This window comes from Actinomadura kijaniata NBRC 14229, from assembly GCF_001552175.1.
Classification (GTDB): Bacteria; Actinomycetota; Actinomycetes; order Streptosporangiales; family Streptosporangiaceae; genus Spirillospora; species Spirillospora kijaniata.
In genome coordinates this window covers 1-55171 of sequence record NZ_BCQR01000067.1, presented here as the reverse complement: position 1 = coordinate 55171, position 55171 = coordinate 1, and the positions used below count along the sequence as shown (strand labels likewise).

The following is a 55171-nucleotide window of genomic DNA, read 5'->3' as shown; positions in this document are numbered from 1 at the left end:
GCAGGTCGGTGACCCGCGCGCGGACCTGCGGCGCGGCCTGCTGACCGACGAGCAGTTCGAGCGCGTCGCGACCCTGTTCGGCCGCAACGCCACCGACCGCATCGTGGTCCGCCACGCGTGGGCGCTGGAGGCCCAGCTGCGCAAGCTGGAGAAGCTCGGGACCGAGCCGGTGCACCTGCCGCCGTCCCGCCTGCACGTGGTGTCGATGGACCGCCGGGCCGGGGTGCTGACCAACCGGGTGCTCGGCACGTACGTCACCACGGCGCTGACCCACCGCATCCGGGAGTCGCCGCCGGGCGGGCGCTGGGACCACACGCTGTTCCTGTGCGGGGCGGAGAAGCTGCGCGGCGACGTGCTGGACCGGCTCGTCGACGCCTGCGAGGCGACCGGGACCGGCCTGGTCCTGATGTACCGTTCCATCCCCTCCCACGTGCGGGAACGCCTGGGGCGCCGGGGCCACGCGGCCGTCGGGTTCATGCGGCTGGGCAACCCCGAGGACGCCCGGATCGCCGCCGAGCACATCGGCGCCGACCACCGCCTCCAGGTCGCCGAGATCACCGACACGGCCGGGGAGACGCTGTTCGACGTGGCGGGCGAGACCTACGCCAGCACCGTCGCCTACGCCCGCGCCCGGGGCGACGTGCTGACCGACCCGGCGTGGAGCCCGCTCCCGGCCCCGATCGCCGACGACACGGCGCTGGTGGAGGGCATCAGCTCGGCCACCGCCTGGGGCCGCACGATCCGGCCCGGCGAGGCGACCCGGCAGAGCGTCCGCGAACTGCTGGTCGAGCCGCCCCAGCTCCAGGAGCTCCCGCCCACCGCGATGGTCTTCACCCACGCGGGCGGCACGGGCCGCCGCATCCTGCTGGTGGACGCCAACCCCGGCATCATCACGCTCCCGACCGCGCACTCGATGGAGTTCGAGGAGTACCTGCGGCACGAGCAGACGCGGGAGCAGCCCCCGGCCGAGCCGGAGGAGCCCGCCGACGAGGACGACCCCAACGACGGCATCCTCCTGGACGACCTGACCGGCGCGGCCCGCCCCCGCCGGGCGCTGCCGCGTTCCCGCCGCAAGACCCCGGGCCGGCACGCGGCGGACGGGCCCTGAACGGCCGATTCATTGGGGAATAGAAAGCGTTTTGGCGTGCCCCGGATTCTGCGCTAACATCTTCCGTGCGCGAGCGGAACGCCCCCGGACCCCCAAAAAGGGAAACGGAAGTGAAGATCGCGCTTTGGGGTATGGTGTAATCGGCAGCACGACTGATTCTGGTTCAGTTAGTTTAGGTTCGAGTCCTGGTACCCCAGCAGGTTCGCCCGCCTTCCGGCGGGGGAACGCGACGGGCCCCCGTCGTCTAGTGGCCTAGGACGCCGCCCTCTCAAGGCGGTAACGGCGGTTCGAATCCGCTCGGGGGTACATATCGACAAAAAGGCTCCGACCCTCCGGTCGGAGCCTTTTCCGTACCGTTCCCAAGGTGTGCGCATGGACCCGATGACGGCGGCGTTCGACGCGTTGGCCGACGACTATGACGACGTTCACCACGACGCGGTGGCGCGCGCCCTGACCGAGGCCGTGCGGCCCGCCCCGGACGCCCTGGTCGCCGACGTGGCCTGCGGGACGGGCGCGGTGGCCCTGATCCTCGCCCGCACCCGCCCGGCCACGGCCGCCCCGGTCCTGGCGATCGACCTGTCCCCGGCGATGGTCGCGCGCGGCCGGGAACGCGGCGCCGGCCTGCCCGTCGACTGGCGGGTGGGCGACGCGGTGCCGCTGCCCGTCCCCGACGCGTCCCTGGACGCGATCCTGTGCGCCTCGTCCCTGCACTTCCTGGGCGCGGCGGCGCTGGCCGACTGGCGAAGGGCGCTGCGCCCCGGCGGCCGGGTCGGCTTCACCCTGCCCCCGGCGGCCCACTTCCACCCGTCGGGAACGTTCGCCGCCCTGGTGGCCGAGGACCTCCCCCTCCCGCGCACCCCGGCCGACGCGGTGACCCTGACCCACGCCGCGGGCTTCACCGACACGACCGCGACCCTCGCCGACACCGGCACCCGCCCGACGATCGTGACCACGGCCGTCAACCCCTAGCCGGACGCGCCTCAGGCCAGGACGCCCACGCGGTCGGCGAAGGCGCGCAGGCCCGGCAGGGAGCCGCGGCGCTCGAACCGCAGCAGATCCTCCACCATCCGCCGCACGGGCGGACGGTAGCGGACCTCCGCCGGGGCGATCCGCTCGACGGACCGCAGCGTCCGGTAGCAGTCCTCGTACCGGCCCCACTGGTGGTAGGCGCGGGCTACGTCGACGCCCAGGCGGCCCCGGCGCTCCCGGGTGGGCAGGGCGACGTGCCGCAGGGCTCGGGCGTGTTCGATCGCAGTGCCGCTGTCGCCCAGGACCTGCGCGATGCTGACCTGGTAGATGGCGACGTTCGCGGGGCCGAACGCGGTGTGCCGGAGGTTGGCGTCGCGGCCGAGCCGGGCGGCGGTCCCGGCGGCCTCGGCGATGTACTCGTGGGCGCTGTGGCGGTCGCCGTCCACGGCGGCGGTGTAGGCGGCGACCTGCAACAGGCTGCCGTACACCGACAGCTGCTCGGGGGCGGCGCGGCCGTCCGGCTCGATGTCGCGGGCGGCGGTCAGCAGCAGCTCGCGGGCCCTGGCGGGCCGTCCGGTGCGGCGCAGCACGGTGGCCACGGCGCGGCGGGCGTCGGCCAGGGTGAGGGGGTCGTCGGAGGCGGCCGCGGCCTGCACGGCGCGGTCGGCGGCGGCCCAGGCGAGCTGGTCGTCGTTGATCTTGACCATGAGCGCCGAGGCGGCCAGGTAGGCGTCGGCGACCAACGCGTTCGCGCGTTCCCGGGCGGGCCCGTCGGCGTGGTCGCGGGTCGCGGCCGCCGCCGCGAGCAACGCGGGGAGCCCCCGGCTGAGATCGTCGTAGCGGGCGGCCTCGAAGTGGTCGCGGGCGCGACCGGTCGCGTTCCGCAGCGTCGCCAGCGGAACGGGCGCGGCGTCGGGCGGGGACCCGTACAGCACGTCTGTCAGGTCAGCGGGGGCGGCCAGTGCGCGCCGGGGGAGCCCGAGCGCCACTGCCCCGGCCAGCCCCGCCGTGGCCAGCAGTTCGCGTCTCCGCACAGGCTCCTCCTCGTCCCTGTTCCGGTGAGGCGCAGGATTCACAGTAGGCCCGTGCGCCCGAGGGGGTACCTTCCCTTTCCGATCCGGTGGAGGAACATTGGCGTCCGGAACCGGCAACAGGCCGAAGACCTCGGGAGACACCTCCAGCGCCGCGGCGAGCGCGCGCAGCAGCCGGACGTCGGTCAGCGGGGGACGGCCCCGTTCGTAACGGGACAGCCGGGAGCCGGAGTAGTTGCAGCGCCGGCCCAACTCGTCGAGGGTCAGCCCGCGGGCCAGGCGCAGGGCGCGGACGACCGGGCCGAAATCCTGACATCGCAGGGCCTCCCGCAGGGCGGGGGACGACCACACGGCATGGAGGGGGTCCATCGCGGCACCACCTGCGCGGGCATGGAGCTGTCCGCCTCAACGTAGCCGTCCCCCCGGCCCGCATCCAGGGCTCCTGCCGGATCGGCAAAACCCCTGCCGGCCAGGCACGACGGCCCGGCGCGGTCCGGACCGGCCCGGTTCGCTGGAGGTCATCGGCGGTCCTGGCCGGCCCGGGACCGCATGGCCTCCGTGAGGTGAGTCTTGTCGACCCTCCACGCCCTGGTCGAACGGCTGGCGGCCGTCGACCGCACCCTGCCGCCGGGCGGCGGCGACGTCTTCGCGCGTCGGCTCGCGCGGGCGGTGGACGACCGGCGGATCGTGTTCGCCTCGCCGGTCCTCGCGGTCGCGCACGGACCGGCGCTGGCGTGCGCGGACGCCGACATGCGCGCCGCGCTCGCCGGGCCGTGCGCGCAACGGGACCGGCTGCGCCGGGCTGCCCGCCTGCATCCGGGCGTGCGGCTGCTGTTCACCGACCGCATGAACGCGCACGACCCCGCCCCCCATCTGGGCGGTTACGTCTCCGCCACGCCATGCGGCGCGGTCGGCCTGGCGGAGGGAGAGGCGTGCGCGTTCGGCCACGTCGACCTCGACGCGTTCCGCGTTCCCCGGGACCGGCCGGTCCCGGTGGACCTCGTCCGGCTGGCCGCCACCGTGACGGTGCTGGTCCGGGCGCTGGACGACGCCGTCGAGTCGTTCCTGCGCCGCCCGCCGGACGCGGCGTCGGCGCGGGTCACGCGGAGCCGCCGGAAGATCGCGGTGGGGGTGCGCGGGCTGCCCGACGGCTCCCCGCGGGCGTGCCGGCTGGCCCGGGAGGTCGTGGCGTTCGTCAACTACACCAGCAAACGCGCCTCGCTGGGGCTGGCCCGTTCCCGGGGCGCGTGCCCGGCGGTGTGGGATGGCCGCTCCCGTTACGCCGACCCCGCGTTCCTCGGCCGGTTCGCCGACTCGGGGTCGCGCACGGTGGAGGCGGGACGGTGGACGGCGCTGGCCGAGGAGATCGCCGTGACGGGGATGCTGCGCCACTCCGCCACGACCGCGCTGCCGCCGACCGGTCCGCCCCTGTCGCCGTCCACGGCGGCGGCGCTACGGGCGTGCGTGGACGAGGGGGTCTCCGTGACGGTGACCCTGCGGACCCCCGCCACCCCCGGCGACGTCTTCGCCATCTGGTGCGACGCCTGGCGCAGGGGGTGCACGAACATCGCCGTGCGGTTCGGCGGGTGTTGAAGATTCCCGTGGTTCGGCGGTGGTCTCGGCTAGGGAGGGTGGGTGGGGCGGGCGTTCCGGTGGAGGGTGGGGTGGGGCGGCGACGGTCCTGTGCGGAGGGGCGGCGGGCCGGTGGCGGACGGGGCCATGAGCGGGTCAAGATGCTGGGGTGATGCCCCCCGGTATGCAGCACGGTACGCCGTCCCCCGATCCGGCGGCCCTGCCCGGTCCCTGGTACCGGATCCAGGCGATACCCGCCCCCGAACGCGCCGCGTCCGCCGAGTGGGACTTCGTCAGCGTGCTGCCCGCCGCGCTGTCGGCCGCGCGCCGCCGCCAGCCGTTCGTGGTGGGGTGGCTGTCGCCCGGCGGTGGCGCGCCGCTGGAGCTGATCACCAACGCGGGGGCCGTCGGCGTCCGCGCGAACGGGGAGGCGCGGGGCGTGCTGTTCCCCAGCGGCGCGCGCGGCGTGCCGATCGGGGACGGCTGGCTGCGGCAGGCCAACCGCATGGTCTGGACGCGCTGCCCCGGCCGTCTCGCGCCGCCCGGCCAGGGCGGTGGCGGCGAGGGCAGCCTGTTCGAGGCGACGCTGGTCACGCTGATGGAGCAGCCGTTCGGCTGGTTCGTGGTCGCCGACCCCTGCGACGAGCGGCTGATCGACCAGGAGATGCGCGAGCTGCACCTGGAGATGCAGGTGGCCTCGCGCGGCGAACGCGGCCAGTCGCGGCTGGCGGTCGAACGCGCCGAGCAGCGCCTGGCCGAGCTGGACGCGTTCCGGGAGGCGGGGCTGTGGCGGGTGCGGGTGCTGGCGGGCGCGGCGTCGCAGGCCGAGCTGGGCCAGATCGCGCCGGTGCTGGTCGGGTCGATGGAGCTCGGCCACCACCCCTACCGGCTGCGGTCGGGGTTCGGCAGCGGGTCGTTCGCCGAGGTGCTGCGGCCCGACCCCGCGCCCGCGACGCTCCGGCCGCTGGAGAACGAGCAGCGCTACCCGTTCGTCGCGACGGCGGGCGCGCTCGCCGCCCTGGCCGGGCTGCCCCGGAGGGAGGTGCCGGGGCTGCGGGTGCTGGAGGCCGGGTACTTCGACGTCACCTCCGAGACCGAGGACGTCGGCAACGGCCCCCGCATCGAGCTCGGCGCGATCCTGGACGGGCAGGACCGGCAGGTCGGCCGGTTCACCGTGCCGCGCTCGACGATCAACCGGCACGTGTTCGTCACCGGCGCGACCGGCGCGGGCAAGTCGCAGACGGTGCGGCACCTGCTGGAGCAGCTCACCCGCGCGGGCATCCCGTGGCTGGCGATCGAGCCCGCCAAGTCCGAGTACGCCGCGATGGCCGGGCGCATCCAGGACCTCGGCGGCCCCGTCACCGTCGTCAACCCGTCCGACCCCGCCTCGGTGCCGCTGTCGGTGAACCCGCTCGCCCCCGAGCCCGGCTATCCCGTCCAGGCGCACATCGACATGGTGCGGGCGCTGTTCCAGGCCGCCTTCGACGCCGAGGAGCCGTTCCCGCAGATCATGGCGCAGGCCCTCCAGCGCGTCTACGAGGCCAACGGCTGGGACGTCGTCACCGGCGCGGGCGTCCCCGGCTCCCTCATCGAGCCGACCGTCCCCACCCTCGAACAGCTCCAGAACGCCGCCCTCCAGGTCATCCGCGACGTCGGCTACGGCCGCGAGCTGATGGCCGACGTGCAGGGCTTCGTGGACGTGCGGCTGCGGTCGCTGCGGATCGGCTCGGCGGGCCGGTTCTTCGAGGGCGGCCACCCCGCCGACATCGGCGGGATGCTCCGCGACAACATCGTGCTGGCCATCGAGGACGTCGCCAACGACGAGGACAAGGCGTTCCTCATGGGCACGCTGATCATCCGCATCGTGGAGCACCTGCGGATGCGGTCGCGCGGCGGCGTCACCACCCCCGGCCTGCGGCACGTGATCGTCATCGAGGAGGCGCACCGCCTGCTGCGCAACCGGGGGCCCGAGCGCACCAGCTCGCACGCCGTGGAGCTGTTCGCGGGCATGCTCGCCGAGATCCGCGCCTACGGCGAGGGCATCATCGTCGCCGAGCAGATCCCCACCAAGCTCGTGCCCGACGTCATCAAGAACACCGCGCTGAAGGTCGTGCACCGGCTGCCCGCGTTCGACGACCGGCACCAGGTCGGCGCGGCGATGAACCTGGACGAGGACCAGTCCCGCGAGGTGGTGTCGCTGCGGCCGGGCGTCGCGGCGGTGTTCGCCGACGGCATGGACCGGCCGCTGCGCGTGAAGATCCCCCTCGGCGAGGGCCGCGAGGCCGTCCTGCCCGGCCCGCCGCCCCCGGTGGACGGGCGCCGGTCGGCCGCGTGCGGCTGCGAGTGCCGCTCCGGGCGCGCCTGCACGCTGCTGGAGCTGCGCGAGGCCGACCTGCACGCGGGCCATCCCGACTGGGCGTGGCTGCGGCTGTGGGCCGACACCCTCGTCCTCGCCCACGTCGTCAACCGGCCGCTGCCGGTCGTGCCCGCCGACCTCGGCCGCGCCTGGTCGCGCCTGGCGCCCCGCATCCGCGAGTGCACCCTGGCGACCGTGCTGGAACGCGCGGTGTCGCGCCGTTCCCAGGCGCTGCGCACCGCCTACCCGCCCGCCGACCTGACCGCCACCGTCGCGGGCGTCGCCCACCAGCTCCTCGGCGGCTCGGTGACCCTCCCCGGAACGCTGCCCGGCGCCCAGTGGGTGATCCCGCAGATCCGCTGGCTGCACGAGCTGGACCGGCTGTTCCCCTACGTCGGCGGCCTGCCCGACAAGCACGCCCCGGCGCCGCCGCTGGACTACCAGCTCGCCGGGCTCAAGCAGCCGCCCGAGCCGAAGGTCGGGCACCGGCTGCGGGCGCTGCGCCGCCACCCGCTGTCGATGGAGCTGGAGCGCAACCGCCCCCTCGCCCTCACCGCGCTCGCCGGGGACGACGACCACGAGGGCTTCTACCGCGACCTCACGCTCGTCACGATCGGCCTGGCCGAGCACGAGCAGATCGCCGACGTCGCCGAGACCATGCGCGCGGGGTCCTGGCTGGAGCCGGTGCTGAGCTGGCCCGACCGCCTGATCCTGCCGTTCGAGGACCCGTCGGCGGGACTGCCGTTCCTGGGGGCGGCCCACCCGGAGCCGTAAACGTCGCGGCACTGACCGCAACAGGACACCGCGTTCACGTCACGATCCGGCACCGGCTCCTCCTGCCCTCGTGTCCTTCTGGTTACCGTGTGACACATCGGATCGTCAGGCTCCCGCGATCGGAGAGCGATCGATGAGCGCAGAGCCCCAGCGCGGCGCCCAGGATGACGTGCGGTATTTCGGGCACGCCCCCCGGCTGGAGGGACACCTGCCGCTCCAGCACGCCACCCGCTACCTGTCGGCCGGCACCTACCTGTCGGGCTGGTTCGAGCAGATGGTCATCTCGGAACTGGTGCACGGCTGGCACCGGGCCGTCGCGCCCTCCTACGGTTTCGACCTGGAGGTCGTGGCCCGGCACGCGCTGCGTTCTCGCCGATGGCGGCTGCAACGCGACGTGGCGGTCATCGTCCTGTGGACGGTGGCGCTGGTGGCCGCGCCCCTGCTGACGGCAGGCGTCGGGATGCTGCTGATCGGGATCGTGGCGGCCCTGCTGGCGGTGGGCGGGCAACTGGCGGGCAGGACGGGCCTGATGCTGCTGGCGGTGGGCGCGGGCGGGCTGCTCCTGGCACCGGTGCTGGCCGCGATGGTGTTCCTCCTCTCGAACTGGCCCGGCGGGGGCGTGTCCTTCCCCACCGAGGGGCTGCCCTATCCCGGCGGGGAACCGCCCGTATCGGACGACGGTGGGGGGCTGGTGGAGCCGGGAACGTTGATCGCCCTTCTGGCGCTGGCGGGCATCGGGGCGGTGGGCTACCTGTATTTCGCGCGGCTGGTGCGGACCCTCGCCGAGGAGCTGGCGCCCGGCGCGCACGGCCCCGGTCCCGTCACCGGCGGCCCCGACGCCGAGGCGGCGCTGCTCCGTCTCGGCGCCGCGCAACAGGGCAACATCACGCTGTACGCGGACCAGAGCCCGTTCCTCGGAGCGGGTCACGTCGGCTCGCGCGACGCCCTCGTCTGGTCGATCATCCTCGGGCTGGACCGCCCCGCCGAGGACTCCCGCCCCGTGGCGCGCGTCGATCCCGTCGTCCTCTACGACCGGGTGCGCGAGGCGGCGGCGGCCATGCGCGACGAGTGGCCGCCGAGCCGCCCCGGCCACCAGGAGCCCGCACCCGACCAGCGGCTGCCGGTCAACGAACGCGTGGTCAGCATGATCATCGCCGATCATGTCACCGGACACGGAGTGTGCGACCAGCGACGGAGCCCCGCCGCCCCCAGCGGAGGCCACCCGCTGGTCGACCCGTGGGAGGGACGGCCCTACTCCAAGGCGAGCCGCCCCGCCCTCGAAGCGATCATGCGGCATCCGCAGGCCGCGGCGCGATACTTCCTGCGCATCGCCGTCGGAGCGCAGTCCCAGCAGGTCGTCGGCCCCGGCGGCCGGATCCTGCTGGACGCCGAGGAGCAGGACTTCTCGCTCACCACGTTCGTCCACCTGGCCGTCGAGGGCCGGATGCTGTACGCCCAGTTCGCCGCGGTGCCGCTGACCCCCATCCGCGAGGACTTCCGGATCGTGGACCGGCTTCCCGCGCCCGGCGGCGCCGGGCTGCGCGGCGCGACGGTCCGGCTGTGGCTCCACGAGACGCCGGTCGCGTCCGTGCTGGCCGTTCCGCAGACCGTGCTCACGCTGTGGCAGATGGCGCGGGGCTCCTTCGGCGCACGGCGGGACCGCGCGGCCCGCCGGGACGTCACCTACAACTACGGGGCACGGCTCAGCGTCCGGCAGGCCGCCGCCGCTCCCGACTTCACCACCTACATGCAGTTGCTGGACGTCAAGAAGTACACGCGCATGGTCCAGGAGCGCGTCAACGACGCGATCCTCGACCACCTGGAGAACGAGTGCGGGATCGACGTGACCGCCTATCGTGCCCAGGCCCAGCAGATCACGAGCCAGACCGTGACCATCGGCGGGAACGTGACCGGCGGCCAGATCGCCGTGGGGACCGGGTTCCAGATGCGGCAGCAGAACAAGTGAGGAGGGCCCGATGAGCGGGCCGGGCGACTACGGCATCAACATCCACGGCGACGTCTCCGGCGGGCAGCAGGCCGCCGGGCAGCACTTCTCGCAGGTCCAGAACGTCGGCGCGGCCGCCGTTCCCGATGAGGTGGCCGCCGCGCTGGACCGCATCGAGCGGCTGCTGGGCGAGCATGCCGAACAGCTCGGCGCGGACGAGGCGGACAAGGCGCGGCGCAACGTGCGGAGCATCCGTCAGGAGCTGGAGCAGGACGATCCCGACACCGAGGCCGTCGAGGGCACCATGGGGGTCCTGGGACGCCGGATCGCGGGCGTCACCGTGCTGGTGGAGGCCTACAACCAGCTCACCGCGCTGCTCGGGCTGGGCGGCTGACCGCTCCCGGGCGCTGGCCGCTCAGATGTCGCCCTCGGAGCGGGAGGGCAGGTCGTGCTCGGCCGCCACGGAGTTCCAGTAGCCGATGAACTCCTGCTTGGCGCTGGTCGCGCGGCTGTCGGCGGGCAGCGGCGTGGCCGGGCAGCCCTCCGACTGGCGGGTCCGGCTGGACTCCACCGACGCCTCCAGCGCCCGGACCAGCGCGCTCTGCATCTGCGGGCCGCTGGGGAGCTTGTCGAACTGCATCGACCGCGCCCGGTTCAGCTGCGACTGCCGCTGCGAGGCGATCCGCCCCAGCCCCGGCCGGTCGCAGTCACCGGCGATCGGCTGGAGCTGGGAACGGGTCGAGGCCATCTCGCTGAGCAGTCCGTCCACCGCGCGGGCCTGCTGGGCCGCGTCGCCGGACGCCGTCGTGGCCGTCGTGTCGTCGGGGGTCGTCCCGGTGCCGTCCCCGGTCGGGGTCTGGGAGGTCTGCTGCGGCTGCGGCCCGGCGCCCGGCCCGTTCCGGTCGTCGCCCGACGGCCACACCACGATCAGCGTCGCGACCGCCGCCAGCGCGACCGCCCCCACGGCGATCAGCAGGTAGAGCTTGACGTCGCGGCGCCCGGTCCGCTGCGGCGGCTGCCAGATCGGCGGCTCGTCCCACGGCTCGGGAGACAGCGAGATCGACGTTTCGCCGGGGTCACCGGACGGCGGGGGCGGCGGGGTGTTCCAGCCGGGCGGGTCCTGCGGCGCAGCCGCCCACGGCGGCGGGAGGGGCTGGCCCTCGTTCGGGTCGCGCCGGGTCGCCTCCTCGCCGGACGCGCCGCCCAGCGGGGTGTTGCACCGGGTACAGCGCGGCAACGCCGGGGTCGTGTCGCTACCGCATCCGGGGCACCGCATAACAACCCCTATCCGTGAGGTATCAACGACCACAAGATACTGCGCGGTGCTCGGCCACGGACGGCCCACGCCCCGGTCGCAATCCGGTTGTGATCGGACGCGCTGCGGCACCGGCCCTGATCAGATGGCGGACCAGGGCCGCTTGGGCAGGCCGTTGCGGGTGGCGACCGGGTTCCACATGGCCACGAACCGCTGCTTGGACGTCGTCGCCTGGCGTTCGGCCCGGGCCCGGCCGGGCGCCTGGGCCGCCGCCGGGCGCGGCTTGCCCTTGCACTTGGCCCGGTTGCGCTGCGCCCACACCAGCAGGGCCCGGTCCACGTCCAGCGACGCCTGGAACGACTGCCGCAGCGTCAGGCGCAGGCGCTCGCCGTTCGGCAGCTTGTCCACCTTCAGCGTCTGGGTGGCGCGCAGCTGGGCCTGCCGCCGCTGCGCGACCTGCTGGAACCCGGTGATCGCCTGCGGCAGGGTCTTGCAGGCGCGGGCCGCCGCGAGCGCGCCGACCAGGGCGCGGCGCGCGTCGCCGCTGGCGTCCAGCACCGTGTTGACCTTCTCGGCCTGCTCGCGCTCCAGGCTCTTGCTGTTGTTGACCTGCTTGCTGGGCGGGTCGGTGGCCTGCGGCCGGGTGGTGGTGCCCTCCTCGCCGCCGGGCCACATGACCACCCCGACGGTGACGGCCGCGACCAGCACCAGCGCCCCGACCCCGATGATCATCGGCTTGCTCGCCCGGCCGCCGGGGGCCGGCGGCGGCGGGGGCGGGTAGGCGCCCTGGTCGCCCGGCATCCCGAACGGCTGCTGCGGCCCGCCGAACCCCGGCTGCGGCCCGAACCCCGGCCCCTGCGGCGCGCCGAACCCCGGCTGCGGGCCGGCGTCCAGCCGCTGCGTCTGCGGGAACCCGTGCTGCGGCTGCGTGGCGGGCGTCGGGGAGACCTGCGTCGCGTCGCCGCCGCCCTGCGCGGACGTGCGGCCGAACAGGTCCTCCCGCGGCGGGGCGGGCGGCGGCGTCCAGCGCTCGGGACCGGGATCGGGCTCGGGCCGCGGGCGGCGCGGCTTGGCGTACCACGACTCGGGAACGATCTCCTCGACCGGCACCGGCGGGGGCGGCGGGGCCCACGAGGGCGGCGGCGGGGGCGGCGGCGCGGCCTCCGGCACCGCCTCGTACCCGCCCGACGGCTCGTCGGGGTCGAACGCCCACGGCGCCGTGGACTCGGAGTTCTCGCCGTCCTCCCCGCCGCCCTCGTGGGCCGGGGCCTGCGGCGGCGCGGGGGAGGGCGGGGGCTCGGCCGCCCAGGAGGGCGTCGGCGGCGGCACCATCATGGTCTTCTCTTCCACGATCTGCGCCGGGGCCGGGTTCCGCGGCGGATGCGGCGCCGGGCCCTGCGGCGGCACCACCATCGTCTTCTCGCCGAGGTCCGGCGCCCCCTCGGCGACCGGCGCGCCCAGCGGGATGTTCAGCGGAGAGTTGCAGCTTGCACATCTGTCGAGCGTTCCGGGCGTGTGGGAACCGCACGTCGGACACTGCATCGCTCAGAAACCTCGCCTCGTCGCCGCTACCGTCGTCCGGGCCCGCCCGGAGGCGGGGGACCGCTCTCCCCGCGCATGAACCGCCAGGGACCCCGACAAAGTACTGCGTGACACCGCTCTCGGGTGTCTCGATGAGAAGTTCGCGACCCTCGCGCACGCCGCGACCGGTCTCGCACCGAACCATGACCCCGCCCCGCGGGTCAAGATCGCGCCATCTGGTTTACCACGCCCCCGTGTGATCCTCGTCGCATCCCGGCGCCCCGGGCCGGGCGCCCGGCAGGCCCGCCGCCCACCCGGAGGGAAGATCCGGGACCCCGCCCCGACCTGGGCCGGTGAGCGGCTAGGCTCGGAACGATCTGAGGTGATCCCCAGGCTCACAACCGGAAAGACGGAGGCAATGAGCGATCTTCCGCTGCGTTCGCAGCTCGCCGTCGCGCTCGGTCGTACGGCCGCGAAGATGTCCCGGCTGGCGGGCAAGGGCGACGGTTCGGTGATCGGAGGCCGGATCGGTCTGCGCCTCGACCCCGAGCTGCTGACCCGGCTGGCCAAGGACCGCAAGCTGGTGCTGGTCAGCGCCACCAACGGCAAGACCACCACCACGCGGCTGATCACCTCGGCGATGACGCCGCTGGGCGAGGTCGCCACCAACGCGTTCGGCGCGAACATGCCGACCGGTCACGTGTCGGCGCTGGCCTCCGCCCCGAGCGCGCAGTACGGCGTGCTGGAGTGCGACGAGAAGTACGTGCCGCAGGTGCTGCGCGAGACCGGCGCGAGCCTGGTCGCGCTGATGAACCTCAGCCGCGACCAGATGGACCGCGCCGCCGAGATCTGGCAGCTGGCGGGCAAGTGGCGGCGGGCGCTGGCCGAGTCCCCCGGCACCCACGTGATCGCCAACTGCGACGACCCGCTGGTGACCTGGGGCGCGTCCACCGCGTCCGGCGTCACCTGGGTCGCCGCCGGGCAGCACTGGCGCGAGGACTCCTGGTGCTGCCCCGAGTGCGGTGGCCCGCTGGACCGCCAGGAGGGCGAGGAGAACAGCGACTGGGCGTGCCGCCAGTGCCACTTCCGGCGGCCCACCCCGCAGTGGGCGCTGCACGGCGACCACGTGGTGGACCCGCACGGCCGCCAGATCCCGCTGGGCGGGATCCAGCTGCCCGGCCGCGCCAACCGCTCCAACGCCGCCATCGCGCTGGCCGTCGTCGCGCAGTTCGGAGTCCCGCCCGAGCAGGCGCTGCCGCTGCTGGCGCAGGTGAAGTCGGTCGCGGGCCGCTACACCACCGTCGAGCACCAGGGCCGCACGCTGCGGCTGCTGCTGTCGAAGAACCCGGCGGGCTGGCTGGAGGCGTTCGACGTGCTGCAGCCCGCGCCCGGCCCGGTCGCCCTGTCGGTCAACGCGCAGGGCCCCGACGGCCGCGACACCTCCTGGCTGTGGGACGTGGACTACCGCATCCTGCGCGGCCGCCCGGTCTTCGTCTCCGGGGAGCGCCGCATCGACCTGGCCGCCCGGCTGGAGGCCGCCGACGTCCAGTTCACCGTGGTGGACGACTTCGAGCAGGCCGTGATGTCGGTGCCGCCGGGCCATCTGGACGTGATCGCCAACTACACCGCCTTCCAGGACATCCGAACGAGGTACGGCCGTGTCGTCTGACCGCATCAAGATCGTCTGGATCTACCCGGACCTGCTGTCCACCTACGGCGACCAGGGCAACACGATCGTCCTGGAGCGCCGCGCCCAGCTGCGCGGGATCGCCACCGAGACCGTCCACCTGCGGTCCGACGAGCCGGTGCCGCCGGACGGCGACGTGTACCTGCTCGGCGGCGGCGAGGACCGCCCGCAGATCCTGGCCGCCCAGCGGCTGCGCAACGACGGCGGCCTGCACCGCGCGGTGCAGAACGGCGCGACCGTCTTCGCGGTGTGCGCGGGCTACCAGATCCTCGGCCACGAGTTCGGCGGCGAGGAGGGGCAGCCCGTCCCCGGCCTCGGCCTGCTGGACATCCGCAGCTACCGGGGGCAGACCCGGGCCGTCGGCGAGGTCGTCTCCGAGGTGGCGTCCGAGCTGAACGTCCCGCGCGTCACCGGCTTCGAGAACCACATGGGCGCCACCGCCATCGGCCCGAACGCCCGCCCGTTCTCCAAGGTCCTGTCCGGCGTCGGCAACGGCGACGGCCAGGGCTTCGAGGGCGCCTACCAGGGCCGCATCCTCGGCACCTACATGCACGGCCCGGCGCTGGTCCGCAACCCGGCCCTCGCCGACCTGGTGCTGAGCTGGGCGCTGGGACGCGACCTGCCGCCGCTGCCCCCGTCCTGGTCCGAGCGGCTGCGCGAGGAGCGCCTGTCGGCCGTCCTGTCGGCGGCCAACGGCCAGACCTGACGTCCGGGGCGCCGCCTGACGCCCCGTGCGTCAGGCGGCGGTCTCGGCGGGCTCCTCCCGGTGCCCGCGCCCGCTGCGGCACCGGCCGTGCGCCTTCTCCTCCGGATGCGTGCGCACCCGCCACAGGCTCGCTGCCGTCGTGACCGCCAGCACCAGCAGGATCACGCCCAGCGACACCGGCGTGGGGATCTCGGGGACGCTCTTGGACACGTTCTCGTGCGCGAACGCCATGATCAGCTTCACGCCGATGAACGCCAGGATCAGCGCCAGCCCGACCGACAGGTAGACCAGGCGTTCCAGCAGCCCCTCGATCAGGAAGAACAGGGCCCGCAGCCCCAGCAGCGCGAACGCGTTGGCCGCGAACACGATGAACGCCGACTCGGTCACCCCGTACACGGCCGGGATGGAGTCCAGCGCGAACAGGATGTCGGTGCTGCCGATGGTCAGGAAGACCAGCAGCAGTGGCGTGGCGACCCGCCCGCCGTCCTCGTGCGCGAGCAGCCTGCCGCCGTGGAAGTCCCTGCTGACCGGGAACAGCTTCCGCGCCCGCCGCACCAGCCAGTTCTCACCGACCTCGGGCTCGTCCTTGCGGTGCCGGACGAGCTGCAACGCCGTCCACAGCAGGATCAGCCCGAAGATCACGAAGGTGAACGAGAACAGGCTGATCGCCGCCGCCCCGATCGCGATGAACACCGCCCGCAGCACCAGCGCGGCCAGGATGCCGAACAGCAGCACCCGCTCCTGGAACTCCGGCGGCACCGAGAACCGCGACATGATGATCAGGAAGACGAAGAGGTTGTCGACCGACAGGCTCTTCTCGACGACCCACCCCGCGAAGTACTCGGTCCCGGCCTGCCCGCCGACCACGACCCACAGCGCGACGCCGAACAGCAGCGCGATCCCCACGTAGAGGACCGACCAGAAGGTCGCCTCCCGAAGCCCCACCGCGTGCGGCCGCCCCACGGCGACGAACAGGTCGAACGCGAACATCGCGATCACCAGGCCGATCGTCGCCCACCACACCCACACCGGAATCTCGACCACGCGTCACTCTCCCCAAGGACTCGGAGGCGTGACAGCCTTTGTTTCCGCTCTCGGGGCTTCAAACCGGAACGCGCGGCGACCCCGCCTCAGTAGACGAGCGCCTGGGCCTTCTCGGCGGTGATCTCCTCGACGAACGTCGGCCCGCCCGCGATCCGCACGCCCGGGATCACGTCGTCGGGGCCGATGTCCCTACGGGCCGCGCACTGGGTGCACAACGTCACGGTGCCACCCGACAGCACCACCGCCAGCAGGTCCTCCAGCGGCGTCGCGTGCGGCAGCTCGAACTCCTTGGCCCGCCCCGGCAGCGCGTACCAGGCCGCCTCGCCGGTCAGCCACAACGACACCGGCACCCCGCTCGCGATCCCGGCCGCCGCCACGGTGAACGCCTGGTTGCACCGTTCCGGGCCGTCCGCGCCCGCCGTCACCTTGATCACCAAAGACCTCGCCATACCCCGCACCCTACGGCCTCGCGCCCGCCGCGCCCCCGGACGGGACCGCTAGGCTGCCGTGCCGTGGGCGGAATGGTGAGCGCGGGAGCACTGGTCCTCATCCTCGGGCTGACGGTGGCCGGGGCGGCGCTGCTGGTGGTGCGGTTGTCCCGGCTCAAGTAGGCCCCGGGCGTCGCTACGCTCTGTCCTCATGGAGCCTGAGCTGCACCCCGACCTGAAGCCGCTGGAATTCCTGCTGGGCACGTGGAAGGGCGCCGGGGTCGGCGACTACCCGACCATCGAGGCGTTCAACTTCGGCCAGGAGGTCTCCTTCACCCACAACGGCAAGCCGTTCCTGATCTACTCCAGCCGGAGCTGGCTCATCGAGAAGGACGGCTCGGTGGGCCGCCCGCTGGGCACCGAGACCGGGTACTGGCGGCCGCAGCCCGACAACGCGCTGGAGGTCACCCTCGCGCACCCCACCGGCATCGTGGAGATCTACCTCGGGCGGGTCGCGTTCCACCGCATCGACCTGCAGACCGACGTGGTGGCCCGCACCGCAACGGCCAAGGAGGTCACCGCGGGCACCCGCATGTACGGGCTGCTGCCGGAGGAGAACGGCGCGCGCGACCTCGGCTGGGTCTACGAGATGGCGGCCATGGGCCAGGACCTCCAGCCGCACCTGTCGGCGAGGCTGAAGAAGGTCGACTGAGCGGGCCGGGACATGGAAAGGTCCCCGGACCTTCCGCATGGGCGGGTGATGGGAGGACTACCCATCGGTCCGGGGACCCGGTGTCTGCCTGGGAATCGCCGGTCGCGTCGCGACCGGTTCGCCTACCCCTGTTTCGATCCTCGCCCATTGAGGGCGGGCGCCCCAAGGCGGCTAGCACGCCTTGCAGGAAGCGGTAGGGCCGAGGCGTGACGGCGACCTAGCGGACAGCCACCTCGCAAGTCCTACTGTCACTCATAAGTTAGGACCACCTCCTTTCCTGCGTAGCCGCAAGTTATGCGACCCCCGTGGGGGAAGGCAAGCGGAATTTCGCAGGGGCCCCCGGTGAGCTCGGGCACATACACTTCCGGCATGGCTGAGACGTGGCAGGAGGAGCTGCGGGCGAAGGGGTACCGGGTCACGCCGCAGCGCCAGCTGGTCCTGGAGGCCGTGACCAACCTGGAGCACGCGACCCCCGAGGAGATCTGCACCGAGGTGCAGCGCACCGCCCGGGGCGTCAACATCTCCACCGTCTACCGCACCCTGGAGCTCCTGGAGGAGCTGGGGCTGGTCAAGCACGCCCACCTCGGCCACGGCCCGCCCAACTACCACCTGGCCGAGGACGCCGAGCACATCCACCTGGTGTGCCGCGACTGCGGCCGGGCCGAGGACGCCGACCCCGCCGTCGCCGAGGGCCTGGCGGAACGGCTTCGGGACGGGTTCGGGTTCGAGACCGACGTGCACCACCTCACCGTCTACGGACGCTGCGGGGAGTGCCGTTCCTGATCGGGTCGTAGTGTGGAGGCCATGGAGAGCCCGCTGTTGCAGTCGCGGGGCGCCGTCGCCGCCGACGCGCCCGACCAGGAGATCGCCGCCCACTACGGGGAGCCGATGCACGAGCAGCGCGCCCTGGAGGCGGGCGAGGCGTTCGTGGACCGGAGCAACCGGGGTGTGATCCGGGTGGACGGCCCGGACCGCCTGCGCTGGTTGCACAGCCTGGTCAGCCAGCACCTGGAGGGGCTGCGGCCGAACGAGCCCACCCAGGCGCTGCTGCTCAGCCCGAACGGCCACATCGAGCACCACATGCACCTGGTGGACGACGGCGAGGCCGTGTGGATGCACGTGGAGCCCGGCACCGCCCCGGAGCTGGCGGGGTTCCTGGACCGCATGCGGTTCATGCTGCGGGTCGAGGTCCACGACCTGAGCGGCGAGTACGCCGTGGTGACCGGGCCGGGGGAGGGCGTGGCGACGTTCCCGGACGTGGCGGGCGCCGTGACCCGGATCGTGCCGCGCGCCGGGCTGGCCCCCGGCGACCTGCGCCCGGCGGGGATCTGGGCGTACGAGGCGCTGCGGATCGCCGCGCACGTCCCCCGGTTCGGGCTGGACACCGACCACCGGACCATCCCGCACGAGGCCGGGCTGATCGGCACGGCCGTCCATCTGAACAAGGGCTGCTACCGGGGCCAGGAGACCGTCGCCCGCGTCCACAACCTGGGCCGCCCGCCGCGCCGCCTGGTGATGCTGCACCTGGACGGCAGCGTGGACCGGCTGCCCGCGCACGGCGACCCCGTCGAGATCCCCGGCGGGCGCGCGGTCGGGTTCGTCGGGTCGGCGGCCCGCCACCACGAGCTCGGCCCGGTCGCGCTCGCGCTGGTCAAGCGGAACGTCCCGGTGGACGCCGACCTGCTGGCGGGCGGGGTGGCCGCCGCGCAGGAGGTCGTGGTCTCCCCGGACACCGGCGCCAACGCCCAGATCGATCTTCGACGGACCGCCGCGAACCGGGCGTAAAACCCCGGCGGCGGGGGCAAAATCGTCTGGCATGGGGGGCGTTCATCCGCCGCAGGGGAAGGTGGGACCCGGCCATGGCGACGAACCTGGGGAACGAGGGGCCTCCGCTCGCCAGGAAGAGCCTCATGGGCAGGCGGCGCCGCCGCCGGCGGGAGTCGGCGCTCGTGTGGTGGATCGGGTTCGCCGTGCTGGTCGCGGCGACCGTCCACCTCCGCTCGTGGGTGCTGGCGCTGCTGACGCTCACCCTGTGGTGCCTGTACGAGTTCGTGTTCGTGCCGACGCTGTGCCGGGTGGTCCCGCGCAAGGGGCACGCGTGCCCGGAGCCCGCGCGGGGCCGCCTGTTCGCCTGCGAGCCGCACCACCAGCAGCTCAAGAACGACGCGCTGTGGCGGATGGCGCTGCTGAGCAACCCGTTCCGCAAGCCGTCCCTCCCCGACCCCAACCGCGAGACCGGGACGGTCGTCGCGGCGGGGAAGAAGGGGCGGGCGACGCTGACGCTGTGGCCGGACCGGCTGCTGATCATCGCCGCGGCCGTGGGGACGCTGGCGGCCGTCGCCGGGATGCTCTACCGCCTGTGACCACCGCCTGCGAGGACCGCCTGTGAGCCGCGGCCCCTCCGGCCGCCCGCGCGTTCGGGCGGCGCGCCTCAGAGCTCCAGGACCAGGGTGATGGGGCCGTCGTTGACCAGGGAGACCTTCATGTCCGCCCCGAAGATCCCGGTCTCGACCTTCGCGCCCAGCGCCCGCAGCTCCGCCACCACGGCGTCGACCAGCGGTTCGGCGACCGGGCCGGGCGCCGCGGCGGTCCAGGACGGGCGGCGGCCCTTGCGGGTGTCGCCGTAGAGCGTGAACTGGCTGATCACGAGCAGCGGGGCGTTCAGGTCCGAGCAGGACCTCTCGTCCGCCAGGATCCGCAGCCCCCACAGCTTGGCGGCGAGTTTGCGGGCCTGCTCGGGGGTGTCCTCGTGGGTCACCCCGACCAGGACGCACAGTCCCGGACCCTCGATCGCCCCGACCACGCGACCGTCGACGGTCACGCTCGCCTCGCTCACCCGCTGGACTACTGCTCGCATGACCCTGCATTCTGCCTGGTATGGGAGCAACGACGCTCATTACGGTGGCGCCCACCGGCGCCGAGTCCGCGAAGACCGACGTCCCGGCGCTGCCGGTGACCCTCGACGAGCTGGTGAGGACCGCTCAGGAGTGCGAGGCGGCCGGGGCGGCGGTCATCCATGTCCACATCCGCGACGACGACGCGCGGCCGACCCTGGATCCGGCGCGGCTGCGCGACACGGTCCAGGCGCTCCGTGAGGGAACGGGGCTGATCGTCCAGCTCTCGACCGGCGGCGCGGTCACCGACCCCTACGAGGACCGGCTGCGGGTGCTGGAGGCCGAGCCCGACGGTTGCTCGCTGACCTGCGGGACGGTCAACTTCGGCGACGAGGTGTTCATGAACCCGTGGCCGTTCATGGCGGAGCTGTACCAGAGGACGCAGGACCTCGGGGTGGTCCCGGAGTTCGAGCTGTTCGACCTGGGGCAGGTCGCCGCGCTGCACCGCCTGCTGGACCGGTACGGGCCGCCGTTCGGCGGGCGCGTCCACTGCGACCTGGTCATGGGCGTTCCCGGCGGCATGCCCGGCGACGCCCGGACCCTGGTGGCGGCCGTAGAGGCGCTGCCGGAGGGGGCGTCCTGGTCGGCGACGGGCGTGGGCCGCACCTCGCTGCCGGTGCTGTTCGCGGCGCTGTCGGCGGGCGGGCACCTGCGGGTCGGCATGGAGGACACCCTCACCTACGCCAAGGGGCAGCCGGTGAGCTCCAACGCGCAGCTGGTCGAGCGCGCCGCCGCCCTGGCCCGCTTCGCCCAGCGCCCGCCGATGACCCCGGAGGAGGCCCGCGCGTTCCTGGGGATCAAGGCACGCTGACCTGAGGGATTTCCTCTCCTCCGTCCCGATTATCCTGGTGCGGGATCTGACAACGGCGTCGTCGGGGGGAAGAGTTGAGCGCTGCTCCGGTGCTGGTCGAGGTGGAACGCTCCGGCTTCGTGGAGTCGCGGCACCGCGGCTCGGCGGTGGGCTTGGCCGCCGACGGAACGGTGGCGGTGACCGCCGGGACCCCCGACGAACCGATCTTCCCCCGGTCGGCGAACAAGCCGATGCAGGCCGTCGCCATGGTCCGCAACGGCCTGCCCCTCGACGGCGAGCTGCTGGCCATCGCGGCGGGCAGCCACTCCGGCGAGGACTTCCACGTCGAGGGGGCCGAACGCATCCTGGCCTCGGTCGGGCTGTCGGCCGCCGACCTGCGGTGCCCGGCCCAGTGGCCGCTGGACCAGGAGGTCGCCCTGGCGGTGGCCCGCACCGGCGAGGACCGGTCCCGCCTGCGCATGAACTGCTCGGGCAAGCACGCCGCGATGCTCGCCACCTGCGTCGCGGCGGGCTGGTCCACCGCGGACTACCTCGACCCCGGCCATCCGCTCCAGGTGGCCTCCCGCGAGGCCGTCGAGGAGCTGGCGGGCGAGAAGGTGGCCGCCACGGGCGTCGACGGCTGCGGCGCCCCGCTGTTCGCGATCTCCGCGACGGGCGTGGCCCGCGCGTTCCGCGCCCTGGTCACGGCGGTTCCCGGCACCCCGGAGCGCCGGGTGGCCGACGCGATGCGCGCCCATCCGGCGTGGACCTCGGGGACCCGCCGCGAGGAGCGCCGCCTGATGGACGCGGTCCCGGGCCTGCTGGTGAAGTGCGGCGCGGAGGGCGTGGACGCGTTCGCCCACCGGGACGGCCGGGCGGGCGTCATCAAGATCGACGACGGTGCGATGCGGGCCCGCACCCCGGTGACGGTCGCGCTGATCCGGGCCCTCGGCGTCGAGGCGGCGGACGAGGCGGTCCTGACCGAGCTCGCGACGGTGCCGCTCTACGGCGGCGAGGCGCGGGTCGGGGAGATCCGCGTCGCCCCGGACGCGTTCTGACCTCTCACTCCCGGGACCGCGGACGGCGCCGCTCGGCCGCGATCTCGGCCGCGATCTCGGCCGGGGAGGTCCTCGTGTGGGAGTACATGCCGGGGCGGTAGGTGTAGAAGCCGCCCTGGAGGGGGCCCCGGTGGTTGCTCTCGGCGCGGCGGGTGGCGAAGCGGTGGCCGGTCTCCGTCATGCCGACGCTGATGATGAACAGCATCGTGACCAAGGCGAAGGCGATGATCACCGGGACGAGCCAGAGCCCGAAACCCGCGCCCAGCCGCGTGTTGTCCACGGCGGCGACCAACATCTCCATCAGACCCCCCAAGCAGCACGAGAACCGCACCCCGCATGGGATGAATGCCCAGTTCAGGGGGATCGATGCCTGTCGTGAGGGTTTTCCGTCAGGCCCTGGCGCGCGGGGCGGGCTCCTCCCGGGCGGGCGCGGGGGCTCCCACCGCGCGGTCGCGGCCCACCGCCAGGCCCGGCAGCAGCAGCCAGACCGCGATCGCCGTCGTCACCGCGAGCGGGACCGTCCAGCCGTGCGTGGCGTCGTGCAGCGCGCCGATCGCCAGCGGGCCGAGCGCGGCGATCACATAGCCCACGCCCTGCGCCATCCCGGACAGCTGCGCGGCGATCTGGGCGTCGTGGGCGCGCATCCCGAGGAAGGCCAGCGCCGCCGCGAAGCCCGCGCCCTGCGCGAGGCCGAGGACGACCGCCCAGCCCCAGACCGTGGCGACCGGGGCCCAGCCGATCCCGACGAAGCCGACCACCGACAGCGCCACGACCGCCACCACCAGGGGGCGCTGGTCGGCGAAGCGCCGGGCCACCACCGGCACCGCCAGCGAGCCCACGGCCTGCATCAGGCTCGACAGCGCCAGCACGTACCCGGCCGACGCCTCGTCCAGGCCCCGGTCCTGCGCGATCGTCGGCAGCCAGCCGATGACGACGTAGGCCAGCAGCGACTGCGTGCCCATGAACGCCGTCACCTGCCACGCCAGCTTCGACGTCCACACCGCGCGGCGCACCTCGGAGCCCGGCCTGACCACGGTGGTGGAACGGTCCATCCCCGGCCGGCGGTCCCTGCGGCGCACCCGCAGCAGCGCCGGGAGCCAGCCCAGCGCCGCCAGGGCCGCCGGAACGGCCAGCAGCGCCAGCGGCAGCCGCCAGGTCCCGTCCAGCAGCTTCTCCACCGGCACCGCGAAGCCCGACGACGCCGCCGCGCCGACCGTGACCGCCACCGAATAGAGGGCCGTCACGGCGGGGATGGCGGCGGGGTGGTCCCGCTTGATGATCGCGGGCATCGCGATGTTGCCGACGCTGATCGCGACACCGGCGACCAGCGACCCGGCGAACAGCGCGGCCGGCGCGTCCAGCAGCCGCAGCAGCAGCGCCGCCACCAGCAGGGTCATGCTGGTGACCAGCAGCGTCTCGCTGCGCGGGGGACGCCGCAGGAACGGCGCGAGCAGCCCGTAGGCCCCGAAGCACACCAGCGGCAGCGTGGTCAGCGCCCCGGCGGCGGTGCCGGACAGCCCGAAGTCGCCGCGGATCTCGGTCAGCAGCGGGCCGACGGCGGTGATCGCGGGACGCAGGTTCAGCGCGACCAGGACGATCAGCGCCAGGCCCAGCAGGTGGCGGCGGCGCTCGCTCACTCGGCCCCCTCGGGCATCAGGGCGTCCAGGGCCGCCAGGGTGGGCTCGACGATCGCGGCGGCGGCGCGGGCGGCGGCGTCGGGGTCGCGGGCGGCCAGGGCGTCCAGCACCGCCTGGTGGGCCCGCTGGCTGGCCTCGGGCAGCTCGCGGTCCAGGCGCAGCGCGGCCATCGCCTCGCCGAGGCGGCGCTGGAAGAACCGGCTGGCCTCGATCAGCAGCGGGTTGCGGGTGGCCTCGATCACGCCGACGTGGAAGCGGGCGTCGGCCTCGCCGAACGCGGCGGCGTCGGGCGCGGCGCGCCGGTCCTCCAGGAACCCGGCCAGGCGCTCCAGGTCGGCGTCGGTGCGGCGGCGCGCGGCCAGCCGGGCGGCCTGCACGTCGTAGGCGAGCTGCACCTCGAACACGTCGCGCAGGCTGGCGCGCTCGACGTGGCGCAGCAGCGGCCGGGGGTCGGCGCCGCTGCGCACGTAGGTGCCGTCGCCCCGGCGCACCTCCAGCACGCCGACGTGGGCGAGCGCGCGGATCGCCTCGCGGACGGCGGGACGGCTCACGCCGAGCCGCGCCGCCAGGTCCAGCTCACCGGGGATGCGGTCGCCGACCCGCCACGCGCCGTCGCTGACCTCCGCCTGGAGCTGGTCGAGCACCGCCTCGACGGTGGATCCCCCCGGAACGGGACGCAGGGCCACGGGCCACCTCGCTGGTCGAAGAGAGGACAGATGTCAGACATCTTACCGCGCGACGGTGCCCGGACCCGTTCCGATGACCGCGGGAGGGGGGGTGGCGGCCATCGGAAGGGTCGCCCGGGGCCTCAGCCCCGGTCCGTGGAGCCGGGTCGGCCCGCCTTGCGCTGGCCGGGGTCGCCCTCGACGACGCCGCCGTGCACCGGGCCGCGCGCCGCGCCCGGATCGGGCTCCCCGCGGTGGATGCGCTTGCGCGAGGCGTGGCGGGTCAGGGCGATCCAGGTGACGATGACGGCGGCCACCACGACCGGCGCGAGCCACAGCCAGTAGTTCATCCCGGTGGGTGAGGACTCGGCGAGGACAGGGCCTGCGATGAACATGGGGTGACACCTCCTGCCGGGCTCGTACCCGACAGGAGGCGTTCAACCCCGCGGGGCGGCGTGCGCCGCCTCACCCGCGCGCTCACCCGCGTGTCAAAGGCCGCGCGACTGGGAGATCGACCCCGAGGTGGCCAGCGTGAACGTGCGCATCGACTCGGCGAAGTTCGACAGGTCCCACTCGGCCGGTCCCTCGTACCAGTAGAGGTTGTCGGCGCCCTCGGCGCGCTCCCCGGCGTCCTTGACGACCTCGGCCCACTTGGGCACCACGCCGAACACCACCGCGTACGGCAGGAACCGCGAGAACAGCGCGATGCGCTGCTGCGACGGCAGCTCCCCGCCGGGCACCTCGCCGCGCTCCAGGAACGCCCGGAACCCGATCGTGTGCGCCAGCACCGTGGAGCCGCGCGCGGTCTTGGCCGGCATGTACTGGCCCGCGTACGCCATCGCCGCCCCCGCGATGATCACCGCGAGCCCGGCCAGCGCCAGGTCGGTGGTGAGCGCGAGCGCGACCGTGCCGAGCACGCCGAGCCCGGTCAGCACCAGCCCGAGGACCGTCCAGCGGGACCGCACGGTGTCGGGCCGCCGCGCGAACCAGCCCTGCTCCACCACGTCGTCGTACATCGCCGACCGCACCCGCGCGAGCTGCGTGGCGAACGTCCCGCCCAGCTCCGACAGCTTCACCGACGGGCGCGGCGCGCCGTCCGGGGCGGTGAACAGCGCCTCCAGCAGCAGCCGCTCGTAGGTCAGCAGGTCGTCGTTCCCGGCGGGCCGGTCGAGGCGGACCAGCGCCCAGTCCAGCCGGCCGGTGACGTTGCGGTCCTCCTCGTCGATCAGCAGGTGGCCGCGCACCGCCAGGTCCACGATGGTGGCGGTGACGTCGATGACGTCGGCCTGCTCGTCGATCAGCGTGCCGATCTGGCCGGGGCGCACCCCGTCCGGCGGCTCGAAGTGGTCGCCCGCCACCGGCGCGTGGTCGCCCTCGGCGGCCTTCTTCTCCACCACCCGCGCGTCCCGGCCGCGCAGCAGATAGATCCCGACGAACCCGCCGAGCAGCAGCAGGACCAGGCCGAGCAGCGCGCCGACGGTGATGCCGTTGACGGAGAACGCGGTGGCGACGGTGTGCCGCCGCTCCGTGATCGGCTTGCCGCCGGTCGAGGCCGGGGGCAGCCCCGCCACCACCGTCAGGTACTCCTCCGGCAGCAGCTGCTGCTGCACGAACAGGCCCTGCGTGCGCACGTGCCCCATGGAGAACTGGGTGCAGCCGACCGCGCTCTCCAGCGGCCCGGCGAAGCAGTTGACGCTGCGGATCGCGGTGCCCGCGTTGACGGTGACGCGCGCCTCGTCGACCGGGACCTGCCAGCCGCCCGCCGCGGGCCACTGCAGCTCCTCGCCCGAGCCGACCGGGGCGACCGCCCCGCGCACGTCGTACTCCAGGACGACGGTGTGCCGCCCGGACGTCGCGCCGCCGCTGACCGTGACGGTGGTCCGGGTGTCCTGCTCCCCGCCGACCGTCACCTTCGTCGGGCCGCCGTCGGGGCTGGAGGCGCGCACGTTCTCCAGCCGGAACACCCGGTCGCGGGTGATGCTCTCGTGTTGCCTGGTCACGAACGTCCGCTCCAGCGAGCCGGAGCCGCCCGAGAAGTCGTAGGACACGGTCTCGCGGACGCGCGCGACACCGCCGGGGCCGAGGGTCAGGGCGACCTCGTCCTTGAGGACCCGTTCGGCGGCCCGGAGCGTCCGCGCCTGGTCCGGGGCGCGGTCCGGGGCACGGTCCGCGGCGTGGGCCGGGGTCGCCAGGGCGAACGGGAGAAGCACGGAGGAGATGGCGAGGGAAGCGGTCAGGGGCCGCAGCAGGCCCGACAACGCCGCATAGCCAGACATGGCCGCAAATCGTAGCGGCAAGCCGTGGGATGATTGCTCGCTATGGCAGGTCAACACCCCTCACCGGCCCGGACGCCCGCTCCGCCGCCCGGCCTGCCCACCGGGGGCCAGCACTCTTCGCGGCCACGCTATCACCACGTGCCATCACGCCGTCCGCCGCGCCGCAGCGCCGGGGGGACGGTCGCCGGCGTCGTCGGCGGCCTGGCCGCGCTGGGGGTGCTGGGGGCGCTGGCGATGGCGCTGTTCACCGGGAACGAGGGCGGCACGATGCGGACCGGCGGCCAGGCGCCGCCGAACGTGAGCCGCGAGACCGCGACCGCCAGCCGGCTCTACACGACCGGGACGCTGGACCCCGGCGGCTGCCGGCTGCCGCGCATCGGGCCGAGCGCGGAGTCGATGCGGCGGTTCATGGACGTGCTGAGCGACTGCATGGACCGGTCCTGGACGCGGCAGTTCGGCAAGGCGGAGCTGCCGTTCGCGCCGCCGAGGCGCGTGTTCTGGGAGCAGCCGGGCCGCAGCCCGTGCGGGACGTACCCGACCCAGGGCGCCTCGGCGTTCTACTGCCCGGCCAACAACACGATGTACGTGGGGCTGCGGCACATCGTGGAGACCTCCGGCGGGGAGTCGCTGGCCAACTTCGCCGTGTTCGCGCGCGTGATCGCGCACGAGTACGGCCACCACGTGCAGGACCGTTCGGGGATCCTGCTGTACGGGCAGCGGGAGATGGAGCAGGCCCGCGACGCCCTGTCGCGCGCCGAGACCAGCCGCCGCCTGGAGCTGCAGGCGCAGTGCCTGGCGGGCGCGTTCCTGGGGGCCGAGCGCGCGACGCTGCCGCTGACCCGCGCGCAGTACCAGGCGATGATCCTGGACGTGCGGGGCCGGGGCGACGAGCGCAACCCGCCCGAGGAGCGCGACCACGGTTCCGGCCGCGCCTACGCCGGATGGGTCGTCCAGGGGTTCAGGGGGCAGACCGCGGGACGGGGGCTGGCGGTCTGCAACACCTGGACCGCCGCGCCCTCCGCCGTCTCATAACAGTCCGAAAACCGCTTACCGGGCCAGCCGGAACCCGGGTTTGCAAGCACCTGGAATCGGCTGACATCGCATAATTCCAGCCTGTGACCGTTGTCACGGGAAGAGTGCTAGCTGAGTGCTTGCAATAGCAAGCACCCTGACGCAGGGTGGAGACATGGCAGGTTCGAAGGTCGGCTCCATCGGGGAGTACATCCGCGAGCAGCGCACCCGGGCGAAGATCTCGCTGCGCCAGCTGGCGGAGGTCTCGGGGATCTCCAACCCCTACCTGAGCCAGATCGAACGCGGACTGCGCAAGCCGAGCGCCGAGATCCTGGCCCAGATCGCCAAGGGGCTGCGGATCTCCGCCGAGGTGCTGTACGTGCAGGCCGGGATCCTGGAGGAGCGCGAGTCCGACACCGACGTGCAGGCCGCCATCCGGGCCGACCTCCTCCTGACGGAGCGGCAGAAGCAGGTGTTGCTCGACATCTACGAGTCGTTCCTGAAGGAGCACCGGGAGAACGAAGCCGACGACGCGAACCCCGCACCATCCCCAGGAAAGGAAGAGGTCCAGTGACGCTTTCCAGCACCTTCCGTGACAACAAGGCCGTCTACACCATCGCCGGGGCCGGCGACCTCGCCGTCGAGAAGCTCCGCGAGCTTCCCGAGCAGGCGACCAAGGTGCAGTCCGACGTGCGCGACAACGTCGGGAAGTACCGCGTCGAGGTCCGCAAGACCGTGGACCGCTACCGCGTCCAGGCCCGCAGGAACGTCGAGAAGTACCGCGGCGAGGCCCAGGAGAACATCACCCGGCTGCAGGACCGGATCGAGGTCAAGGACCTGCCCGGCGCGGCCGTCGCCTACGCCACGCACTTCGGCACCCGCGCCGTCGAGCTGATCGACGAGCTGGCCGAGCGCGGCAAGAAGGTCGTGCACCGCACGGCCGCCGAGGTCGCCGAGTCCGCCGAGTCGGTGGCCGAGGTGACCGCCGGCGACCAGGCCAAGCCCGCCTCGGCCGCCAAGGCGACCCGCACCCGCAAGGCCGCCGCGCAGCAGACCAAGTCGCCCGCCAGCGCCAAGAAGAACGACTAGCGCGTGACGGCGTGACCATGGAGCGCGGCGCCGCGGGGCCCGGCCGGGAACGACCGGCCGGGCCCCGTCGTCCTCCCGGGTGGGACGGCAGTGCTCGCGGCCCCGCCGGACCTGCGCATAGGGTTGGGGGAATCGCGTGGTCACGCGGCGCGCGGCGTCGCCCGGGACGGACAGGAGCGTTGATCGACAGTGAGCGTCAGCTTCAGCGTGCTGGACTACTTCTTCTGGCTGCTGCTGATCATCGCGTTCGCCGTTGAGGCGTGGGCGCTGGTGGACAGCCTGCTCACCCCCGCCGGGGCGTACGAGGCCGCGGGCAAGCAGAGCAAGCGGCTCTGGACGATCATCCTGGTGATCTGCGCGGTGGTCGGCGGCGCGGCGGCGGCGATCCCGTTGAACGGGGCCTCGCCGATCGGCGTGCTGCTGGGCATCCTGCCGGTGGCCGCGTTCATCGGTGCGGCGATCTACCACGCCGACGTGCGCCCGGCGGTCCGGCCCTACAAGGGGCGCGGCAAGGGCGGCGGCGGGCGCTCCAACATGGGCCCCTACGGGCCCTGGTGACCCCGAGCGCGGAGAAGAGCGGATAGGACCGGACCCGGCCGCGGGCGCCACCGCGGCCGGGTCCGGCGTTCTCAGGGGGCGGGATCGCGCATCCCGGGCACCGTGCCGAGCCCCTCCTCCACGACCGTCAGCGCGCGGTCCAGCGCCGCCCGCGCCTCGTCGGCGCCGTAGCCGTGCCGGCGGCAGTGCACGATCACCGCCTGCATCCCGCCGACCGCGATCCCGGAGGCGGCGACCGCGTCCACGTCGTCGATGCCGGGGCACAGCTCGCGCAGCCAGGTCTCGATCTCCTGCTGGACCTCGGTGATGCGCTCCAGCGCGCGGGCGCGCAGCGCGGGCCGGTCCAGGATCAGCTTCACCTGCACCGGGCCGTACTCGCCGGTCTCGGCGACCAGCGCCTCCAGCACCGCCACCACCGCGCGGCGGACCGTGCGCAGCGGCGGCTCGCCCGGCGGCCGGTCGGCCAGCAGCTCCCCGACCTCGGCGAGGCGGTCGTCCACCTCGGCGAACACCACGTCCTCCTTGGACGGGAAGTAGGCGAAGAACGTGCGCGGCGACACCTCGGCGGCCTCGGCGATGTCGGCGATGGTGGTCTCCTCGTAGCCGCGCTCGGCGAACAGCCGCAGCGCGGCGGCGGCGAGCGCCCGCCGGGTGCGGGCCTTCTTGCGTTCGCGCAGGCCCTGCCGGGACAGGGGGCGGGGAGAGTGATCCACGTCACGGAATCCTACCATGACTGCAAACTTGCATCTATTGCAAAAATGCACCGGGCGCGGTGTACTTCGATCATGGCGCGACTGCTGGAACGGCTGGGCCGCTGGTGCGTGCGCCGCCGTCGGACCGTGTTCGGGCTGTGGGCGCTGCTGATCGCCGGGGCGGTCGCGCTCGGCGTCGCGGGCGGCGGCATGTTCGTGCAGCAGAGCACGCTGCCCGGCACCGAGACGCAGCGGGCCATCGACCTGATGGAACGCGAGTTCCCGTCGATGGCGGGGCCGACGGCGACCGTGGTGTTCGCCGCGCGCGGGAACGTGACGCCGGCCGACTGGCGGGTCGCGCTGGTCGTGGACCGGGCCATCGGCGACATCACGCGGCTGGACCGGGTCGCCTTCGCCGAGAACCCCTACGTCCAGGGCATGGGCGGGATGAGGAGCCACCGCGCCGTCGCCGTCCGCGTCGCCTTCGAGGGCACGATGGGCGACATCACGGCCGCCGACCTGGACCGGCTCGACGCGGCCGTGGAGCCCGCGCGGATGGCCGGGCTGGACGTGCGGTTCGGCGGCATCGTCGCGATGATCCTCAACCAGCCGAAGGGCGGCCCGCAGGAGGCCGTCGGGATCGCGCTGGCGCTCGTGGTGCTGCTGCTGGCGTTCGGGTCCTACCTGGCCGCCGGGGTCCCGATCCTGGTGTCGCTGTGCGGGATGGCCGTCGCCTACTCGCTGATCCACTACGCGGCGGGGCTGGCCGAGATCCATCCGACCGCGCCGATGGTGGCGGCGATGCTGGGGATCGGCGCGGGCATCGACTACGCGCTGTTCGTCGTCACCCGGCACCGGCAGCAGCTCGCCGACGGCGACGACGTGGAGACCGCCGTGGGCCGCGCGATGGCGCACGCGGGGCACGCGGTGGTGTTCGCCGGGGGGACGGTCGTGTTCGCGATCTGCGGGCTGTTCCTGTCCGGGATCGCGTTCATCGGGCGGATCGGGCTGGCGTCGGCGGCGGCGGTCGCGCTGATGGTGCTGGCCGCGCTCACGCTGCTGCCCGCGATCCTCGGGGCGATCGGAACGCGCATCGACCGCTACCGGCTGCCGCGCGCGCAACCCGACCGGTCCGCCGAGCGCTGGACGCGCTGGGGACGGCACGTGGACCGCCACGCCTGGCCGTACGCGATCGTCGGGACGCTGGTGCTGCTGGTCATGGCGGTGCCGACGCTGAGCCTGCGGTCCGGGGTGATGGCCGACTCGATCGCCTCGCCGAAGATGGAGGCGCGGCAGGCGTACGAGGCGGTGGCCCGGGAGTTCGGGCCGGGGCACTACAGCCCGTTCCTGGTCGTGGCGCGGATCCCCGGCCCCGAGCCGGAACCCGCGAAGAAGGCGGGCGCGCCCGCGTTCAAGCTGCCCAAGGGCGCCCCCGACCTGACGCGGAAGCCCGACCGCCGGGCGGCGCTGCTGATGCAGGACCTCCGGCAGCGGATCGCCGAGACGCCGGGGGTGGCGTTCACCGGCGAGCCCGTCGTCGCCGGGAAGGCCGCGACGCTCCAGGTGGTCCCCGAGACCGCGCCGCACGAGAAGGCGACCACCGACCTGGTCCACCGGCTGCGCGCGGGCGCGCTGCCCGCCGCCGCCCGCGCGCACCCCGGCGCGGCCGTCCACCTGGGCGGCGAGAACCCGGCGATCATCGACATGGCCGACACGGTCGGGGCCCGGATGCTCACGGTCGTGGTCGCGGTGGTCGTGGTCGCGCTGCTCCTGCTGGTGGTCGCGTTCCGGTCGATCCTGGTGCCGGTCAAGGCCGCGCTGATGAACCTGCTGTCGATCGGGGCGTCGTTCGGCGTGGTGACGGCCGTGTTCCAGTGGGGCTGGGGCGTCGGGCCGCTGGGCCTGGACCAGCCGGTCCCGATCATGTCGTTCGTGCCGCTGTTCATGTTCGCGCTGGTCTTCGGGCTGTCGATGGACTACGAGGTGTTCCTGCTGTCGCGGATCCGGGAGGAGTACGAGCGGACCGGCGACCCGCACGGCAGCGTGGTCACCGGGATCGGCGCGACCGCCCGGCTGATCACCTCGGCCGCGCTGATCATGATCTTCGTGTTCGCCAGCTTCGTGCCGCAGCCGGACCCGACGGTGAAGATGATGGCGCTCGGCCTGGCCGTCGCGGTCGCGGTGGACGCGACGATCGTGCGGCTGGTGCTGGTCCCGGCGCTGATGAGCCTGCTCGGCCACGCGAACTGGTGGTGGCCCGGACGGAGACGGCCCGTCCCGGCGGCTGTGGACGGGGAACGCGCCGAACGTCCGCTGGTGTCTACGCTTTCCGGGTGAGCGTCGAGCTGACCCTGCTGTCGCGCGTGGCCCACCGGGGGCGGGAGGTCCCCGGGGAACGCCCCCGCGCGCTGCTCGCGCTGCTGGCCGCCGACCTGCGGGCGGGCTGCTCGGCGGCACGCCTGGTGGAGGGGCTGTGGCCCGGCGGGCGGCCCGCGCACCCGGCGAAGGCGCTCCAGGTCGTGGTGGCGCGGACGCGTTCCCGGCTCGGCCCCGACGTGATCGCCGGCACGCCGACCGGTTACCGACTGGCCCTCGACGAGACGCGGGTGGACGCCTCGGCGGTGCTGCTGCACGCGGCGGAGGCCGCGCGGCGCGCCCGTTCCGGCGACCACGCGGGCGCGCTCGCGGAGGCCGAGGCGGGGCTGGCGCTGTGGGAGGGCGCCCCCGAGGACGACGGCGACGGCCCGGTGGGGGAGCTGCGCGCGGAACGGCGCGGCTCCCTGCGCGCGCTGCGGCGGTCCCGGGGGCTGGCGCTGGCGCGGCTGGACCGGCACGCCGAGGCCGTCGAGACCCTGGCCGCCCTGGACCCCGACGATGAGGTCCTCGCCGAACTGCTGCGCTGCGAGGCGGCGACGGCCGGGCCGGCGGCGGCGCTGACGCGCTACGAGAAGTACCGGCGGGAGCTGCGCGACACCCTCGGGACCGATCCGGGGCCCGCGTTGCGGGCCGTTCACCAGCGGCTCCTGCGGGAGACCGAACCGGCCGTGCGGCGCGGCGTCCCGCACGAGCCCAACCCCCTGCTCGGCCGCGACGACGACCTGGCCGCCGTCGCCGGGCTGCTGCGCTCCTCCCGCGTCGTGTCGGTCGTCGGGCCGGGCGGCCTCGGCAAGACCCGGCTGGCGCAGGCGGTGGCGCGCCGCGCCGAGCAGAGGATCGTCCATCTGGTGCCGCTGGCCGGGATCGGCGCGGACGCCGACGTGACCGCCGAGGTCGCCGCCGCGCTCGGCACCGGCGACCTGTGGGCCGTGCCGAAGAGCCGCCCGGCCCTGCTGAACGACATCGTCCGCGCCCTCGGCCCCGGCCCGGCGCTGCTGGTGCTGGACAACTGCGAACACCTCCTGGACGGCGTGGCCGACCTGGTCGGCGCGCTGGTGGCCGCCACCCGGGAGCTGCGCGTCCTCACCACCGGCCGCGCCCCGCTGGGCCTGTCGTCGGAGGTGGTGTACCCGCTGCCGGAGCTGCGGCTGGACACGGCGGTCGAGCTGTTCGCGCAGCGCGCGCGGGCGGTGCGGCCGGACGCCCGGTTGCCCCCGGACGAGGTGGCCGCGCTGTGCCGCCGCCTGGACGGCCTGCCCCTGGCGGTGGAGCTGGCCGCCGCGCGGGTCCGGGTCATGCCGGTGGCGGAGATCGGCCGCCGTCTGGCGGACCGCTTCGCGCTGCTGCGCGGCGGGCCGCGCGACGCCCCGCACCGCCACCGCACGCTGCGCGCCGTCGTGGACTGGAGCTGGAACCTCCTGGACGCCGACGGGCGGGCCGCGATGCGGGCGCTGTCGGTGTTCCCGGGCGGGTTCACGGCCGAGGCGGCCGAGACGGTGCTCGGCGGGGAGGCCTGGGAGACGCTGGAGCACCTGGTCGGGCAGTCGTTGCTGAAGGTCGCCGACACGCCGTCGGGCGTGCGGTTCCGGATGCTGGAGACGGTCCGGGAGTTCAGCGCCGGCCGCCGCGCGGAGGCCGGGGAGACCGGGCGCGCGGTGGACGGCTTCCTGCGGTGGGCGCGCGGGTTCGGTGTGGCGCACCACGAGACGCTGTTCGGGGCGGAGGTGCCCGAGGCGTTCGTGGAACGGCTCCGCGTCGAGCAGGACAACCTGGCGCGGGCGCTGCGGCACGCCCTCGACCGCGGCGACGCCGCGACCACCGCCGCCGCCGTGGCGCTGCTCGGCGGCCTGTGGATGGTCGAGGCGAACTACCCGCGCGTGGCGGGACTGACGCGGGACCCGGTCCGGCTGCTGTCCCTGCGGCGGCCCGCGCCGGAGTACGTCGACGTGACGCGGACGGCGCTGTGCCTGTGCGCGCTGAACGCGTTCATGCAGGGGCCGCGCGAGCTGCGTTCGCTGGCCGCGCTGCGCCGCCTGCCCGACGCCCCGTCCGGCACGCCGGGCCGCACCCTGACGACCGTGCTGCGCGCCCTGCCCGAGCTGGTGGGGCGGGACCCCGCGACGGTGCGGCGGCTGTGCGACGGCGGGGATCCGCCGCTGGCCGGAGCGGCCGAGACCGCTCTCAGCTACGTCCACGAGCACCAGGGGGACATGGACCTTGCGCTGGCGGCGGCCGAACGGGCGCTGGCGGCGTTCGAGGAGACCGGTCACCGGGGGACGCTGTTCCTCGCCCACGCGAGGGTCGGCGAGCTGGCCATGGCCGTCGCCGACGGCGAACGCGCCGAACGGCACATGACCGGCGCCCTGCTGGCGGCGCGGGAGACGCGCCCGCGGCCCTTCATGGAGGGACTGTCGCTCGGGCTGGTGGTGGCGGCCCTGCTGCGCGGCGACCTCGACGAGGCCGAACGCCGCCTGGCGCTGATCACGCACGTGCCCGGGGAGACGATGGGCGCGGTCCCGGTGGTGCTGACGGTCCGCGCGGACATCGCGCTGGCGCGCGGCCGGGTCGAGGAGGGCCTGCGGCTGTGGCGCGACGCCGTCGCCGGGTGGCGGGGCGACCGCGACCCGGCCTACGGCGACGGGCCGCGGGAGTCGGAGCCCTGGACGCTGGAGACCCGGTCGGCCGCCGTGATGGCGCACGCCCTGCACGACCGGCTCGACCTGGTCGCCGACCTCCTGGAACGGCTGCCGGGCGATCTGGGCGACGTGCTCGCCCACCCGCTGCCCGCCCCGCCCTCCTACCTGGTGGAGTCGCGGATGTGCGGCACCGCCCTGCTCGCCCTCGGCCTGGTGGACCTGGTGCGCGGCGAGCGCGCCCCGGGGACGCGGCTGGTGGCGCTGTCGGAGCGCTTCGGCCACACGCGCAGCTACCACCCGTTCCTGGCCGCCGAGACGGCCCGCCGCGTCGCCGGGGAGGCCGACCGCCCGGCGTACGCCGCCGCGCGGGCGGAGTACGCCGGGCTGCCCCGCGACGAACTGCCGTCCGCCGCGCTCGACGCGCTCAGACGGTACGGCGGTTGAACAGCCGCCGCGCCCAGAAGAAGCACACCAGGCTGGTCCCGGCGCACCAGGCGACGGCGATCCACCCCTGGTTCCCGATCGCGGTGCCGAGCAGCAGCCCGCGCAGCGTCTCGGTGATCGGCGTGAACGGCTGGTACTCGGCGAACCACCGCAGCGCCGTCGGCATCGAGTCGGTGGGCACGAACCCGCTGCCCAGGAACGGCAGCATGGTCAGCGGCATGGGCGTGTTGCTGGCCCCCTCCACGGTCCTGGCCTTCACCCCGAGCCCCACGGCCAGCCAGGTCACCGCCAACGAGGTCAACGTCACCAGCCCCGCCGCCGCCAGCCACTCCACGACGGTGGCGTGCGACCGGAACCCGATCGCCACCGCGACGACCACCACGACGACCACGCTGATCAGCGACTGGACCACGCTCCCGACGACGTGCGAGGTCAGCAGCGCGGGCTGGAAGACGGCCATCGTCCGGTACCGCGCGACGAACCCCTGGATCATGTCCATGGCCACGGAGACGGACGTCCCGGTGGCCGACCCGCCGATGGCCAGCAGGATGACGCCGGGCGTGACATAGGCGATGTACCGGGCGCGGCCTCCCGACGTCCCCCCGAGCCCCGCGCCGAGCGTCTCGCCGAAGACGTAGACGAACAGCAGCAGGAACACCACGGGCAGGCCCGCGAGCATCAACGTGATCGACGGGTACCGCAGCAGGTGCCTCATCCGGCGGCGGAGCATCGTCGAGGTGTCCTGGACGGCGTACCCCACGCTCATCGCACGGCCTCCTTCCGGCGCCGCCCGGTGAGGGCGAGGAAGACGTCGTCGAGGTCGGGCGTGTGCACCGACAGGTCGGCGACGTCGAGCGACTCGGCCTCGAGCGCGTTCAGCAGCAGCCGCAGCGAGGCGACCCCGCCGTCGCCGGGCACGCGCAGCGTCAGCGCCTCGTCGTTGCGCCCGGCGGCCTCGAACATCCGCGCCGCCGCCGCGTACGCGCGCGGCTCGGCGAACCGCAGCCGGACGTGCGCCCCGGGCACCCGCCGCTTGAGCTCCCCGGGGGTCCCCTCGGCGACGATCCCTCCCCCGTCCAGCAGCGCGATCCGGTCGGCGAGCTGGTCGGCCTCCTCCAGGTACTGGGTGGTGAGCAGGACGGTGACGCCGTTCCCGACGAGTTCCCGGACGATCTCCCACATGGCCCGCCGGCCGCGCGGGTCCAACCCCGTCGTCGGCTCGTCGAGGAACAGGATGCCCGGCGACCCGACCAGCCCCATGGCGATGTCGAGCCGCCGCCGCATCCCGCCCGAGTAGGCGAGGGCGGGCTTGCGGGCGGCCTCGACCAGGTCGAACCGGTCCAGCAGCTCGGCGACCCGCGCCCGCCCGGCCCGTTTGCCGAGCCGGTGGAGGTCGGCCATCAGCCGCAGGTTCTCCTCCCCGGTCAGCGCGTTGTCGAGGGCGGCGAACTGGCCGGTGACCCCGATCTCCTTCCGCACCCGCTCGGGGTGCCGCGCCACGTCGTGCCCGGCGACGCGGGCCTCTCCGCCGTCGGCGGGGACCAGCGTGGACAGGATCCGCACCACCGTGGTCTTCCCGGCGCCGTTCGGCCCGAGCAACGAGAAGACCGACCCCGCCGGCACCCGCAGGTCGATCCCGTCGAGCACCACATGGTCCCCGTAGGACTTCCGCAATCCGGTGACGGCGACGGCCGGAGGACTGGCTTCGCTCATCGTTCCCCTCCTGATGACGCGCGACCGGTCCGGCCGCGCGTCCCAAGGGTCCGGCCGTCCGGCTTCACCCCGGCTTCACGGCGGTTTCGCGCGGTTTCACGCGGTTTCAGGAGGGTGCGGCGCGCCGGGCCGGTTGGCTGCCGACCGTGAGCGGCCCGGCGCGCCGCGGGTTCAGGAGGCGGTGCGGCTCGGGCCCCGCTGGAACAGGACGAACAGCCACACCATCGAGGGGACCAGGATCAGCGCGCCGACGCCCAGGGCCGCGAAGACCACCTGGAGGACGGCGTCGTGGGCGGCGTGCCGGTCCAGGTCCAGGCCCGCCATCCCGGCCGCGCCCCACAGGACCGTCACCACCGCCAGGGCCCCGGTCACGCGCACGGCCAGCAGGCGCTGGTGGTGGACCAGGAACAGCGAGGCCAGGCCCGCCGCGGCCGACAGCGCCATCAGCGGGGAGTGCACGCCGAACGTCACCGCGCCCGGCAGGGCCAGCAGGCCCGTCGCCACGCCCGACATCATCGCGTAGCCGCGGAAGCGCAGGATCACCTCGGCGTCGCCCAGCCGGCGGGCGTCCCAGATCAGGTAGACCGCCGCCAGGTAGGCGCACAGGGCCGTGGTGAGCAGGCCCCCGTACAGGCCCGCCGGGCTCAGCCAGGTGCCGCCGCCGGTGGCGACGACGGTCGCCACCGCGCCGAAGCAGTACGGGGTCAGGACCGAGGAGATCCCGAAGATCGGGGCGTGCCAGGGCTGGTCGGGGGCGGCCTTGGCGAACACGAACGTGCTGCCGCGCGCCACGATCCCGAGGGCCGCCAGCGACAGCGGCACCCAGTGGGCGGACATGATGTCGGCGAACACCGGGGGGAACGCCGTCCACGTCATCACCATCACGAAGATCAGCCAGACGTGGTTGGCCTCCCACAGCGGGCCCATCGCGTGCTCGATGACCCGCTGGTCGGAGCGGCGGCGCGAGACCAGGTGCCACAGGCCGGCGCCGAAGTCCGCGCCGCCGAACAGCAGGTAGGCCGACAGGCCGAGCAGGATCAGGCCGAGTGCGACGTCCGGGTAGCTCATGCTGTGTCTTTCGCTCTCTTCCAGGGCGCCCCAAGGCGCCGTCTTCCCTCGTCGCTTCGCTCCCGGCGCTCCTCAGTCCAGACGACGCCGCGCCCTTCCAGCGAGCTCATGTCCCCACCTTCTCCGGTTCGGCGAGGGGGGAGGGGGATCCGGGGCGGCGGCGCATCCGCCGCAGGACGCTGACCGTCGCGGCCGCCAGGACCGCGTAGACGACCAGCACGACGTAGAGGCCGAAGCGCAGGCCGGGGTTGGGGTTGACGGCCTCCTCGGTGCGCATGACGCCGTAGACGATCCAGGGCTGGCGGCCGACCTCGGTGACGGTCCAGCCCGCCTCCATGGCGACGGCGGCGGCGACGCCCGCGACCGTCGCGGCGCGCAGGAACCAGCCCCGCCATGGCAGGTCGGCCGCGCCGCGCCGCGCCCGCCACCAGCTGAACGCCCACCAGGCCGCCAGCGCGAGCAGGAACATGCCCGCCACGATCATCACCTCGAACGCGATCTTCACGACCTCGGCGGGCGGCCGCTGGTCGGCCGGGATCGCGTCCATGCCGCGCAGCGTCGCGTGCGCGTCGAACTTCAGCATCAGCGACAGCGCGTTCGGGATCTCGAACACCGCGAACCTGAACGGCACCCCGGCCTGGGTGTGCTCGATGCCCTCCATGGCCGCGAACTTGGCGGGCTGGTTGTCGGCGACGAACCGGGAGGCCCAGTCGCCGACGAGCACCTGGAGCGGCGCGCACGCCGCGCCCAGCGAGAACGGGACCGCGAAGCCCAGCCGGTTGTACCGGTCGACCCGGCCCGCCCGGCGGTCGCGCAGCAGCGCCACCGCGTACACCGAGGCGACCAGGAAGCCGCAGACCATCAGCGAGGCCAGGATCAGGTGCATCGCCTGCACCGGGGTGGCCGGGTTGAACATGGCGGCCAGCGGGTCGACGTCGGTGACCCGGCCGTCGACCAGCTTGAAGCCGCGCGGCTGGTTCATCCACGAGTTGACCGTCACCACGAACGACGCCGACAGCAGTCCGGCGATCACGACCGGGATGCCGGTGACGAAGTGCGCCTTCGGCGACAGCCGGTCCCAGCCGTACAGGTAGATCCCCATGAAGATCGCCTCGATGAAGAAGGCGATCCCCTCCAGCGCGAACGCCGCGCCGAAGACCTGCCCGTACTTGTCCATGAAGCCGGGCCACAACGTGCCCATCTCGAACGACAGCACGGTGCCCGACACCGCGCCGACCGCGAACAGCACGCCCGCCGCCTTCATCCAGCGCCGGGCGAGCTCGGCGTAGACGGTGTCGCCGGTGCGCAGCGAGCGCCACTCGGCGAGCAGCGTGATCGCCGGAAGGCCGATCCCGATGGAGGCCAGGATGATGTGGAAGCCGAGGGTGAACGCCATCTGCTGCCGGGCCGCCATGAAGTCGGCGGGGGTGGCGGCCCCGGCGACGGCGTCCGCCGCGAGCGGGAGGAAGCTCATACGACGAAGAGTAGTACTACAAGCTGTAGTACTTGAGTGGGTAGTACTACCTCGCGTGGTGATGTCGGTCTCAGTCGACTACCCTGGCAGGCGTGAAGGGTCTGGGAGAGCTTGAACGCACCGTCATGGAGGTCCTCTGGGCGCGGGAGGACGCCGGTCAGGGGGCCGCGACCGCCCGCGACGTCAGCCGTGCGCTGGCCAGCGAGCGTGACCTCGCGCACACCACCGTCATGACGGTGCTCGACCGTCTCGCCAAGAAGGGCTTCCTGGCCCGCGAGCGCGACGGCCGCGCCTGGCGCTACCTCCCGGTCGCCAGCCGCGAGGGCTACGTCGCCGAACTGATGCTCGGCGCGCTGAACGAGACCGGCGACCGCGACGCGGCGCTGGCCCACTTCGTGCGCTCGGTGTCGCAGGACGAGGCCGCCGTCATCCGCCAGGCCCTGGCCGACCTCCTCGCGGGGAAGGAGCCACCGGCATGACCTTCTCATCGTCGCGCCTCCGGCACGACGGGTCCCGGCGCTGTGACGCCGGGCCCTCCCTCGTCGCTGACAAGATCGCTCACGAGCTTCCGATCCTGACACTCCTCAGCCCGGGCCAGGCGGCGCCATGACCGGGACCGCCCTGCTCGCGTTGATCGCGCTCGGCACCGTCGGTGGGGCGCACCTGCTGTCGAAGGCCCGTTGGCCGTGGCAGGCCCCGCGGCTGGGCATCGCGTTGTGGCAGGCCCTCGGGCTGGGCTGGGGGACGGCCACCATCGGCGCGCTGCTGGGCGCGGCGCTGCTGCCCTACCAGAAGGGCATCGTGCACGGCATGCCCGGCATGCTCGCCGACCAGGCCGGACGGCTCGACGCGGTCCATCTGGCGTCGCTGCTGGGCGGCGTCGGCCTGACGATGGTGCTGGTCGTGATGCTGATGTACGCGATCGTCCGCGTCGTCCGCGCCCGCCGCCGCCACCGCGCCCTGCTCGCGCTCGTCTCCCGCAGCGACTCCGCCGCCCCCGGCACCCTGGTCCTGGACCACCCGGGCGCGGCGGCGTACTGCGTTCCGGGGGTGCGCTCGTCGAAGGTGGTCGTCAGCGCCGGGACGCTGGAGCTGCTCGACCCCGACGAGCTGGCCGCCGTGCTCGCCCACGAGCGCGCCCACGCCCGCGAGCGCCACGACCTGGTGCTGCTGCCGTTCGCGTCGCTGCGCCAGGTGTTCCCGCAGATCCACCTGGTGGGCCGCTGCCTGGACGCCGTCGAGCTGCTGATCGAGATGGCCGCCGACGACCGGGCCCGGCGCCACCGGGAGCCGAAGGAGCTGGCCACGGCGCTGCTGCGGTTCGCCGCCGCCCGCCCCGGCCCGGCCCCGTCGGGGACGCTGGGCGTCGCGACCGCCGACGACATCCCGGTGATCGCCCGGGTGAACCGCCTGCTCAAGCCGCAGCCGGTGCCGCGCCGGACCCGGATCGCCGCGACCGCCGCGATCCCGGTCCTGGCGCTGCTGCCGCTGTGGCTGTACGTCATCCCGCACTGAGCGTCCCGCACCGGACGACCCCTCCACGCTCTCCCGGCCCTGGTCATTCCCCCGGAATGTCCAGGGCCGTTCCGTACAGCCGGTCCGCCGTGATCCGGATGACGACCCGCCGTTCCGCGGCCATCCGCTCCAGATGGGCGCGCTCCTCGGCCGGATCCTCGAACCCGCCCGCGAAGGCCACCAGCTCGGCCGCCTCCGCCGACACCTCGGCGTCGCCCTCCACCACCGCGAACGACCACACGTTCCCGCCGTTGATGTGCAGCGCCACGCGCGGGTCGCGGCGCAGGTGCCGCGTCTTGATCCGGTCCTCCAGGGTGGAGATCCGCACGACCCGTTCGGCCGGGTCCCACCGGTACAGCACGGTGGCCAGGTGCGGATGCCCGCTCTTCTTCACGGTGGCCAGGGTGCCGAACTGCTGCTCACCCAGGATCTTCACCAGCTCGTCCTCGGTGAGGGCGCGCGGGGCGGGGCCGGACTCGTTCTCGCTCATCTCGTGATCCTTCTCGGTGCGGTGGGTGGTCATCGGTGTGGTGGGTGGTCAGGCGGCGAGGACCGGGGCCTCGGCGGTCTCGGTCCCGCGCCGCGCGGGCCGGGGGGTGCGCAGGACGGCCACGGTCAGGACGAGCGCGGCGACCAGCAGGATCCCGCCGATCCCGAAGCCCAGCCGGTAGCCGGAGTTCAGCGCCCCGACGGTCCCGCCCAGCGCCTCGGTCCGCGCGGCGGCCGCCGTCGTCAGCGCCGCGACGCCCAGCGCCCCGCCGATCTGCTGGGTGGTGTTGAACAGGCCCGAGGCGACCCCGGCGTCCTCGGCCCGCGCCCCCGACATGCCGAGCCCGGTCAGCGCGGGCATCGCCAGCCCGAAGCCGCCGGACAGCAGCATCGCGGGCAGCAGGTCCACCAGGAACGTCCCCTCCACCGGCAGCCGCAGCAGCAACAGCCGCGCCGCCAGCAGCAGCACCAGTCCGGCCAGCAGGACCGTGCGCTCGCCGTACCGTGCGATCAGCCGGGCCGACACCACCAGCGACACGGCCCCGATCGCCACCGCCGCCGGGAGCATCGCCGAGCCGGTCGCGCTCGCGCCGTACTTCAGGACGTTCTGCATGTAGAGCGCGATGAGGATCTGGAAGGACATCAGCGCGGCGACCATCAGCATCTGGATGAGGTTCGCGCCCCACACGTTGCGGGAGCGCAGCACCCGCAGCGGCAGCAGCGGCGTGGCGGCGGTGGCCTGCCGGACGACGAACGCGGCGAGCAGCGCCACCGACAGCGCGCCCAGCGTCAGCGTGGCGGCCGAGGTCCATCCGGCGTGCTCGGCCTGGACGATCGCGTAGACGCCGACCATCACGCCCGCCGTCACCAGCACCGCGCCGAGCGCGTCGGCGCCCCGGCGCAGCCCGAGGCCGCGGTCGTTCTCCAGGGTCACCAGCGCGAACGCGATCGCCAGCGCGCCGATCGGGAGGTTGATGTAGAAGACCCAGTTCCAGCCCAGGGTGTCGGTGAGGACGCCGCCGAGCACCTGCCCGACCGAGGCGCCCGCCGCGCCGGTGAACGCGAACGCGCCGATCGCCCGCGCCCGCTCGCCGGGCTCGGTGAACAGCGTGATGATCATGCCGAGGCTGACCGCCGAGACCATCGCCCCGCCGACGCCCTGCGCGAACCGCGCCGCCAGCAGTACCCACGGCTCCCAGGCCACCCCGCACAGCACCGACGCGGCGGTGAACACCGCCAGCCCCGTCACCAGCATCCGGCGCCGTCCGACCAGGTCGCCCAGCCGTCCGGCGAGCAGCAGCAGCCCGCCGAACGCGATCAGGTAGGCGTTGACCGTCCAGGACAGCCCGGAGGGGGAGAAGCCCAGGTCGGCCTGGATGGCGGGCAGCGCCACGGTGACGATGCTGCCGTCCAGGATGATCATCAGGGATCCGGCGCAGAGCACCGCCAGCGCGAACCAGCGGGACCGCGGCCAGGAGGAAGAGGAGGGGGAAGACATGGACGTCCTTCCTGTTCGAAGGGGAACAGGAAGGACGCTAACAGATAGTTCTGTTGCGGACAATATTTATCGGATCTACCTTTGGCGCTCGCGGGCCCGGCGGGCGGGGCGCGGACTGTCCACCGGCGTGGCGAGATGCCCGCTGACCAGGCGATTCAGGGCGCGCAGCAGCATCTCCCGCTCGTCCTCGGGCAGCGCCTCCAGCGCCTCGCCGTGCACGCGGTTCACGATCTCCTGGCTCCGCTCGGCGATCTTCACCCCGGTCTCGGTCACCACGACGATCCGCGCCCGCCGGTCGGTGGCGCTCGGCCGCCGTTCGGCGTAGCCCGCCTTCTCCAAGGCGTCCATGGTCACGACCATCGTCGTCTTGTCCATGTCGCCGATCTCGGCGAGCTGGATCTGCGTGCGCTCCTCCTCCTGGGCGTGGACGAGCACGCAGTGCATCCGGGGGGTCAGCCCGATCTCGGCCAGCGCCGCGGTCATCCGCGTCCGCAGCACGTGGCTGGTGTGGTCGAGCAGGAACGACAGGTCGCGGGTGTCGCCCGTGGGTGCGAGAGAGGTCATGCCGCCAGGTTAGCAACCGGTTGGCAGGCGGATAATCCGCCAAGAAACAAAAGGGACGGCGGTAGCATGGGCGCATGCTTCGCGTCGTGTGCCGCGACTGGTGGCCGTCCTAGGGACGGCCACCCCGCCAGCACGCCACCCGGGCCGTCCGAACGGACGCCCTTCTCCTTGCCGGGTCCCCGTTCGGCGGCCTCCGACCCGAGAAGGAGACCCCATGTCCGCCGCGACCCTCACCGCCGCCGCGCCCCACGGAACGCCCGAGCACAGCGCCGCCCTCGAGGAGCGCATCGCCCGCGACCCCGGCGCGTTCCGCATCCTCACCGGCGACCGCCCCACCGGCCCGCTCCACCTCGGCCACTACTTCGGGACGCTCGCCAACCGCGTCCGCCTCCAGGACGCGGGCGTCGAGCTGTTCGTCGTCATCGCCGACTACCAGGTGCTCACCGACCGCGACGTCGCCGACCACCTGCCCGAGCACGTCCTCGGCCTGCTCGCCGACTACCTGGCGGCCGGCGTGGACCCGGGGCGCGCCACGGTCTTCGCCCACAGCGCCGTGCCCGCCCTCAACCAGCTGCTCCTGCCGTTCCTGTCGCTGGTCACCGACGGCGAGCTGCGCCGCAACCCCACCGTCAAGGACGAGATCGTCCACTCCCGGCAGGCGTCGGTCAGCGGCCTGATGCTCACCTACCCGGTCCACCAGGCCGCCGACATCCTGTTCTGCAAGGCCAACCTCGTCCCGGTCGGCCGCGACCAGCTTCCGCACCAGGAGGTCGCCCGCACCGTCGCGCGCCGCTTCAACGAGCGCCACGCGCCGGTCTTCCCCGTTCCCGACGCGCTGCTGTCGCGGGCCCCGAAGCTGCTCGGCACCGACGGCGGCAAGATGAGCAAGAGCCGGGGCAACGCCCTCGCCCTGTCGGCGACCGAGGACGAGACGGCCCGGCTCCTGCGGCGCGCGAGGACCGACGCGGAACGGCGCATCGCCTACGACCCGGGCCGCCGTCCCGAGGTCTCCAACCTCGTCCTGCTCGCCGCCCTCTGCCAGGGCCGCGACCCGCACGAGGTCGCCGCCGAGATCGGCGACGGCGGCGCGGCGGCGCTCAAGCGCGTCGTCACCGAGTCGGTCAACGAGTTCCTGCGGCCCGTCCGGGAGCGCCGCGCGGCCTACCTCGCCGACCCGGCCGAACTGCGGCGCGTGCTGGCCGAGGGCAACGCCCGCGCCAACGCGGTCGCCGAGCGCACCCTCGCCGAGGTGCGTGACGCCATGGGAATGCTCTACCGGTGAATATGTATTGACGCGTATATATGTCTCGGTGCATACTAGGGGCATGGACGCGGACAACGTGCCCGGTCTGCTCGGCGTCCTCGCCGAGCCCAACCGGTTCCGGATCGTGGAGCTGCTGCGTGGCGGCCCCCGGCCGGTCAACGGGATCGTCGAGGCGCTCGGCCTCGGCCAGCCCCAGGTGTCACGGCATCTGAAGGTGCTCGGCGAGGCCGGGTTCGTGACGGCGCACCGGCAGGCGCAGCAGCGCATCTACCGGCTGCGGCCCGAGCCGTTCCAGGAGATCGACGCGTGGTTCGCCACGTTCGCCCGGATCTGGGAGGACCGCCTGGACCGGCTCGACGCCCTGCTGGCCGACGACGAAGGGAACGCCCCGTGAAGACGGTGATCACACGCCGCCCCGAGACGTTCGAACTGGTGGTGGAGCGCGGCTTCGCCGCCCCGCCCGAACGCCTCTGGCGCGCCTGGACCACCCCCGAGGTCGCCCGCTGGTGGGGGCCGCACGGCTGGCGCGCCGAGGTGCACGAGATGGACGTGCGCCCCGGCGGCCGGTGGCGCTACAGCATCGTGCCCGACGCCGGTGACGAGCCGCCGGTCCGCTGCACGGCGGTGTACCGGACCCTCGCCGCCCCCGCCGAGCTGGCCTTCGACGACGGCCTCGCCGACGAGGGCGGGGACGGGATCGCCCCCGGCACCGCCGTGCGGGTCACCGTGGCGATCGAGCCCCGCGACGGCGGCGCGCACCTCGCGATCATCACCCGCTACGCCGACGCCGCGCACTTCGCGACGGCCGGGCCCAGCGGCATGGACACCGGACTGGCCGAGGCCCTGGACCGCCTGGCCACCCACCTCACCTGAAGGAGAGAACCATCATGAGCACCGTCACCTCCGCCGACGGCACGACCATCGCCTACGAGACCACCGGTTCCGGCCCGGCCGTCGTGATCGTCGCCACGACCGCCGCCGACCGGCACGACCTGGACGGCCTCGCCACCGCGCTGGCCTCGCGGTTCACCGTCCACAACTACGACCGGCGCGGCCGGGGCGAGAGCGGCGACACCCAGCCCTACGCCCCCGAGCGCGAGATCGAGGACCTGGCCGCCCTGCTCGACGCGATCGGCGAACCGGCCCTGCTGGTCGGCGGCTCGGCGGGCTGCGTGCTCGCCCTCGACGCCGCGACCGCCCTGGGGGAGCGGGTGTCCGGGCTGTTCCTGTACGAGCCGTCGTTCGTCATCGACGACAGCCGCCCGCCGGTCCCCGCCGACTACGTCGAGACCGTCGAGCGCCTCGTCGCCGAGGACCGCCGCGACGAGGCCGTGGAGTACTTCATGACGCGCGCGGTGGGCGTTCCGGCCGAGTACCTGGAGCCGATGAAGGCCGACCCGTCCTGGGCGAGGATGGTCGGGTACGCCCACACCCTCGCCTACGACGGGCGCATCGTCGCGGGCACCCAGGGGGGACACCCGCTCCCGGCCGACCGCTGGAAGGTCGACGCGCCGGTCCGCGTCGTCGCCGGCGAGAACTCCCCGCCGTTCTTCCACGAGGGAGCGAAGGCGCTGGTGGCCCTGCTCGCGAACGCCGAGTACCGCGTGCTGCCCGGCCACGACCACAGCGCCCCCTGGATGGCCCCGGACGCGGTCGCCGCGCTCGTCTGACCGCCGGGGCTCAGCGGGCGGCGACCTCGTCGAGCAGCTCCCTCAGCAGGTCCCGCCGCCCGTCCGGCAGGTCGAACAGGACGGCGGCCTCGGCGGTGCTGCGCTCCCGCAGCGCGGCCCGCCGCCGTTCCCCCTCCTCGGTGAGCACCACGTGCTTGACGCGGCGGTCGTCGGGGGAGGGGCGGCGGATCGCCAGGCCGCGCCGTTCCAGGCCGTCGACGATGCCGGTCACGTTGGAGGCGTCGCAGCCCAGCATGTCGGCCAGCGCGCGCATCGGGTGGGGCTCCGACAGCTGGATCAGCAGCAGCGCCTGGGCGGGCGGGAGGTCCATCTCCGCCGCCGCCGCGTGGAACCCCCCGCGCAGCCGCTCGGCGACCTGGAAGACCAGGTCGGCCAGTTCCTCGGTGGTCCGGTCGGGGCGCGCGCTCATGCCCGTGATCATACGCGGTCCTTCAGGACATCGAATGTTGAGGTTCTCAAGTAAGTGGCCTATGCTCCAGAAAAGCTTGAGCTTCTCAACAATGGTCGTCCTCAAGGAGTCTCATGTCCGTGACAACGGCGCCCCCACCGGTCCCGAGCCGCCTCCGCACCCGCGCCCTGGCGGTGGCCGGGGCCGTCGCGGCCTCCCTCGCCGTCTGGGCGGTCGGCGAACCGCTGCTCGGCCACGATCTCGTCGTCGCCGCGCCCGGCCAGGAGCCCATGGACCTCGGCGCGTCCCAGATCCTGGTGTTCTCCCTGCTGCCCGCCCTCCTGGGCTGGGCGCTGCTGGCCGTCCTGGAACGCGTGACCTCCCGCGCGGGCACCGTCTGGGCGGTCCTCGCCCTGCTGGTCCTGGCGCTGTCGTTCGCGCCGCTGCTCTCCGTGGAGGCGACCGGCGGGTCCAAGGCGGTCCTGGCGCTCACCCACGTCGCCGTCGGGGCCGTCCTCGTCCCGGCGTTCCTGCGCACCACGGGAGCGCGCCGGTGAACCCGCGTCCCGACGAGGAGGTCATCGACAGCCCCACCGCCTGGGTGGCCGAGCACATCCGCGCCTACGTGGAGTCCGACGGCGCGGAAGGGCACCTGTACCAGGACTGGCCGACGCTGCTGCTCACCACGCGGGGACGCCGTTCGGGCAGGCTGCGCCGCACGGCCCTGATCTACGGCCGCGACGGCGACCGCTACCTGCTGGTCGCCTCCAACGGCGGCGCGCCCGCCCACCCCGCCTGGTACCTCAACCTGACGGCCCACCCGGAGGTCACCATCCAGGTCGGCGCCGAGCGCCTCCCCGCCCGCGCCCGCGTCGCCACCCCCGAGGAGAAGCCCGCCCTCTGGCGGACGATGGCCGGGATGTTCCCGCTGTACGACGAGTACCAGGCCGGGACCGACCGGGAGATCCCCCTGGTGATCCTGGAGCCCGCACCCGGCTGACCGGCCGTGGGCATCGGTGAAACCGGGCGCGGAGCCGGGTGGCACGGGCATCCTGCTGGTGCAGGGGCGTCACCACGACGGCTCCGTCCGGGGGGAAGCGATGATCACTGAAGCGGTACGGGAACGCGCCACCGAGCTCGCCGCCGACGCGGCGCTGCCCGCGTTCGTCTACGACCTGGCGGCGCTGCGAGGGCACGCCGCCGCGGTCCGCGCGGCACTGGACCAGCCGGGGGCGCCCGAGCTGTTCTACGCGGCCGCGGCCAACCCCGAACCACCGATCCTGCTGGCGCTCGCGCCGTTCACCGATGGCGTCCACACCTCCTGGGGCGGCGAGCTGGAGCACGTCCGGACGGTCCTGCCCGACGCGCGGCTGACGTTCGGCGGCCCCGGCAAGACCGACGCCGAACTCGCGGCGGCCCTGGACCACGGGGCCGAGCGCCTCCACATCGACAGCCCGCACGAGCTGCGCCGGCTCGCCGCCCTCGACCGGGACGCCGACGTGCTGCTGCGCGCCGGCGACGCCGAGGGGCCATTCGGCATGGACTTCGAGGCGATGGAGGAGTGCCGGACGGTTCTGGCGGACGCGCCCCGGCTGCGGCTGCGCGGCGTCCACGCCCGCCCGCCCTCCGGCCTGGACGCCGCGGACCTGCTCCGCCGGACGCGGGAGATCCTGGACCGGACGCGCCCCTGGGCCGCGTCCGCCGGATGCGAGGACCCCGAGTTCACCTTCGGCGGCGGCATGGCCGTCGACTACACCGACCCCGGCCACCGGTTCGACTGGCCGGCCTACGCCAAGGGCCTGGCGGAGCTGGCCCGCCCCGGCGAGACCTTCCGCGTCGAACCGGGCCGCGCCCTCAGCGTCTACTCGGGCTGGTACGTCACCGAGGTGCTGGACGTGCGGCGGGCCCACGGCGACTGGTACGCGGTGCTGCGCGGCGGCACCATGCACCTGCGCGCCCCGGCGGTCGAGGGCCGCGACCAGCCGTTCACGGTGATCCCGCGCGGCCGCCCGGGGCCGTCGACGGACGAGCCGGTCACGCTGGTCGGGCAGCTGTTCACACCCGAGGACGTCCTGGCCCGCCGGGCCCCGGCGGGCCGGGTGGCGGTGGGCGACGTGGTGGCGTTCGCGATGTCCGGCGCCCACACCTGGGACATCTCCCCCCACGATCCCCTGATGCGCCCGCCCCCGACCTTCCACTACCTGGCCGACTGACCGCGCCGGTGGGCGTGGTGTTCCCGGGGGTCAGGGGCCGATGCCGGACAGGAGGGTGTCGATCAGGGCGTCGATGTCCGGTGGGGCGGGGCGGGCGCCCGTGAAGATCTGGGTCAGGACCGCCTCGTGGCAGACGCCCACCAGGAACGCCGTCGCCGCCTCCACGTCGGCGGACGGGGACAGGCGGCCGAGGTCGCGTTCGGCCGTCAGGTAGGCGTGCAGGCGGTCGCGCCAGTGCGGGGCGCCGTGCTCCGCGCCCGCGAAGCGGGCCAGCACCTTCGGCTGGCCGACCAGGCCCGCCAGCGCGGGCAGGATGCCCTCGTGCAGGGCCAGGCCGAGGACGAGATGGGCGCGCAGGTTCGCCGCGACCGTGCCCGCGCCGGGGGCGGGCGGGTCGCCGAGGGCGGCCGCGACGGTGTGCGCGTGGGCGTGCAGGGCCAGGGCGAGCAGCTCCTCCTTGTCCTCGAAGTGGTTGTACAGCACTCCGTCGGACACCCCGGCCTCGCGGGCGATGGCGCGCACGGTCAGGCCCGCCGTGCCGCGTTCGGCGATCAGACGGGCGGCGGTGGTGATCAGGTGGTCGCGCAGGCTCCGGCCGTCGTCGCCCAGCGCCGCCGCTCTCCTCGGTGACATCACCCCGCATCGTAGTGATCGTGCAGCGTGAAGCCGTAGCCCGCCAGGGCGGCGAGGTACCCGCGCGGGTCGATCACCTGCTCGATGTGGTGGACGCCGGGCGGCAGGCCGGGCAGCCGCTCGACGGCCAGCGCGGCGGCCAGGCCGGTGGCGCGGCTCTGGCGGCGGCCGGTGAACGCGACCGACCGGCCGCCGCCGGTGGCCGTGACCGCGAACCCGTCGCCGCCGGTGTGCACGCGGGCGAGGACCTTCTCGACGGCCGCGCGGACGCGGGGGACGCGCAGCGGGGTCCGGGCGCGGGGCAGGAGCGCGGTCAGCACGCGGGAGTCCAGGCACAGGCCGGTGCGGGCGCGGGCCACGCCGAGCGTGCGCGGCAGCGTGTACTGGTCGGAGAACGGGAAGCGGTGCACCGTGCGCGTGCCGTGGGGAGCCGGGAACCGCGCCCGCCAGGACGGGCCGATGTCGGCGACCGCGTCGAGCGTCCAGGCGACCGCCGCCGCGCCGTGCCGCTCGCCCGTGCCGAGCAGCACGGCGATGTCGATCGCGTCGGCGCCGGTGTCGGCGCACATCCTGGCCAGCAGGTTCGTCACGCCGGGGACCAGGCCGACGCTCAGCAGCGCGGTGGCCCTCGCCGACCCCAGTTCCTCGATCTCGGCGACGACCGGGTGGGAGGCTGTCACGTCCACGTAGTGCACGCCGCGTTCCAGGCAGGCGCGGGCGACGCGCGCGTTGTCCCGGTCGACGCACATCAGCACGGTGCCGGTGCCGTCCAGGGCCGCGTCCAGGGCGGACGCGTCGCCGAGGTCGAGGCGCAGGGCCGTGGCGCCGGGGACCGGGGTGGCCCGCTCCGGGCGGCGGCCCGCCACGGTGACCGCGAACCGGCCGGCCAGCGCCGTCGCCGCCTCCCGGCCGACCGCGCCGTAACCGCCGATGACCAGCACGCGTCCCGTCACGGCCGGTCCGCCGTGACCAGGCGGGCGGCGCCCCGCAGCCAGACCCCGTCGGGCCGGGCGAACGGCCGAAGCCCCTCCGCGACGGCCGCCACCACCGTCTCGCCCTCGCCGAAGTTGAAGCGGAGCGGGCCCCACCCGGCGAAGAACTCCGCCGCGTCGGCCAGGTCCCGCCCCAGGCACTGGTCGGCCTCGACGCGCTCGGAGACGACGCCGGTGAACCCGGCCGCCTCCAGCAGGGAGCGGACCCGGCCGGGGTCGGCCAGCGACGTGGGGCCCTGCCCGTCGTCGCCGGTGGGGCTCCGCTCGCTGTCCAGCCGCCGCAGCAGCGTGGCGAAGAACGCGCCGAGGTCGCTGCCCTCCAGCCGTTCCATGCACAGGAACGCCAGCCGCCCGCCGGGCCGCAGGGCGCGGGCGACGTTGGCGAACGCGGCGACGGGGTCGGCGAAGAACATTACCCCGAACCGGCTGACCGCCACGTCGAACGCGCCCTCCCCGAACGGGTGCGTCTGCGCGTCGCCCCGCTCGAACGCCACGTTGCGCACCCCCTCCCCGGCGGCCAGCGCGCGGGCGCGGTCCAGCATCGGGACCGACAGGTCCACGCCGACGGCGTGCCCGTCGCGGGCGCGGCGGGCGGCGAGCCGGGTGACCTGCCCGTTGCCGCAGCCGATGTCGAGCACGCGGTCGCGGGGGCCGATCGCGGCGGCGGCGAACAGCGCGTCGTTGAAGACGCCGTTCAGGGCGTCGTAGCGGTCGTGGTGGGCGGCCCAGTGGCGACCCTCGTAGCCGTTCCACGCCTCGGCCTGGTGGGTGTTCACGATCTCGGACACCGGTGACGTCCTCTCTATGAACAAACGTTCATGAACATGTGTTCATGATGAACCGATCCGGCTTCCGCCGTCAAGGGCCGAAAAAGTCGGCCCCCGACAGTAGAACGGAATTTTTCGTTCCCTTACTATGGGCGACATGGAGACCACGAAGCAGGCGCCCATGAGCGGGCGCAAGGCCCAGGCCGCCCGGAACGACGAGCTGATCAAGGAGGCCGCGCGGGCGGTGTTCACCGCCGACCCCGGCGCCCCGATCTCGGCGGTCGCCGAGCACGCGGGCGTCGGCATCAGCGCCCTCTACCGGCGCTACAAGAGCAAGGAGGAGCTGCTCCAGCGGCTCGCCGACGACGGCATGGACCGCTACCTGTCCGTCGTCCGGGACGCCCTCGCCGAGGAGGGGGACGCGTGGGAGGCGTTCGCCCGGTTCATGCGGCGCTGCCTGGACATCGGGGCCGGGTCGCTGACCATGCGGCTGGCGGGCAGCTTCCCGGTCACCGAGGAGATGAGCCGCAAGGGCCGGGAGATCCACGCGGCCACGACCGAGCTGCTGGAGCGCACCAGGGCCGCCGGGGCGCTGCGCCCCGACATCGAGGTCGGCGACGTCTCGGTCCTGCTGGAACACCTGCACACCATCCGCATCGGCGACGACGAGCGGATGAACCGGTTGCAACACCGCTATCTGACCTTGATCCTGGACGCCTTGCACATGCCAGAAGCGGAGGAGCTCCCCGGCCCCCCTCCCAACTGGCTCGAACTGAGGGGGCGCTATGACGGCTGAACAGGGCACCGCCGGACCGGTGCTGGGACGCCGCGCGCTCAACCGGGCGCTGCTGGCGCGGCAGATGCTGCTGCGCCGCCACGACCTCCCGGTCATCGACGCGATCGAGCACCTCGCCGGAATGCAGTCCCAGGCCCCCAACCCGCCCTACCTCGGGCTGTGGAGCCGCCTGACGGACTTCGACTTCGGCGAGCTGGGCGCGCTGATGACCGAACGCCGCGTCGTCCGCACCGTCCTCATGCGCGGCACGGTCCACCTGGTCAGCGCCCGCGACGCGCTCGCCTGGCGCGCCCTCACCCAGCCCCTGCTGGACCGCGCGGCGCAGAGCACGCTGCCCGCCGGGCTCGACGTCGCCGCCGTCGCCGCCACGGCCCGTCCCCTGCTGGAGGAGAGGCCGCTCAGCGACAAGGAGCTGCGCGAACGCCTCGCCGAGCGCTGGCCGGACGTCGCCCCCGACATGCTGGTGCGCGCCGTGCGGTGCGGCCTGCACCTGGTGCAGGTCACGCCGCGCGGCGTCTGGGGGTCCTCCGCCATGGCGCGGCACACCACGGTCGAGAAGTGGCTCGGCCGCGCCCCCGAGCCGGGCGCGGCCGAGGAGATGCTGCTGCGCTACCTGGCCGCGTTCGGCCCGGCGACCGTGCGGGACGCCCAGCACTGGTGGGGCGTGACCCGGCTGGGCGAGGTGATGGAGCGCCTCGCGCCGAAGCTGGTGACGTTCACCGACGAGAACGGCCGCACCCTCTACGACCTGCCCGACGCCCCGCGCCCCGACCCGGGCACGCCCGCCCCGGTCCGCCTGGTCCCCGAGTTCGACAACCTGACCCTCTCCCACGCCGACCGCGCCCGGATCATCTCCGAGGAGCACCGCAGGCGCGTCTTCACCGTCAACGGCATCATCCAAGCGACGGTCCTGGTGGACGGCTTCGTCCACGGCATGTGGAAGGCCGAGGCCAAGCGGAGGACCGCGACCCTGCGGGTCGAGCTGTTCGCGCCGGTGTCCGCCGCCGTCCGCGAGGAGATCGAGGCCGAGGCGACCCGCCTGCTGGCCGACGCCTACCCGGACGCGACCGCCCGCGAGGTCGTGTTCAGCCCGTGAGCCGCGCGGACAGGCGTTCCTCGCGGCCGGCGGGCTCCTCGGGCGAGGTCACCGGCCCCGCCTCCCTTCGAGATGGCGCAGCACGGCCAGCACGCGGCGGTGGTCGGCGCCGGTCGGGACGAGGCCGAGCTTGGTGAAGATGTTCGCCACGTGCTTCTCCACCGCCCGCTCGGACACCACGAGGGCGGCGGCGATGGCGGCGTTGGTGCGGCCCTCGGCCATCAGCCCCAGGACCTCGCGCTCGCGCGGCGTCAGCGCCGCCAGCCCCGGATCGCGCCCGGACGGGCCGAGCAGGTGCGCGACGACCTCGGGGTCCAGCGCGGTGCCGCCGGACGCCACCCGGGCCAGCGCGTCCACGAAGTCGTCCAGGTCGGAGACGCGCTCCTTCAGCAGGTAGCCGACCCCGGCGGCGTTCCCGGCGAGCAGGTCGCGGGCGTAGCGCGTCTCCACGTACTGCGAGAACAGCAGCAGCCCGACCTCCGGATGCGAGCGCCGCAGGTCCAGCGCCGCCCGCAGCCCCTCGTCCACGAACGCCGGCGGCATCCGGACGTCGATCACCGCGACGTCCGGCCGGTGCTCGGCCACCGCCGCCCGCAGCCCGTCGGCGTCCCCGACCCCGGCCACCACCCGGTGCCCGCGCAGCGCCAGCAGCTGCGCGAGCCCCTCGCGCAGGATCACCGCGTCCTCCGCCAGCACGACGCGCAGCGGCGCGCTCACGGGAGGAGGGGAAGAACGACGGTCACGACGGTGGGTCCTCCCGGCGGGCTGTCCACGTGCACGGTGCCGTCCACGGTACGCGCCCGGTCCGACAGCCCCGCGAGCCCGCCCCCCGCCCGGACCCTCGCGCCGCCCCGGCCGTCGTCGGTGACGCGCACCCGCAGCCCCGTCCCGCCGGGCTGCTCGGCCTCGATCAGGACGCGGGTCGCGGCGGCGTGCTTGCCCGCGTTGGCCAGCAGCTCCGCGACGCAGAAGTAGGCGATCGACTCGATGGCCGCCGCCGGACGCACCGGCAGCTCGGTGCGGATCTCGGCCGGAACGGGACTGCGCGCCGCGAGCGTCGCCAGCGCCACGTCCAGGCCCTTGTCGAGGGTCGGCGGATGGATGCCGCGCACCAGCTCCCGCAGCTCGGCGATGGCGGCGCGGGCGTCGCCGTGCGCGGCGTCCACCATGTCCCGCACCGCCTCGGGCGCGTCGGCGGGCAGCGTCTCCCTCAGCATCGCCAGGTGCATGGTGAGCGCCACCAGCCGGACCTGCGCGCCGTCGTGCAGGTCGCGTTCGATGCGGCGCAGCGTCGCGGCGGTGTCCTCCACCGCGAACGACCGGCTCTCCTCCAGGTCCCGGATCCGCCCGGCCTCCGCCCGGACCCCCAGCAGCGCCCGCGCCGCCGCCAGGTCCGCCCGCACGGCCGCGCGCACCACCCACGGCGCCGCCGCCAGCAGCACCAGCCCGAAACCCGCCACCACCAGGCTCGACGCGGGAGTGTCGAAGTACAGCCCCCCGACGTGCAGCCCGTGCCGCGGCGCCCCCGACGCGTCCCGCGAGGTGATCTCGTTCAGGCCGAACCGGAGCTGCACCGGGTAGGTCAGCAGCACCGCGCCGCACAGCCACGTGACGTACACCGCGGCCAGCCCGAGCGCCGTGACCAGCGGTTGCACCAGCAGGTGCAGGAACGCCCGCGCCCCGCCGCGCGCGTCGGGCTCGATCCGCTCGCCCAGCAGCCGCGCCGCCGCGCCCAGCCGCAGCGTCCCGAGCGCCCGCGCCCCGCGCAGCGCCACC

The 55171-nt window shown here is 74.2% G+C and carries 56 protein-coding genes, 2 tRNA genes and 1 pseudogene (1 of these 59 cut by a window edge); 33 read left to right on the top strand and 26 right to left on the bottom strand.

Annotation, left to right across the window (positions count from 1 at the left end):
- The 4 genes from AKI01S_RS51770 to AKI01S_RS21790 form a co-directional block, all read left to right on the top strand.
- Positions 1-1108, top strand: part of the annotated coding region (locus AKI01S_RS51770; RefSeq protein ID WP_067820893.1) for a coiled-coil domain-containing protein (this coding region is incomplete at its 5' end). The annotated region extends 514 nt beyond the left edge of the window; 1108 of its 1622 annotated nt are in view.
- Positions 1109-1233: 125 nt separating this feature from the next.
- Positions 1234-1305, top strand: a tRNA-Gln gene (locus AKI01S_RS21800).
- 36 nt (positions 1306-1341) lie between these two features.
- Positions 1342-1414, top strand: a tRNA-Glu gene (locus AKI01S_RS21795).
- Between the two features lie 66 nt (positions 1415-1480).
- Positions 1481-2077 (top strand): class I SAM-dependent methyltransferase, encoded by a 597-nt coding sequence (locus AKI01S_RS21790; protein ID WP_067820889.1) that lies wholly within the window; start codon positions 1481-1483, stop codon positions 2075-2077.
- Positions 2078-2088: 11 nt separating this feature from the next.
- Here AKI01S_RS21790 and AKI01S_RS21785 read toward each other — a convergent pair whose 3' ends face one another.
- Together AKI01S_RS21785 and AKI01S_RS54695 are read right to left on the bottom strand one after the other, a co-directional pair.
- Positions 2089-3111, bottom strand: a complete 1023-nt coding sequence (locus tag AKI01S_RS21785; RefSeq protein WP_245681725.1) for an XRE family transcriptional regulator — start codon at positions 3109-3111, stop codon at positions 2089-2091.
- A gap of 138 nt (positions 3112-3249) precedes the next feature.
- A pseudogene (locus tag AKI01S_RS54695) lies at positions 3250-3477 on the bottom strand (helix-turn-helix domain-containing protein); the annotation flags it as partial.
- A 201-nt stretch (positions 3478-3678) separates the two neighbouring features.
- Between AKI01S_RS54695 and AKI01S_RS21780 the strand changes: the two are divergent.
- The 4 genes from AKI01S_RS21780 to AKI01S_RS21765 all read left to right on the top strand — a co-directional run bounded on the left by AKI01S_RS21780 (position 3679) and on the right by AKI01S_RS21765 (position 10149).
- Complete coding sequence (locus tag AKI01S_RS21780) at positions 3679-4701, top strand: ribonucleotide reductase barrel domain-containing protein (protein WP_067820882.1); 1023 nt, start codon at positions 3679-3681, stop codon at positions 4699-4701.
- A 151-nt stretch (positions 4702-4852) separates the two neighbouring features.
- Positions 4853-7810 (top strand): ATP-binding protein, encoded by a 2958-nt coding sequence (locus AKI01S_RS21775; RefSeq protein WP_245681724.1) that lies wholly within the window; start codon positions 4853-4855, stop codon positions 7808-7810.
- 133 nt (positions 7811-7943) lie between these two features.
- Positions 7944-9776, top strand: a complete 1833-nt coding sequence (locus tag AKI01S_RS21770) for an AbeC-like domain-containing protein (protein ID WP_157419998.1) — start codon at positions 7944-7946, stop codon at positions 9774-9776.
- Positions 9777-9786: 10 nt separating this feature from the next.
- Positions 9787-10149 (top strand): hypothetical protein, encoded by a 363-nt coding sequence (locus AKI01S_RS21765; RefSeq protein WP_067820874.1) that lies wholly within the window; start codon positions 9787-9789, stop codon positions 10147-10149.
- A 21-nt stretch (positions 10150-10170) separates the two neighbouring features.
- Here the strand turns inward: AKI01S_RS21765 and AKI01S_RS21760 are convergent, their stop codons facing one another.
- Both AKI01S_RS21760 and AKI01S_RS21755 read right to left on the bottom strand, forming a co-directional pair.
- On the bottom strand, positions 10171-10992 hold the full coding sequence (locus AKI01S_RS21760) for a hypothetical protein (RefSeq protein WP_067820871.1): 822 nt from the start codon (positions 10990-10992) through the stop codon (positions 10171-10173).
- A 159-nt stretch (positions 10993-11151) separates the two neighbouring features.
- Positions 11152-12552, bottom strand: a complete 1401-nt coding sequence (locus tag AKI01S_RS21755) for a hypothetical protein (protein ID WP_157419997.1) — start codon at positions 12550-12552, stop codon at positions 11152-11154.
- A gap of 397 nt (positions 12553-12949) precedes the next feature.
- Here AKI01S_RS21755 and AKI01S_RS21750 point away from each other — a divergent pair, with 397 nt between their 5' ends.
- Entirely contained in the window at positions 12950-14200 is a 1251-nt protein-coding gene (locus AKI01S_RS21750; protein WP_067820866.1) for a MurT ligase domain-containing protein, read from the top strand.
- Complete coding sequence (locus AKI01S_RS21745) at positions 14190-14924, top strand: type 1 glutamine amidotransferase (protein ID WP_067820863.1); 735 nt, start codon at positions 14190-14192, stop codon at positions 14922-14924. Before AKI01S_RS21750 ends, AKI01S_RS21745 begins: the two co-directional genes overlap by 11 nt.
- 30 nt (positions 14925-14954) lie before the next feature.
- Here AKI01S_RS21745 and AKI01S_RS21740 read toward each other — a convergent pair whose 3' ends face one another.
- Both AKI01S_RS21740 and AKI01S_RS21735 read right to left on the bottom strand, forming a co-directional pair.
- A complete protein-coding gene (locus AKI01S_RS21740; protein ID WP_067820859.1) occupies positions 14955-15968 on the bottom strand; it encodes a TerC family protein in 1014 nt (337 codons plus the stop codon).
- Positions 15969-16054: 86 nt separating this feature from the next.
- Positions 16055-16417 carry a DsrE family protein gene (locus AKI01S_RS21735; protein WP_067820855.1) on the bottom strand — a complete coding sequence of 121 codons (363 nt, stop codon included), beginning with the start codon at positions 16415-16417 and terminating at the stop codon, positions 16055-16057.
- Positions 16418-16607: 190 nt separating this feature from the next.
- Between AKI01S_RS21735 and AKI01S_RS21730 the strand changes: the two genes are divergently transcribed.
- From AKI01S_RS21730 to AKI01S_RS21715, 4 genes are all read left to right on the top strand, one after another.
- Positions 16608-17108, top strand: a complete 501-nt coding sequence (locus AKI01S_RS21730; protein ID WP_067820852.1) for a heme-binding beta-barrel domain-containing protein — start codon at positions 16608-16610, stop codon at positions 17106-17108.
- Between the two features lie 369 nt (positions 17109-17477).
- A complete protein-coding gene (locus AKI01S_RS21725) occupies positions 17478-17891 on the top strand; it encodes a Fur family transcriptional regulator (RefSeq protein ID WP_067820850.1) in 414 nt (137 codons plus the stop codon).
- Positions 17892-17912: 21 nt separating this feature from the next.
- Complete coding sequence (ygfZ, locus tag AKI01S_RS21720) at positions 17913-18893, top strand: CAF17-like 4Fe-4S cluster assembly/insertion protein YgfZ (protein WP_067820925.1); 981 nt, start codon at positions 17913-17915, stop codon at positions 18891-18893.
- A 74-nt stretch (positions 18894-18967) separates the two neighbouring features.
- Complete coding sequence (locus tag AKI01S_RS21715; protein WP_067820845.1) at positions 18968-19471, top strand: hypothetical protein; 504 nt, start codon at positions 18968-18970, stop codon at positions 19469-19471.
- A gap of 68 nt (positions 19472-19539) precedes the next feature.
- On the opposite strand, the gene dtd is transcribed toward AKI01S_RS21715, so the two are convergent.
- Positions 19540-19965 (bottom strand): D-aminoacyl-tRNA deacylase, encoded by a 426-nt coding sequence (gene dtd / locus AKI01S_RS21710; protein ID WP_067820842.1) that lies wholly within the window; start codon positions 19963-19965, stop codon positions 19540-19542.
- A gap of 44 nt (positions 19966-20009) precedes the next feature.
- Here dtd and AKI01S_RS21705 point away from each other — a divergent pair, with 44 nt between their 5' ends.
- The gene (locus tag AKI01S_RS21705) at positions 20010-20813 is read left to right on the top strand and encodes a beta-keto acid cleavage family enzyme (RefSeq protein WP_245681723.1); all 804 of its coding nucleotides are present in this window, start codon (positions 20010-20012) and stop codon (positions 20811-20813) included.
- A 74-nt stretch (positions 20814-20887) separates the two neighbouring features.
- Positions 20888-21850, top strand: a complete 963-nt coding sequence (locus AKI01S_RS21700; RefSeq protein WP_067820836.1) for an asparaginase — start codon at positions 20888-20890, stop codon at positions 21848-21850.
- Positions 21851-21854: 4 nt separating this feature from the next.
- Here AKI01S_RS21700 and AKI01S_RS21695 read toward each other — a convergent pair whose 3' ends face one another.
- The 5 genes from AKI01S_RS21695 to AKI01S_RS21675 form a co-directional block, all read right to left on the bottom strand.
- Positions 21855-22151: a hypothetical protein gene (locus AKI01S_RS21695; RefSeq protein ID WP_157419996.1), complete on the bottom strand. Its 297-nt coding sequence runs from the start codon at positions 22149-22151 to the stop codon at positions 21855-21857.
- A gap of 88 nt (positions 22152-22239) precedes the next feature.
- Complete coding sequence (locus tag AKI01S_RS21690) at positions 22240-23487, bottom strand: MFS transporter (RefSeq protein WP_245681722.1); 1248 nt, start codon at positions 23485-23487, stop codon at positions 22240-22242.
- A complete protein-coding gene (locus AKI01S_RS21685) occupies positions 23484-24173 on the bottom strand; it encodes a FadR/GntR family transcriptional regulator (RefSeq protein ID WP_218009765.1) in 690 nt (229 codons plus the stop codon). Before AKI01S_RS21685 ends, AKI01S_RS21690 begins: the two co-directional genes overlap by 4 nt.
- A 122-nt stretch (positions 24174-24295) precedes the next feature.
- Positions 24296-24547, bottom strand: a complete 252-nt coding sequence (locus tag AKI01S_RS21680; protein ID WP_067820827.1) for a hypothetical protein — start codon at positions 24545-24547, stop codon at positions 24296-24298.
- A gap of 93 nt (positions 24548-24640) precedes the next feature.
- Entirely contained in the window at positions 24641-26428 is a 1788-nt protein-coding gene (locus tag AKI01S_RS21675) for a DUF2207 domain-containing protein (protein WP_084000014.1), read from the bottom strand.
- Positions 26429-26566: 138 nt separating this feature from the next.
- On the opposite strand from AKI01S_RS21675, the gene AKI01S_RS21670 reads away from it, so the two are divergent.
- From AKI01S_RS21670 to AKI01S_RS21655, 4 genes are all read left to right on the top strand, one after another.
- Entirely contained in the window at positions 26567-27460 is an 894-nt protein-coding gene (locus tag AKI01S_RS21670) for a neutral zinc metallopeptidase (protein ID WP_067820822.1), read from the top strand.
- Between the two features lie 154 nt (positions 27461-27614).
- On the top strand, positions 27615-28013 hold the full coding sequence (locus AKI01S_RS21665) for a helix-turn-helix domain-containing protein (RefSeq protein ID WP_067820819.1): 399 nt from the start codon (positions 27615-27617) through the stop codon (positions 28011-28013).
- Entirely contained in the window at positions 28010-28528 is a 519-nt protein-coding gene (locus tag AKI01S_RS21660) for a hypothetical protein (protein ID WP_067820817.1), read from the top strand. Before AKI01S_RS21665 ends, AKI01S_RS21660 begins: the two co-directional genes overlap by 4 nt.
- Positions 28529-28717: 189 nt before the next feature.
- Positions 28718-29086, top strand: a complete 369-nt coding sequence (locus AKI01S_RS21655; RefSeq protein WP_245681721.1) for a DUF2516 family protein — start codon at positions 28718-28720, stop codon at positions 29084-29086.
- A gap of 71 nt (positions 29087-29157) precedes the next feature.
- On the opposite strand, the gene AKI01S_RS21650 is transcribed toward AKI01S_RS21655, so the two are convergent.
- Positions 29158-29799: a TetR family transcriptional regulator gene (locus AKI01S_RS21650; RefSeq protein WP_245681720.1), complete on the bottom strand. Its 642-nt coding sequence runs from the start codon at positions 29797-29799 to the stop codon at positions 29158-29160.
- Positions 29800-29871: 72 nt separating this feature from the next.
- Between AKI01S_RS21650 and AKI01S_RS21645 the strand changes: the two genes are divergently transcribed.
- Positions 29872-32115, top strand: coding sequence for an MMPL family transporter (locus AKI01S_RS21645; protein ID WP_169813992.1), 2244 nt, complete (start codon positions 29872-29874; stop codon positions 32113-32115).
- Positions 32112-35234: an ATP-binding protein gene (locus AKI01S_RS21640; protein ID WP_067820811.1), complete on the top strand. Its 3123-nt coding sequence runs from the start codon at positions 32112-32114 to the stop codon at positions 35232-35234. The genes AKI01S_RS21645 and AKI01S_RS21640 overlap by 4 nt, the downstream gene beginning before the upstream one ends.
- Here AKI01S_RS21640 and AKI01S_RS21635 read toward each other — a convergent pair.
- From AKI01S_RS21635 to AKI01S_RS21620, 4 genes are all read right to left on the bottom strand, one after another.
- The gene (locus tag AKI01S_RS21635) at positions 35215-36000 is read right to left on the bottom strand and encodes an ABC transporter permease (protein WP_067820807.1); all 786 of its coding nucleotides are present in this window, start codon (positions 35998-36000) and stop codon (positions 35215-35217) included. The genes AKI01S_RS21640 and AKI01S_RS21635 overlap by 20 nt on opposite strands.
- Positions 35997-36947 carry an ATP-binding cassette domain-containing protein gene (locus AKI01S_RS21630; RefSeq protein WP_067820804.1) on the bottom strand — a complete coding sequence of 317 codons (951 nt, stop codon included), beginning with the start codon at positions 36945-36947 and terminating at the stop codon, positions 35997-35999. The genes AKI01S_RS21635 and AKI01S_RS21630 overlap by 4 nt, the downstream gene beginning before the upstream one ends.
- A 171-nt stretch (positions 36948-37118) precedes the next feature.
- Positions 37119-38015, bottom strand: coding sequence for a cytochrome d ubiquinol oxidase subunit II (locus tag AKI01S_RS21625; RefSeq protein ID WP_067820801.1), 897 nt, complete (start codon positions 38013-38015; stop codon positions 37119-37121).
- Between the two features lie 106 nt (positions 38016-38121).
- Positions 38122-39489 carry a cytochrome ubiquinol oxidase subunit I gene (locus AKI01S_RS21620; protein WP_067820798.1) on the bottom strand — a complete coding sequence of 456 codons (1368 nt, stop codon included), beginning with the start codon at positions 39487-39489 and terminating at the stop codon, positions 38122-38124.
- 92 nt (positions 39490-39581) lie between these two features.
- Between AKI01S_RS21620 and AKI01S_RS21615 the strand changes: the two genes are divergently transcribed.
- Both AKI01S_RS21615 and AKI01S_RS21610 read left to right on the top strand, forming a co-directional pair.
- Positions 39582-39968, top strand: coding sequence for a BlaI/MecI/CopY family transcriptional regulator (locus tag AKI01S_RS21615; protein WP_084000008.1), 387 nt, complete (start codon positions 39582-39584; stop codon positions 39966-39968).
- A 127-nt stretch (positions 39969-40095) separates the two neighbouring features.
- Entirely contained in the window at positions 40096-41004 is a 909-nt protein-coding gene (locus AKI01S_RS21610; protein WP_067820792.1) for a M56 family metallopeptidase, read from the top strand.
- Between the two features lie 43 nt (positions 41005-41047).
- Here the strand turns inward: AKI01S_RS21610 and AKI01S_RS21605 are convergent, their stop codons facing one another.
- From AKI01S_RS21605 to AKI01S_RS21595, 3 genes are all read right to left on the bottom strand, one after another.
- A complete protein-coding gene (locus AKI01S_RS21605) occupies positions 41048-41494 on the bottom strand; it encodes a pyridoxamine 5'-phosphate oxidase family protein (RefSeq protein ID WP_067820905.1) in 447 nt (148 codons plus the stop codon).
- A gap of 48 nt (positions 41495-41542) precedes the next feature.
- Positions 41543-42991 (bottom strand): MFS transporter, encoded by a 1449-nt coding sequence (locus AKI01S_RS21600; RefSeq protein ID WP_067820787.1) that lies wholly within the window; start codon positions 42989-42991, stop codon positions 41543-41545.
- Between the two features lie 75 nt (positions 42992-43066).
- On the bottom strand, positions 43067-43555 hold the full coding sequence (locus AKI01S_RS21595) for a MarR family winged helix-turn-helix transcriptional regulator (protein WP_067820783.1): 489 nt from the start codon (positions 43553-43555) through the stop codon (positions 43067-43069).
- Positions 43556-43769: 214 nt separating this feature from the next.
- Here AKI01S_RS21595 and trpS point away from each other — a divergent pair, with 214 nt between their 5' ends.
- Genes trpS through AKI01S_RS21575 form a run of 4 tightly spaced genes read left to right on the top strand, consistent with a single transcriptional unit; the run spans position 43770 to position 46489 of the window.
- Positions 43770-44837, top strand: coding sequence for a tryptophan--tRNA ligase (gene trpS / locus AKI01S_RS21590; protein WP_067820780.1), 1068 nt, complete (start codon positions 43770-43772; stop codon positions 44835-44837).
- A 43-nt stretch (positions 44838-44880) separates the two neighbouring features.
- Complete coding sequence (locus AKI01S_RS21585; RefSeq protein ID WP_067820777.1) at positions 44881-45213, top strand: ArsR/SmtB family transcription factor; 333 nt, start codon at positions 44881-44883, stop codon at positions 45211-45213.
- Positions 45210-45692, top strand: a complete 483-nt coding sequence (locus tag AKI01S_RS21580) for an SRPBCC family protein (protein WP_067820773.1) — start codon at positions 45210-45212, stop codon at positions 45690-45692. Before AKI01S_RS21585 ends, AKI01S_RS21580 begins: the two co-directional genes overlap by 4 nt.
- 14 nt (positions 45693-45706) lie before the next feature.
- A complete protein-coding gene (locus tag AKI01S_RS21575; protein ID WP_067820770.1) occupies positions 45707-46489 on the top strand; it encodes an alpha/beta fold hydrolase in 783 nt (260 codons plus the stop codon).
- A 10-nt stretch (positions 46490-46499) separates the two neighbouring features.
- Here AKI01S_RS21575 and AKI01S_RS21570 read toward each other — a convergent pair whose 3' ends face one another.
- Positions 46500-46919: a MarR family winged helix-turn-helix transcriptional regulator gene (locus tag AKI01S_RS21570; protein ID WP_218009764.1), complete on the bottom strand. Its 420-nt coding sequence runs from the start codon at positions 46917-46919 to the stop codon at positions 46500-46502.
- Positions 46920-47032: 113 nt separating this feature from the next.
- On the opposite strand from AKI01S_RS21570, the gene AKI01S_RS21565 reads away from it, so the two are divergent.
- From AKI01S_RS21565 to AKI01S_RS21555, 3 genes are all read left to right on the top strand, one after another.
- Positions 47033-47455: a DUF6069 family protein gene (locus tag AKI01S_RS21565; RefSeq protein ID WP_067820764.1), complete on the top strand. Its 423-nt coding sequence runs from the start codon at positions 47033-47035 to the stop codon at positions 47453-47455.
- Positions 47452-47898, top strand: a complete 447-nt coding sequence (locus AKI01S_RS21560) for a nitroreductase family deazaflavin-dependent oxidoreductase (protein WP_067820760.1) — start codon at positions 47452-47454, stop codon at positions 47896-47898. Before AKI01S_RS21565 ends, AKI01S_RS21560 begins: the two co-directional genes overlap by 4 nt.
- Before the next feature lie 100 nt (positions 47899-47998).
- Entirely contained in the window at positions 47999-49111 is a 1113-nt protein-coding gene (locus tag AKI01S_RS21555; RefSeq protein ID WP_067820902.1) for a type III PLP-dependent enzyme domain-containing protein, read from the top strand.
- Between the two features lie 30 nt (positions 49112-49141).
- Here AKI01S_RS21555 and AKI01S_RS21550 read toward each other — a convergent pair whose 3' ends face one another.
- Genes AKI01S_RS21550 through AKI01S_RS21540 form a run of 3 tightly spaced genes read right to left on the bottom strand, consistent with a single transcriptional unit; the run spans position 49142 to position 51524 of the window.
- Entirely contained in the window at positions 49142-49744 is a 603-nt protein-coding gene (locus AKI01S_RS21550; protein ID WP_067820757.1) for a TetR family transcriptional regulator, read from the bottom strand.
- Positions 49744-50697, bottom strand: coding sequence for a saccharopine dehydrogenase family protein (locus AKI01S_RS21545; protein WP_067820754.1), 954 nt, complete (start codon positions 50695-50697; stop codon positions 49744-49746). The genes AKI01S_RS21550 and AKI01S_RS21545 overlap by 1 nt, the downstream gene beginning before the upstream one ends.
- Positions 50694-51524 carry a class I SAM-dependent methyltransferase gene (locus AKI01S_RS21540; RefSeq protein WP_067820751.1) on the bottom strand — a complete coding sequence of 277 codons (831 nt, stop codon included), beginning with the start codon at positions 51522-51524 and terminating at the stop codon, positions 50694-50696. The genes AKI01S_RS21545 and AKI01S_RS21540 overlap by 4 nt, the downstream gene beginning before the upstream one ends.
- 136 nt (positions 51525-51660) lie before the next feature.
- Between AKI01S_RS21540 and AKI01S_RS21535 the strand changes: the two genes are divergently transcribed.
- Both AKI01S_RS21535 and AKI01S_RS21530 read left to right on the top strand, forming a co-directional pair.
- Positions 51661-52299, top strand: a complete 639-nt coding sequence (locus AKI01S_RS21535) for a TetR/AcrR family transcriptional regulator (protein WP_067820899.1) — start codon at positions 51661-51663, stop codon at positions 52297-52299.
- Entirely contained in the window at positions 52289-53395 is a 1107-nt protein-coding gene (locus tag AKI01S_RS21530; RefSeq protein WP_067820747.1) for a winged helix DNA-binding domain-containing protein, read from the top strand. Before AKI01S_RS21535 ends, AKI01S_RS21530 begins: the two co-directional genes overlap by 11 nt.
- Before the next feature lie 48 nt (positions 53396-53443).
- Here AKI01S_RS21530 and AKI01S_RS21525 read toward each other — a convergent pair whose 3' ends face one another.
- Both AKI01S_RS21525 and AKI01S_RS21520 read right to left on the bottom strand, forming a co-directional pair.
- Positions 53444-54100 (bottom strand): LuxR C-terminal-related transcriptional regulator, encoded by a 657-nt coding sequence (locus AKI01S_RS21525; protein WP_067820896.1) that lies wholly within the window; start codon positions 54098-54100, stop codon positions 53444-53446.
- 8 nt (positions 54101-54108) lie between these two features.
- Positions 54109-55171: sensor histidine kinase (locus tag AKI01S_RS21520; RefSeq protein ID WP_067820744.1), on the bottom strand; the 1063-nt coding region annotated here is incomplete at its 5' end.

Bases quoted from the DNA above. Each gene is read 5' to 3' on its own strand.
- AKI01S_RS21775 (WP_245681724.1), top strand. From the start codon at position 4,853: ATGCCCCCCGGTATGCAGCACGGTACGCCGTCCCCCGATCCGGCGGCC.
- AKI01S_RS21550 (WP_067820757.1), bottom strand. From the start codon at position 49,744: ATGTCACCGAGGAGAGCGGCGGCGCTGGGCGACGACGGCCGGAGCCTG.
- AKI01S_RS21605 (WP_067820905.1), bottom strand. From the start codon at position 41,494: ATGAGCGAGAACGAGTCCGGCCCCGCCCCGCGCGCCCTCACCGAGGAC.
- AKI01S_RS21570 (WP_218009764.1), bottom strand. From the start codon at position 46,919: ATGAGCGCGCGCCCCGACCGGACCACCGAGGAACTGGCCGACCTGGTC.
- AKI01S_RS21715 (WP_067820845.1), top strand. From the start codon at position 18,968: ATGGCGACGAACCTGGGGAACGAGGGGCCTCCGCTCGCCAGGAAGAGC.
- AKI01S_RS21620 (WP_067820798.1), bottom strand. From the start codon at position 39,489: ATGAGCTTCCTCCCGCTCGCGGCGGACGCCGTCGCCGGGGCCGCCACC.
- AKI01S_RS21735 (WP_067820855.1), bottom strand. From the start codon at position 16,417: ATGGCGAGGTCTTTGGTGATCAAGGTGACGGCGGGCGCGGACGGCCCG.
- AKI01S_RS21600 (WP_067820787.1), bottom strand. From the start codon at position 42,991: ATGTCTTCCCCCTCCTCTTCCTCCTGGCCGCGGTCCCGCTGGTTCGCG.
- AKI01S_RS21675 (WP_084000014.1), bottom strand. From the start codon at position 26,428: ATGTCTGGCTATGCGGCGTTGTCGGGCCTGCTGCGGCCCCTGACCGCT.
- AKI01S_RS21575 (WP_067820770.1), top strand. From the start codon at position 45,707: ATGAGCACCGTCACCTCCGCCGACGGCACGACCATCGCCTACGAGACC.
- trpS (WP_067820780.1), top strand. From the start codon at position 43,770: ATGTCCGCCGCGACCCTCACCGCCGCCGCGCCCCACGGAACGCCCGAG.
- AKI01S_RS21790 (WP_067820889.1), top strand. From the start codon at position 1,481: ATGGACCCGATGACGGCGGCGTTCGACGCGTTGGCCGACGACTATGAC.
- AKI01S_RS21555 (WP_067820902.1), top strand. From the start codon at position 47,999: ATGATCACTGAAGCGGTACGGGAACGCGCCACCGAGCTCGCCGCCGAC.
- AKI01S_RS21635 (WP_067820807.1), bottom strand. From the start codon at position 36,000: ATGAGCGTGGGGTACGCCGTCCAGGACACCTCGACGATGCTCCGCCGC.
- AKI01S_RS21625 (WP_067820801.1), bottom strand. From the start codon at position 38,015: ATGAGCTACCCGGACGTCGCACTCGGCCTGATCCTGCTCGGCCTGTCG.
- AKI01S_RS21755 (WP_157419997.1), bottom strand. From the start codon at position 12,552: ATGCAGTGTCCGACGTGCGGTTCCCACACGCCCGGAACGCTCGACAGA.
- AKI01S_RS21565 (WP_067820764.1), top strand. From the start codon at position 47,033: ATGTCCGTGACAACGGCGCCCCCACCGGTCCCGAGCCGCCTCCGCACC.
- AKI01S_RS21770 (WP_157419998.1), top strand. From the start codon at position 7,944: ATGAGCGCAGAGCCCCAGCGCGGCGCCCAGGATGACGTGCGGTATTTC.
- AKI01S_RS21765 (WP_067820874.1), top strand. From the start codon at position 9,787: ATGAGCGGGCCGGGCGACTACGGCATCAACATCCACGGCGACGTCTCC.
- AKI01S_RS21750 (WP_067820866.1), top strand. From the start codon at position 12,950: ATGAGCGATCTTCCGCTGCGTTCGCAGCTCGCCGTCGCGCTCGGTCGT.
- AKI01S_RS21645 (WP_169813992.1), top strand. From the start codon at position 29,872: ATGGCGCGACTGCTGGAACGGCTGGGCCGCTGGTGCGTGCGCCGCCGT.
- AKI01S_RS21680 (WP_067820827.1), bottom strand. From the start codon at position 24,547: ATGTTCATCGCAGGCCCTGTCCTCGCCGAGTCCTCACCCACCGGGATG.
- AKI01S_RS21535 (WP_067820899.1), top strand. From the start codon at position 51,661: ATGGAGACCACGAAGCAGGCGCCCATGAGCGGGCGCAAGGCCCAGGCC.
- AKI01S_RS21530 (WP_067820747.1), top strand. From the start codon at position 52,289: ATGACGGCTGAACAGGGCACCGCCGGACCGGTGCTGGGACGCCGCGCG.
- AKI01S_RS21725 (WP_067820850.1), top strand. From the start codon at position 17,478: ATGGCTGAGACGTGGCAGGAGGAGCTGCGGGCGAAGGGGTACCGGGTC.
- AKI01S_RS21610 (WP_067820792.1), top strand. From the start codon at position 40,096: ATGACCGGGACCGCCCTGCTCGCGTTGATCGCGCTCGGCACCGTCGGT.
- AKI01S_RS21630 (WP_067820804.1), bottom strand. From the start codon at position 36,947: ATGAGCGAAGCCAGTCCTCCGGCCGTCGCCGTCACCGGATTGCGGAAG.
- AKI01S_RS21665 (WP_067820819.1), top strand. From the start codon at position 27,615: ATGGCAGGTTCGAAGGTCGGCTCCATCGGGGAGTACATCCGCGAGCAG.
- AKI01S_RS21595 (WP_067820783.1), bottom strand. From the start codon at position 43,555: ATGACCTCTCTCGCACCCACGGGCGACACCCGCGACCTGTCGTTCCTG.
- AKI01S_RS21730 (WP_067820852.1), top strand. From the start codon at position 16,608: ATGGAGCCTGAGCTGCACCCCGACCTGAAGCCGCTGGAATTCCTGCTG.
- AKI01S_RS21695 (WP_157419996.1), bottom strand. From the start codon at position 22,151: ATGGAGATGTTGGTCGCCGCCGTGGACAACACGCGGCTGGGCGCGGGT.
- ygfZ (WP_067820925.1), top strand. From the start codon at position 17,913: ATGGAGAGCCCGCTGTTGCAGTCGCGGGGCGCCGTCGCCGCCGACGCG.
- dtd (WP_067820842.1), bottom strand. From the start codon at position 19,965: ATGCGAGCAGTAGTCCAGCGGGTGAGCGAGGCGAGCGTGACCGTCGAC.
- AKI01S_RS21585 (WP_067820777.1), top strand. From the start codon at position 44,881: ATGGACGCGGACAACGTGCCCGGTCTGCTCGGCGTCCTCGCCGAGCCC.